The organism is Clostridium ljungdahlii, from assembly GCF_001636845.1.
Taxonomy (GTDB): Bacteria; Bacillota; Clostridia; order Clostridiales; family Clostridiaceae; genus Clostridium_B; species Clostridium_B ljungdahlii_A.
Genome location: NZ_LITT01000010.1, coordinates 1 through 57,671, shown reverse-complemented (window position 1 = coordinate 57,671; position 57,671 = coordinate 1). Strand labels below are relative to the sequence as shown.

Here is a 57,671-nt window from a genome sequence, read left to right as displayed (position 1 = left end):
ATACGGTTTTTATAGCAGGAGCGGAAAATAATAATGATTTTGCAGATGCTATAGCGGGTACACCACTTGCACATGCTTATGATGCGCCTATACTTTTAACTAGAGTATCAGCATTACCGGACGATATTAGGGCTGAAATAACAAGTCTTACACCTAAAAATATTGTAATTCTTGGTGGAACAGGGGTTGTATCACAAGGCATAGAAGATGGACTAAAGGCAAAAGGATATAATGTAACTAGGATAGCGGGACAAACTAGATATGATACTGCTATTCAAATAGCAAAAGAGTTGTGGAACAAATATCCTAGCACTAACGACAAGGTTGGTTCAGATACAAGCGTCATATTAACAACGGGTAAGCAATTTCAGTATGCTATGAGTGTTGCAAGCACAGCAGGAAATACAGCAATATTATATTCAGATGGTGATACTTTAAATTATGATGTAGAAAATTTGATAGCAGGAGATAAAAACATCCAAAGTATAGATACTATAGGTGGAAGTAAAGTCTTGGAAGTAAAAGGTGATTTGTATAATGGTAATCTTTCACTATTCAATATAGATAACTGTAATAACATTACTGAACTTAAAAAGGATGAAGGGTTTTTAGAAAATTATAATGGTGTGGCTGTAGCAAGTGATACTATATTCCCTGATGCACTTTCAGGTTCGGCTTTAGCTGCAAAGCTAGGATATAAATTAGTTCTAAGTAATGGAAAAGATTTTCCTTATACTGTTGATTCTACTCAGAATCATTTGTCGGGAGGGTTAATCTTTGGCGGTACTCAGGTAATGTCAGACAGTATGACTTCTAAGATATCAGCTATATTAAATAAGAACATACCAGCTAATCCTAATGGGTTGAAAGATTCGGATATAATACCATTTGCTGATGATGGGTTTAAAAGAGATGCAGAGCAAGCATTAGGTAAAACTAATATAACCCTTGCTGATGCAAAAAAAGCTACGTCTTTAACTTTATATCAGAATAGTAGTGATGGTGGATATCAGATAAATGACTTATCTGATATCAAATATTTTAGTGGTATATATGATTTAGATTTAGAAGGTGGCAAATTGCCGCAAAATATTGGTGCAATAAATTCTCTTTATAAACTTGAGGGACTTTATTTAGAAAAGTGTACTTTTAATCAATCGGATATTTCTACAATATCTAAAAATATAAAGATTGTATCAGATGGTAAAAAAATAAATTGAATAGGTAAAAATAAGGAATTGAAGTTAAAAACTTTGGTTCCTTATCTTTTATTTAAGAAAAGATACAATAATAACCCCAAAAATAAATAAGAAATAATCAAATTTTTTAAAAGTAGATTTGAATTATAGTAAAAATATAAATGCGAAAGGAGGTATAAGTTTAATGCTAAAATTGAAAAAAAGAACTATAAAGAAAACTATTTTATCACTTCTTGTATGTATTGGTGTAGCGGAAATAGCAATTATTAATGTGGTAGGGACAAAAACTAGTGCAAATGGTCATAATAGTAATTGGGAAATATATAAAAACGATATTTTTTTAAATTCAAATAATTTAAAAAAGAGCTTGGACCGAGCAGTCAAAAATGATCCTTCTGCCGGTAACGAAGGTACAACACATATCGTAAAAGATTATATGGATAATTACGATAAGAACTATAATTCATATACTGTTGTGGATTCACTTGCAGATGGCAAACCGGTTGGCGATCCAAGTATTCCAGAAGTTGAAGGGGATAAAAGAATTTCTAATGAACACCTTTATCTGAATACTACTTATTTTACAGATGCTAATTGTCAGAAGAAATCCTCAGCCTGGTATAATAGCACCTATGGACCGTTAATCGACTCCGAGGTAGGTAACCGCAATCAGTCTTCTCAGGAAGAAGATTCTGTGGATTTTGCAAATCTATTATTCTCTCAAGGCAGCGATAGAGTATATGTTGCATCTACTGAACCTTTATATTATCTGCGTGATGCAAAAGCGATAGCAACTCTTTATGGTAGTAAATATCCTATACTATTCTCAAGTTCTAAGGATTCCAGTTTAGCATCAAAATTAGCCAATTTAAAAGCCAAACATGCGGTTTTCCTTGGTGGTACAGGGGCAAATGGTGGAGCTGCTGTATTTTCATCACTCACTGGTGTTGGGACTACTGGTACAGATATGGTGAGAATAGGAGGTACAAGCTATGCACAAACTGCAAGGTTTGTAAAAGAGCTGCCTGAGAATGTTTATGATAATCCAGAGCAGCCTGATAACAACTTAGACAGTAAGTATTCTTTAACATCAGATGGATCTATAAATCCTAGTGTTGAAGCTTCAATTTCCCAAAGGTTAAAAAACAATGATTTCACTGGAGCTGTAAAACTAGCATTATCAACTAAAGTAGGTAATGCTAATCCACATGCTGAAACAAATATACAGTTTGGTACTCCTGCACTTACAATAGGAGGTTTTGATGGTGCACCTACAGGTGATGCAAAAAAAGATGCACAAAATGAAAAATACCTTAAGGTCTATCTTTGTAATCCTAGTACAGGACAAATTGTATTTCAGTATTTGGAAGCAGGATTTAAGTTCACTCCAACAACTCCAAATAGCGGTATAGTAAATCTTACTGTAGATGTAAGCCCTAGAGATGCTGGAACAGTTACATTAGATGGAAAGACAAGTGGAACTGACGGTACCATAAGTGAAAATAAGAGTCTTACTGATGGTAAAGCAGATTATAAAATTACTCAATCTGCAAGCACCAAGGCACCATCACAAAGCCACTGGCAATTTGACCATTGGGGAGTGATGGAAGGTGATAATGTAAAACCTGATAGCAGCAACAATGTTTCGATAAGCAAGAGTACAACCCTTGTTGCTTACTATGTGCTGAAAAGTGATGCCAAAGATAAGATTTATGGAGACGAAAGTTCTACACTTACAGTAAATGCTACCGTAGATGCTACATGGTATAGAAAAAATGAACCCCATAAGGCACCGGATACAGGAGCAACAATAGCAAAAGAGGGACAGCTTGTTACTTTTACAGTTAATACATCTTCTGATGATTATAGGCGTCCTATAACTGATAGCAGGGGGTGGCAGGACTCACATACACCGAATAATGTTATTTACAATCAAGGTGGTTTCTATGGTATTTTGTTTGGAAAAGGAGAAGAAGCCTATGATTTCGGACACTGGGTACACCACCGTCATAGTTCACATTGGGTATCTCATTGGAAATATCGACAGGATTATGAAGGGACTATATATAGAAGTCCTGTACAATATTTTTCAGCAGCTATACTTCAATTCACATTTCCAGATAAAATTAGCCATACCACAGGAGAAGGTCTCAATAGAGCTCTAAAAGATAACTTGAATCTATGTCCTATAAGTTCTTATATGCAATGGTACATGCAGTCAATACCAACACTTTCGGCAAGATATTATGATGGGGAGATATGGAAATACAATGCTGAAAAAGTAGAATTCTATGTACCTATGACTACTATGGTAACTATAAAAGATGATGGTGTGAGGATAAGAGATCCGTATATAATTAAAATTCATGCTATAGAAACCAACGGATATATTACAGCAGATACTACAGTTAGGCTTGATATAAAAGGAAATGTATATCAGGGAATATATACGACACCTATAGGATAGAGATGTAGGGAATTACTGAATTTTAAGTAGTTCCTTATTTTTTATCTTTAAAGTACCACATATTAAAAGCAAAAGGAGTTTAGTTAATGCTTTTATAAGTAACAATTGGTATTGGCTGCTAGGCTAACAGATTTTAAGGGAGGCTAAATTGAAAAGTTAGAAAATCAAGTGTATTGAAATTAATAAAATTATATCCTAAATTATCTAAAAATTTGGTATAATAAAAGTAGGTGAAAAGACATGATAAAAAACGAAGAAGTAAAATTAGATGGAATCTTAAAAACATTGTTTTCAACATCCCACCAGGTACTTATAAATTTCATAAATCAGATGTTTGATGTAGATTATAGTGAAGATGATGTTATAGTCATTCCAGGAAAAACAGAATTTCCGCTTGAAGATTTCAACTATGATTTTATAAAAGCAGACTTAATACTTAATTTTTCTCGTAAGGAGAGGAAGACAGTATATCATATCGAGTTCCAGACTAAAAATGATACATCAATGGCTATAAGGATGTTTCAGTATGGGTTCCATATAGGAAAAGAAGATAGTATACTGGATAATAATACAAAAGTAGTATATTTTCCAAAACAGCTGGTTATCTTTATAGAAGAAAATTCAAAAATAGAAAATGAGTTAAAGCTTAAAATTGTATTTCCAAGTGGGGAAGAAGTTAATTACACTGTTCCTGTAATGAAATACTGGGAGTATACAGATAGAGATTTGATTGATAAAAAATTATATATACTGCTGCCGCTTCAAATATTTAAATTTAGGAAAGTATTTGAGAGTATAAAGAAAAGAAAGGGAAGCAGTGATACAGATTTTGAAGAGATATTATTAAAAGCTAAAGATCTGGCATACAGGCTTGCAAAAGAGATATCTGAACTTAATAATGAAAAAGAAGTTCTGGATAATGATTTCAACAGTATGCTGGTAGCAATTCAAAGTCTTATGGCGTATTTGAATCAAAACTATTGTAAGAATGAAAATATAGAAGAAGAGGTGAGTAAGATGATAAAATCTTTTTATGACCCTGCTGTAGAAAAAAGAGGAATAGAAAAAGGACTAAAAGAAGGACGCAAGGATGGATTATTACAGGGATTGGAGAAATTGCTTGGTATTAAATTTTCTGATACTTCCTATATGAGTACAATAAAGGAGATAGAGGACGAGAATACCTTGAATTCTGTATTTGAGGATGCAGTTAAAAGTAATTCTATTGAAGAATTTAAGGAAAAATTGAAACAAAAAAAATTGAATTAGAATCAAGACTTGTTTATTATAGCAGGCCTTATTTTTTTCAAAAAAATACTGAGAAAATATCACGAAATTACCCAATAAATAATCCAATAATAAGACATAAATTAAATTACGTGTGTATGTTACTCTATATAAGAATTATAAAACATATATGAGGAGTGATAACACTTGGAAATATCAAATATTAGAATATCAAAAAGCAGGTTCTCTTTTAAAAGATAATCCAAATAGTAAGGTACTTGCCTATGTAGCAGTTACTTTGGAAGATAGCATACGATTGGATGATATAAGGATTATAAATGGAAGTAAGGGAACATTTTTAGGTTTTCCAACACGGGTAAGAAAAAATGGTTTAAGAAAGAATATTGCTTATCCTATTTCAAGGGAAGCAAGGGCAGCTATAACTTATGCTGTAATGGCTAAGTATAAAGAAGAAGACATAGCTAAAGAATCAGTAAGTTGAGTTTAATAGTAGATAAATTTGTAGGGCTTTTTATGTTATGAAGTCCCATAAATTATTTACGTATACATTTCATTTTGACTTGTTTTGATTAGCTTCATCAGGATAAGCCTGATATAATATATGTAGACGGATATTATGTTTAAGAGAAAAATATCTGTAGGAAAGTAATCATATCATGGAAAAACAATTATCGAAGAAAAACAAGGCCATTCTTGACATGGCCATAGAAAGGACACATCTGTATTTACAATCACAAGGTACTGTTAATTTTGAACAATTCTATTTAAATTTCATAAGAGGATTTTCAAGTTTAGTATTAATTGAAGATGAAAAATTCAAACGCATTATAAGTGAGCCGGATGATATTGAAATGGCAAATAATGTCCTTCAGTATATAGTGAATTTGAAAGAAGACCATCCCATTTACAAGGATCTTAGGCAATATATATCTTTCCCTAATTTCATGCAGGAAGATATACTGGTAAATTCAATTCATATTATTTGAGAACTTTCAAAAAGAGAAAATATATTTTAGGAGGCTGGATATGTATAAGATAGGATTAGATTTAGGATATAAATATACAAAAGGTGTAGCTGACAATGGAAAGAAAGTATGTTTTTCTTCAATTATTGCCCAGGATAAATCTTCAAGAGTTGATAGTGATATTAAAAAGTTTTTTTCTAAACAGTACCAAAATACAGGAATCGAAAATAATCTATATATAACTATTTCAAACGGAAAGTATAAGGAAAGATTTAAAGTTGGAAATGCAGCCATAAATGAAAGAAATGTTAGGTCAACATTTTTAGATAACAAATGTAACAGTATAGAAAATAAAATATGTTTGGCAGCAGCTTCATCTTTATTATTTCCAGAAAAAGAAGAAGATATATTTTTAGTATCGGGATTGCCTATTTCAAGCTTCACTCAACAAAAAAGCTTATTTAGGGACATGCTCTTAAATTATAACTTGACTGTTGAGATACCGAAATACAATGTAAAAAAGCATGTTAAATTCCAACGGGTTGAGCTGGTACCCCAGGGTCTTGCAGCTATATATGCGGCTGTATGGGAAAATATAAAAAAGTATTCTATACCAGGAAGCTATATTGGGCTTATAGAATGGGGAGGTAAAACGGTTGATTACGCCGTTTTTCGTATAGATGATGCAGGGTTTCCGCAGTATGTTCCTGAATATTCAGGCACTATTGATGGTGGGATGTTTCAAATAGAGAATGATGTCAGCACCCTATTTAAAGAAAAGCATGGCGCTGAACTTATTTATAGTAATTTGTTGAGACTAATTCAAACAGGGAAAGTGTATTTTAACAGAGAGCAGCTTGATTTTTCACAAGACATTAAAGACATAAAAAGGTATAGGGCTGAAAAAGTACTTAATGAGATTACAAAGAAATGGACAGATATAATCTTGTATTTTAATGCAGTTTTTGCATCTGGTGGAGGAAGTATAGACATGTTTGATTACTTGAAAGTTGTTTCAGAATCTCTAAAATTAGAGCTGGATAAGGATTCTCAAATGGGAAATGCACTTGGATATCATAAGATTGCAGAACTTGCAGAGCTAAAATCTAAGGTTAGACATTAAATATAATTTGTAACGGCTGTGATTAACTGATATTGCAGCCGTTACTAGTATAGTTACAATGAAATCGTAACAGAATAGTGTAACGTACCTTTAATTCAGTAATATAAAGGTTTTTATAAGAACTAATTATTAAAGATGTAACGATTAAGAAAATATCCATACATCATTTCGTAACGAAAAATATTAATTGAGCATCTAAACTTTGTATAATCAAAGCTTTGCTGTGTAACGTTTCGAAGAAAGAGGTCAAAAATATGAAAAATGTTATTAGAGATTCTGAGGATGTTACTGTAAGGTTTAGGATAAGAAAAAATCCTGATGATGATAAGATTAGAAAATTATTTTCTGGATGCACTACAAATAAAGAAAGGTCAGATCTAACCAGGGAAGCTCTTAATTTTTATGCAGAAAATAAGGATAAAGTCAATGTTTTAAATAATGTAGAGAAAGACATACAGAAAGTACTTTTAAAAATTGATGAACTAAAGTCTTCAGGTATTGAAATAAAAAGTAGTGGTATTGAAACTAATTTATATGATAAGGAATCGGAAGAGGCCAAGGATAAATGGTCTAGTGCAGTTGAAGATATATTTAAATTCTAGTTTTGTGTTATATGTGAAGGAGGTTATGTACTATGGGAAAAGAAGAAAGGATAGAATATATAGATACTTTTTTTGAGAGTGACACCAAAACTAAAGAAATGATAGATATGATTAAATCACTGGAACGGTTTAGAATGTTTTTGTATAAGAGTGCTGCAGAGCATGTTAAATTGGTGAAATCTTTAGCTTTAAGTCCTGAATATGAGAAAAAATTTAGAAGTGCTGTGGAAAATAACTGGACTTCAGAATATAATGGAACCCGCATAGAAGTCTATGTGCCTGAGGTGCCTCCAACTGTTTATACTAAAGTTAGAAATGAGGCAGTTGGCTATTTTATAGAATTGTGGAAGTATAAAACCAAAGACGTTTTAAAAAATTATAACCTTCATTTTGAAAGGGTATTTGTATGGCTTAAATGCTATAATCCAGTAACTCCCTATGATATGGATAATAAGTTTATTAAGCCTTTTTTAGATGGTATAAGGCAGTCTAATATAATAAAAGATGACAGTTTTAAAATTGTTAAATACGGTATGGAAGGGTTTCTTGATAGAAAAAATCCACACATGGAATTGTATATATTTGGAGATGACAATATGCCTGAGTTTATTAAAAAGGGCATTTTTTAACCTCAAAAAGGTATACAAAAACCACTTAAAAATGCTTACCTAAAAATGCGGGTTTGCGGGATCAAAAAGGTATACAGAAATGACTTCAATTTGTGCAAGTTAAATATGTATATACAAAAAACACCTCAAACCCTTGCAGTTCCTTGACTTTCAAGATTGAAAAAAGAATGCTTTAAGGCACTTAATTGATTTTTATTGATAAATTATATTTAAGGTATTTTTAATATATAAAATAATGCTTAAAAAGGATGCAGCTCAATGATAAAACAGGAAATTGTATTAGTAAAAGAATGGGAAGGAATTACTTATGATTAGGATTCAAAGACGAGATGAATATCTGCTTAAAAAGATAGGTGAATATGGAATTCTAAATAATAAAACAATAGATAAAATATATGGAAGTGCAGTTCAATATCCTGTACGTAGGAGGAAAAAGTTAGCTGATGCAAAGTATATTATAAAAAATAATAAATACTGCAGCCTTGGCGTAAAGGGGAGAAAGTATCTGGAAGATGAATTAGGAATAGAACATATAAGGGATGTTGCATCTGCAAAATATATAAGAACACGTATTGGAAAAATAGCAGAGGTACTTATAGAGCTTGAGACAATTTATAATACGTATCCAAGTTGGGAATTAAAGGACAGTGATATTATAAGTGAAAGAAAAGATAAGTACTATGGAAAAATAGTAAGCAAGATAAATGGCAAATCCTATTTTGTTTATAACTTAGGTGGAATTACAAGCACAAAGTATATAAATAAAGCCGTAAGTTTAAAAAAGAGATATATACAGAAAATTAGAGAAGAAATAATAAGTAAGTCACAGGGAGGAAAGATAGAACGGGTAATACTTTTAGCTGAAGATAAAGCGGTTATGGATCTGTATAATGAAAGCCTTGTGTCTTTGAATGTAAAAGAACAGCTTATAATTCCATGGCAAGATCTTGGTTTTGACTTAATTAGAAAGATAGGCAGTGAAAATATAGAAGAAAAGGTTATGGGATATCTCTATGAGGACTATGATTCCCCTGATTGGGCATATGCCGACTATACAACAAAAGAGGGACAGGTTGTTATTTTGGTAACTAATGATGGAGAGAAAATAGTAAAGGTAAAGCAGAGTCAGATGATAAATAGGTATAATAGAACAGATAAATTTAAATTAGTAGTTGTATGCCTTGAAAGCCAATATGGAAAATTCAAAAGAGAGTTTGAAAACTTGGCAATAAAAACTGTACCAGACAGTATACTATAAAGGTATACTATTTACATATAGTATTAAAATAATACGACGATAATTACATGGCATAATTTTTTATGAGGAAGGTGAGAAAATAAAAAATGAAGGACAAGTATTTTGATGAATTGATAGAAGAAGGTAAAAAGGAAATTGGTAAAAATAGTAATATTACTGTAGATTTGAATAATAAGTGGAACTGTGAACTAATAAAGTATTTACTAAAGGCTGCTTATGAGGATGGAGTAGAGGAAGGAAAAGGTATAAGGGGTCAGGAAATTATAGATATGTTAAATAGAAGGTACTGCTAAAATAAAAATGGATGTAAAATGAAAATTGAATAATGTGATATTAAAAATATTTTATAATAATTAAGTTGATGAAAGCATGAAGATGAATTGTATGTTATAATTTTCATATATAGTTAAATTTAGTGAGAGGAAGTATACTAGTGATGAGTAATTTAAAAACAATTACAATTGCATCTTTATTTATGCTGATGTTGCCATTTTGTGCATATACTTGTGTTTATGCTAAGGAACTGCCTCAACAAAATGGTGTATCTATTAATAAAATATGGAATATAAAGTTTAATCAGAAAATCGATGATAAAACGTTATATAATAATATAACTATAACAGATTCTAGCGGAAAAATGATTGATACTATTTTAAGCTTGAAAAATGATTGCAAAACAGTTACAGTAACTCCTAAAGTCAAATATACACCTGGTGAAGTTTATAAAATAACTATAAATAAGAATGTTAAGTCATTAAAGGGAAGAGCAGCTTTAGAGGCGGTTACTAAAGTTTTTTCAACTCAAAGTCAGGAAGATATACTTGCCCATTTACCTCCAACAGATTGGAATCCATTTACAGCTTCTAATGAAGAACTTACATATTATGGCTATCCATCTAGACCTAATGATACGGAACAATTAAAAGAATGGAAAGAAAGTGTTACAGGTGGATGGTATAATCCTGAATCAGATACGATTCCTAACCATAGCCATACATGTATTCCTTGTAAAATTGTGTGGAATAAGCAAGTATATGCTGTAGATGGCAGATGTGGACCAATAAATGGGCAAAAAATTGGACAAACCAGTGATGGGGGATATATATATCAAATACCTGGAGTTAGCAGTTCATATGGCGTCATTTTAAAATTTAGTGATAAAGATGGACATAGGTGCACAAAAATTAATTATAATGCAAGCGATGCTTTATCTATGTTATTCTCAGATCCAAGTGAAATCTCAGGAAAAGTTGGTAATTTACAATTTCCTCAATCAGCAACTAAGATTAAAACGTCTGTTAATGTTGAAAATAAAAGTATACCAGTAGAGCTTGAAACAAAAGTAGATGAATCAGATAAACCAACATATATTATTACATTAATTGAAACTTGGAATACTAAAGGATATTACTATAATGGCTGTACCCAAACTGTGGGAAAGCATTATTGGAGGTTTAGAGTACTCCCAAATGGATATGACTATTTAGATCAAGGAGGAGATGTTCCGCCTCAAACTAAGTAAATAATAAATAGTTTGCTAAAGCACCGTATTATTCAGAAATGAATTTTGGGGTGTTTTTATGTTTGTAAATCAAATTTTATATGTATAAATCAATAAATTTGAATGTATAGATGCTATTTGATAATTGAATAATGCAGTGTTAAAGATACCTATACTTTTTATATACCTGTGAAAGTATATGAAAAAATGTGGTACAATTTTTATATCAATTAAATCACAATCGTAAAGGTATTACGAACTAATTTTAAAAACAAAGAAGGAATTATTTATGGAAATATTTAAATCAATATTTTATTTTGTATTAGCAGGAGTATTTGAAATAGGCGGAGGATATCTTGTATGGTTATGGTTAAGAGATGGTAAAAGTATATGTTACGGTTTAGTTGGAGCTGTAGCATTAATTATTTATGGAGTTATACCAACATTACAACCACCAAGTACCAGTTTTGGACGAGTATACGCAGCATATGGTGGAATATTTATCGTTCTTTCAATTCTATGGGGATGGAAAATAGATAATGTTATTCCAGATAAGTTTGATTTAATTGGAGGAGCTATCGCACTTATTGGAGTTTTAGTAATTATGTATTATCCAAGAGGATAGAAATTGATTTAATTTGCATTTTTCTTAAGTTATATGTTAATAAAAATAAAAGGTCATCTGCTATTCCCTGCACTGGATTAAACACTAAAGAGTAGTATATATAAAATTGAATTTATAGTGAATTTATAAATGTTAGAAAAAAGGCAATTGGGTGGAGCATTGGCTAGAATGAAAGTATAGAGTACAAATAACAAATATTTTTTTAGTAACTATTCAGGCATTAATAATAAAATTAAATATTGTTAATACCTGAATAGTTACTTGTTACGTTAAATTCTTATTATGTGACTTAAAAGTAAATTTTTAAGTAAAGTAAGCAAATGTGAATTAAAGATTGTTTATTTTAGGCTGGTGGTGATACTTTGCTGGAAATCGTTAAATTAAACCCAAAATATTGTGATATTCTTGCGAATATTTTGTCTACAGATATAGCATTACATAAATTTTTATCTCCAAATCAAGCAATGTTAGAAATATCTGGTGATGATTACTATAAGGGCTGTTTAAATTGGGAAAACAAAAGGAACGGTCATAATTTTTGCATATTATCTAACAAAATTCCGATAGGTTCAATATCTTATATTCATAAAGATACTGAAAGTGCCTCTGTTGGTATGTGGATTTCAAGTACCTATTGGAACTTAGGATTAGGAACGCAGATACTCGAAATATTTATGACAATGATAGAAAAGAACAATTATATGTACCTAATAGGAAGTATTCAAAAATGGAATCCACGTTCAAAAAGAATGTTTGAAAAATGTGGTGCTATTTTTAAAGAAGATGAAAATAGATGGTATCCAACATTCATAGTATGAATATAACTCTTATTACATATTTTCCTTAAAAGACGTATCAATCATTGATGCGCCCTTTTGTTATATTAATTACCATAGTTTAGATAATTTGTTCGTGGACATGTTCACTGATATTACACAGTTTTTTTTATAAATAGCAATTTGATATTATAACATTTACTTTTCAGTACATGATACGAATGCTGCTTTTACCCCAACTTGTTTATATTTTATTATTCTAATTTTATAATTAATTCTTCTTTTCTAGTCTTAACCATTGGTATAATCTTAGTAGAGCTATATTTGTAAGTGAAAATATGTATCACAAGTAATATCCTGAATACTTTATCAAGAAAATTAAGTTAACCAGTGGTTAATTTTTGTGAATAAAAAATGAAAATGCTTCAATTGTTTAAACTACATAGCTTTGATATGATTTAATTAACAGGAGTTGAAGTTAACTAAATGTATAGATAAGTGAAGGAGTTTATTTTATGAGAATAAGTGAAGTTATTAGAAATTGTAGAAAAAAAGAAAATCTTACTCAAGAACAAGTTGCTAATTATTTAAATATTAGTGCACCGGCAGTGAACAAGTGGGAAAATGGAATATCATATCCAGATATAACGTTGCTATCACCTCTCGCACGTGTTCTGAAAATTGATGTTAATACTCTATTAGCATTTAATGAAAAATTAACAGAGACAGAAGTTAATAAACTTGGAAAAGAAGTTAGTGAAATAGCCTCAAAAGAGGGTTTTAAAAAGGCTTTTGAAAGAGGCAGCGATTTAATCAAACAGTATTCAATCAGTGATGAATTAATACTCAGAATATCATCAATATTAAGGTTATTTTTAGTTACACACCCAATGGAAGAAAAGGATAAATATGAGGAGAAAATTATTGCTTGGATTGAACTTGCAGCAGCAAGTAGCAATGAAAAGACAGCTTCTATGGCGAAGATATCACTATCTGCAATATATAGAGAGAAAAAAGATTATGAAAAAGCTCAAGAAATATTAGAAAAAGTTCCAGATATGGATCTAGACACGGAGAAAAAAATTCAACAGGTACTGCTACTTGAAAGCAGCGGGAAATTTGATGAGGCTTACAACGTTTGTGAATACATATTATTTAGAGATGCACATGAAGCATTGGTAGCTTTATCTTTTATAATAAAGATGCTATTAAAAGAAAATAAATTTACTGAGGCAGAAGAATACAAAGAGCGTGCAAAAAGTATAGTTGAAGTATTTGATTTAGGATTGTATCAGAAATATGAATTAGATTTATATTTAGCAGTGGAAAAACAAGATAAAGAAAAAACTATAGAGACGATTATAAATATGGTAAACGAAGCAGACAGTATGGATACTATGAAGTCAAAGCTATACAAGCATAGAAAATGGAAATCATCCAATAGTTGGAGCAAAGATAAATATGAAAGGTTAGCAAAAATGAGAATTAAAAAAGACAAAAAACTTGATTTTGTAAAAGATGATCCTAGAATAAAATTTCTGCTGGAATAATACTAAAATTGATAAAGTATCTAATTATAAAGATTGGACACTGCATAAGTATAAAATGTGAAAACATCGCTTATGATAATTATTGTGAACTGTATCACAAATATAGATAACCGAATTAGGTATCATATGTGGATTTCTTCCACCTGCAGAGGTGGGGTTTTTTTATATAAAAATTTAAATTATAAACAAGTTAACTGTTCCGCCTTTAAGATTTTACCGCATATTAAAAGTGAGAAATAAATTTGGTTAATGTCCGTAATTGGGTAACATTTAGTTTTGGCCGTACAGCTAACGACATATTGATATTAGAAACTGTCTTTTAGGCAGTTTTTTTATATAAAAAAGATAAACGGGAGAATGAGAATGAGTAAAACAATATTTTTAGAAAGGCTAAGGAAGAAGCTTTAAAACAGGTAACAGCAAAGATTAATGAATTAAGAAAGAGCAGTGATATAGTTTTTCCTAAAAGTTACTCAGTTGCAAATGCAATTAACAGTGTATGGTTATTACTTCAAGAGGTTAAGGATAAATCAGGAGCTCCTGCATTAGAAATATGTACTAAGAATTCGATTGTAGGTTCACTATATGATATGTGCCTGCAGGGATTAACACCTGCAAAGAAGCAGTGCTATTTTGTAGTATATGGAAAACAGCTCCAGCTTATGAGAAGTTATATGGGAACTGTAGCAGTAACTAAAAGATTAAATGGTATTAAGGATGTAAAAGCCTATTGCATATATGAGGGTGATGAATTTGAAGAGACATATAATTTAGATACAGCAACCCTAAGTATTAGCAAATTTAATCCTAAATTTGAAAATATAGATATCAATAAGATCAAAGGGGCATTTGCAGTAATAATTGGAGAAAATGACCCTATTCACACTGAAATAATGAACATAAACCAGATAAAGAAAGCATGGGGGCAAGGTATTGCCTATAAAACAGGAAAAAGCACTGCCCATAATAATTTTACTGATGAAATGGCTAAGAAAACAGTAATAAACAGGGCTTGCAAAATGTATGCAAATACTTCAGATGACAGTGATCTTTTAATTGAAGCTTTCAATAATACTGACAAAGTTCATGAGGATAAAGATATGGTTGATAATGTTGAATATGAGGTTAAAGAAGAAATAAAAGACAATGCTAATAAAAAGGAAATAGACGTTGAGGTACCTGAAAATCAGGATCAGAACAGTAAAGATAAATCTAAAAGCATAATTGATGTTAAGCCTAAAGATGTACAGTCAGATGAAGACAGTAATGAAGATAGCTTAGAACAGATTGAAATGGAAGGACCGGGATTTTGATGAAACTTAAAGTGCTAGGGAGTGGATCAGCAGGAAACTGCTATCTACTCCAGAACGAAAATGAAACTTTAATGTTGGAATGTGGATTATCTTACAGGACTATTTTAAAAGGCTTGAATTTCAACGTTAGTGATGTAGCAGCATGTTTAATAACACATGAACATAGGGATCACTGTAAGGCTATAAAAGATATAATAAAGGCAGGTATAGATATTTATACTGGAAAAGGAACAATTGATTTTTATGGTATGTCAGGATATAGGGTTCACAGTATTAGAAGTGAAGAGCAATTTGCAGTAGGAGATTTTACTGTAATGCCTTTTAAAACCGATCATGATGCAGTGGAACCTTTAGGATTTCTAATATACCACAATGAAATCGGAAGACTTCTATTTATAACTGATAGTTATTACTGCAGATATAAATTTTCAGGAATAACTCACATTATGATTGAATGTAATTATGATGTCAATGTTTTAAACAAGAATATAGAGAACGGTACTATACCGTATAAGCTAAGAAATAGAATTATAAAGTCTCACTTTAGCCTGGAAAATGTTAAAGAATTCCTAAGTGAAACAGATCTAAGTGAAGTTAGGGAGATTACCTTATTGCATTTAAGTGGTGATAACAGCGACGAAAAAATGTTTATAGAAGAGATTGAAAAATTAACTGGTAAGCCTGTATATGCAGCAGATGAAGGTTTAGAGTTAGAACTTTTATAGTCCAGCCAATATATTTTGATTTAAACATATAGACAAATATTACGTAATATATTATATTTAATTTAAAATAGGCTGTAAGGAAGGAATAAAAATGGGAGATGTTATGGACACTAGGCTTAAAATAACAAAAGAGCAAATTGTAAAATCTTCTATAGTTTCTAAAAGTCTGGGGCAATATAGAAAAAAAGCTAAAGAGAACCCAATATATATATCAGACAATGGCAATATTGATACAGTAATTTTATCATATGACCAATTTGAAAAAATGTATGAAAGACTTATGGAACTAGAACAGAAGGAAGAAGAGAGAATTTTAAATGATAGAATTAGGCAAGTTGAAGAACATCCAGAGTTGTCTGCTAAGTGGAAGGATATAAGACGCAATGTGTTAAAAAAGTATATTTTTATGTAGTTTCTGATAGGAAGGTCCCATTTTTCAGTAACATCTATATACTCCTACTAATTTCCCAACGATAGTGCAATTAGATACGATTATTGATTTCATTGTGGCGTTTTCAGGTTGAAGTTTTATATAATTTTTACTTTTAAACAATCTTTCTAAAATAACTTTATTTTTAAGTATGACAGCTGCTATTTCTCCACTTTCAACGTAATTTGTTTTTTCAAGTATGACCATATCGCCAGTTAGGACTCCTATATTTATCATGCTTTCCCCATGGGATTTAATGATGAAAAGCTGGTTTTTGTTTTTTGTGTAGCTTATTGGAAGAGGGAATGTACCTATTATATTATTTGATGAAAAAATAGAATTACCTATAACTATGTTATTCATAATAGGAACATTTATCAGTAATTTTTTATCTAAGGAATTTTTTGTAATTCTTATAGTCCTAGGTTTAGCTGGATCTTTTTTTATAAGGGTAGCGTTTTCTAAAATTTTTAAATCTCTCTGTACACTAGATGTAGAACTTAATCCTACAGCTTTACATATTTCTCTTATGGATGGAGAATATCCTTTTTGTTTAATATACAATTTTATAAAGTTATAAATCTTTAATTGATTAGACCCCTTTCTGTTTAACATAAACGCACCCCTTTGGTCAATGGCTTTATAGTATTTAATATTATTTTAACAAACATATGTTCGTTAAAATAATATAATTCATTGGTTCTAGTTAACTAAATTAGGTATGAAATATTTTAAGAAATGTTATATTTTTTGATTGATAGCAAGCCTCTATAATAATGTGTTGCATAATAGAATAAATGCACAGTTGTAAGTTATTATGACATACAGTTGTCATATTTAATATGTTACTATAATGTATAGATAGAAATTTATAAGTTAATAATATGAAATATTTAAATTATTTGATTATAGAAATGACTTTAGAAAATAATGTAATTTGGGTAAAATAGAATATAATGATATCTTGTTGAAATTGAATTTATGAACTATGAATACTTGTAACAAAGGAGTGCTAATTATGTATACGAGTACAGTTGAAAGGTTTATGGATAAGAATGTAATTCCTACGTCTTTAGAAATAGGTGATCTTTTAGGGAAAGAATCTTATAACAGACTATCAAAGCTTGAAACATTTTTACATGATAGTTATGATTTAATTCGTGAATTAAAATTTCCATTTGGCAACAACTATGGGTGGGGGTATAAATATAGCCATAAAAATAAATTATTGTGTTATGTATTTTTTGAAAGAGGTTCATTTACAGTCACAATAACAATAGGCAAAAATGAATTAAAAAAGCTATATAAAGAGTTGGATAAAATGATTCCTAAAACAAAAAAACTATGAGAAAATCGTTATCCATGTGGTAATGGGGGTTGGATACATTACAGGGTAGAAAATGATAATGAACTGATGGATGTCCAAAAACTTGTGTGTATTAAGAAAAAACCTAAGCAAAGGTAATATGTGTGTAGGGTGTAATAATTAATTGCCATAGTTTTACTACCTTGCCCTTGGTGACATGTTCGCTGGTATTACCCCTTCCAGGTGACTTTTTATGAAATAACGCACTATCACTACATGAAATTGTAATAGTAGTTAGCTGAAGTTTTTATTATGAGCTACGTCGAGACAATTTTGTCATATAGCATAGCTTCAATAATAGCAGTAATTTTTAGTTTGCATAGCTGATTTTTTGTGTAATGTTTATGTTTAAAGAACTAATGCTTATTTCTGTTGGGGTAAATTGAGATAAATTATAAATACCCGATACTTGTTCAAATTTTGCAATATCATTAGCTATATGATTGAATCCATCTGCACCGAATTTCTCTTCTTCTATATTCTCAAAAATTTCTCCAAGTTCATTGAACTCTTCCGATGTCACCAACCCATGAAATGCCGGAAATATAACTGTATCTTCACGAGCAGAATGAGGATCATACATGGTCTATATAATAAAGACAATAAGTGAATTAAATTAAGGCTAATTTTGTAATAGCAGGTGTTTTTTAATGATAATGTATAGGGTATGTTACCAGTTAATCTTTGTGCAGTATTATGTTGATTTAGGAGTGTGCTTATTAGCATACTATACTCAGGATTTTGCTAAAACTTCTTATAAATACTCATTGATTTAGTATATGTTTCTAAATATGTGTATTGGTGAATATAGAAACGGGCTAAATTTAACTATTGAAATACTAGATATATAAATTTGAACAATTTAAAGCAAATATCATATATTAGTAACAATATAGAAATTATGTGTAGAAGGAGAAGTTACTTTGAATATTTCATTATTAAATTTACTTAGGAGTGGAGGATATATATTATATGCTAAGCATGGGGAAGCGACAGTTGGAGAGGACCAGCCTAATTTGAATTTTTATTACTGTAATACCCAAAGAAATCTTTCCGAAGCGGGAAGAAGACAAGCGATTTATTATGGACAACTATTTCGCATTCTGGGGATTCCTGTTAGTTACCCTATTCTGACCAGCCCCTTTTGCAGAGCCATAGAAACGGGTCGATTAGCTTTTGGAAGAGCCAATATACAAATTGATCCATTTCTTTTTCAAATCTATAGGTTAAGTGGAAATTTGCTCACTGCAGAACAGAAAAGAATATTAGATTATTTTCAATTACAATTAGAAGCCATCCCTCCTCAAGGAAGCAATAAGGTTATTATTTCCCACAGCTTTCCACAGGGAATCGGTTTGGGTCAAATTACAGATATGGGGACAGTAATTATAAAGCCATTGGGACGAGGTAAAGGGTATGAAATCATCACTAAGCTGTCTCTGAAAGATTTGGCTAATTTACCCAGGTAATTTAAAAAGTGTATAAGCAAAAGAGTTCACTAAACCAAGTATATTTTATAGGTTATTTTGAAATGATTGATAAAGAATAATACCTATACTTATTGCATAGCCGCCCTTTTTTTATGAATTGAAAGTTATCAGCTAGTTATGAACAAGATATTCACAAATTATCAATAATAGGAGATTAAATTGGAGTAATACTGGCAACAATGATATGTACTGAAAAATAATGGGTGTCTGGAGATTTTGGGTAACTGTGACAGTCAGCTTTTTTTGGGGGCATCAGATGATATGACAGCAAAGCAGGTTTCTGATCACATGGGAATTTCTACAGTAGAAACTCATTCTGAAAACAGGAAAGCAGGAATTCAAGGACTTACAGACTTTGGCTCAAAAAATACATCTTCGAGTAAGAGAAATTTATTGAATCCTGATGAACTTCTCAAGCTTGATAAAAGGAAAGCTGTACTCATGCAAAGGGGATACCAACCGCTTATGCTGTATAAAATGGATTATTCAGAACATGAGATGGCGGGAGCATTAAAAAGCATGGGTGTTAGAAATTATAAATTGCCGTAGGCTGAAAAGTATTATCCGGCTGAAGAAGAAATGATTGAGAAGGCAAGAAGGGAAGCTCAAAAACGTAAATTAGAAGTTAATAAAAAAATGACAAGTTTTGAAATCTTCAAGAAAAAAGTACTTTTTCTTATAAGTAAAATTTTAAAAGTTGTAGAGGCAAAAATAAATTCTAACTCAGGAAACAGTAATGAAGATATTAACAAAAGCAATTACCAGGAAAGTGAAAAATCTACAGATGATGAATTGGAAAATGCTGAAATTAAAAAGGATGATATTGACTGTAAATGTGAAAATGTCCAGGGTAAAGGTGATAGAAAAAATATAAATATTCCTAAAATGAGAAGACTCAAATTAAACTTAATAAAGTAAATGAGTATAGTAATTTATCAGAAAATGAAATAAAAAAAGAGATACGTAAGTTAGAAAAGTTAAAAGATAAAAAAGCCAGAGAAAATGGTACCCAATTAAATTTTTTGGACAATTGTGATGCTGTTAAAAGCAGCAGTTCCAAACAAAATAACGACAATTCTATAGGGGAAGATAACGGATCATTTTGGTAAATATGGTTTCGTAATGGTTTGATGGAATAGATTTGGAATATGAACGAAAAATATCGTATATTGATTCTGGATAATACGATATTTTTAATGTAAGGTAATATTATTTTTGTAGTTTATGTAGAGACAATTTATGTGTATAAACTAATTGAGATTACCTTTGATATGCAAATTATATATTTGCTCAAGCTTACAACCCATATCATAGTATTTTTCACTATTTAATGGAATGCTGGGGTAAAGATTATTAAATAAACACCTGACTTCTTGAAATATCTTTTTTGACTTATTCGATTCTGCTAAAAGTGTTTCTTCTTTTTGTTTTGATACATCTGCAAAAGCACTGATTGTAGCTGTTGAATAAAACAGGTCCTTAATCATAAACTTTAAACTTGAATCTAAACTATCATTATATTTGAGGCCATCATTATATTTGAGTTCAAATTGTATACTTTCCAAAATATGTTCTGTATTATCAACAGATTCAACAGAATTAAATGATTTAAATAGTTCAGCATTTTTTCTATAGGCACAGTATTCATCAAATATATTCCATGCGAGTTTAGTCCATGGTTTTTGTGAATAACGTATAGATTTATATTCCTGAATTCCTACATAGTTAATAATATCTATATTGTTTCGAGCATGAAATAACTCATGAGCTAAAACATCGGCAGACTCTTCACATTGTTTTACAGTAAATTCATTAACACCTCCGCCACTTCCAATACCTAGTTTAATTGATGCAATAGATATTATTATTTCTACTTTGCTAACTTTAATGTTTATTTCTGTCTTACCATCACAATCAAGTGAGTTCATTATTTTTATTTTTTTTACATAGTTCTCTCCCATTATTGCTTTATAAATTGTGCTCCCTTTTTGAAAATATTCATCTTTGTGGGTAAAAGATATAGGAAAATCAGCTTGTTTGTTATCTATAAAAAAACTTATTAGTTGCTCAAATATAGGACTATCTGTAAATTTTGTTAAATGGTTACTATAATATTGTAAATCTTCTTTCTTCTTGTTAGCGCTTTTCTGAAAGGACTTGGTTACAATATGGTTGTTTATTAATTTTTTTAGATTTGTCATAATTATTCCCCCAAATTTGTTTAATTATCCTATGGTAAGCTCTATCTTATTTACAAATTATAGCTTAAGTATATCATAATATTTTCTAAATATCGCATTATCTAATAATGTTGTTTTTTTTATATTTGAAGCAAACTTTATTTTAAGTTAACAGTAAACGAACTCTAAAAAATCTCAAATTCTAATAAAATTATAACCCAAATTTTGAGCCAATAAAAAAATAATTTTATAAACAAGTTTATTTTTTCAAATTTTCGTTATCATGTAAATGTAGGGTAAAGAGAACAGCTTATCTTAAATATATATCATATCAATTTTAAGCATGTCCTTATATCTTTATAGGGGCTTTGCCTTATGTGAAGCCCTCCCTCCTAAAGTATTAATAAATAGGAGTGATAGTGTGTTTTATTTATCAAAAGGGCAAAAACAAATAGTGGATCTATTAAAGCAATTTGTACATCTTACTATTTCTCAAATTAGAGATATAACAGGGATGAATAATATAGATAAATTAATAGAACCTCTTACATATAAAATAATGCCTTATTTAAAAAGAGAAGGTGACCTTCTCATTCACCCATCAGTTAAGAAAATTAATAAGGATTTACTTAGGGCATTGGATGCCTATAGTTATATACATAAAATGTTTAATATAAACTGGTGTGGTATATCACAGTTTCCCTATATTTTGTCTTTTATAGAGGGAAATAAATTCTTTGATATTTCACTAATAAAAGAAGGACAGGAATCTATATTTATTCCAGCTATAGAAAGAAGTACATCTACGAGGATAATAATTGTTATTGACAGTGAAGAGCAAATAACAAAGATAAATATAAAAGGTAAGCAATATAAATTTTTTATTGATAAAAGTAAGAAATTAATATAGAAGGTGGGGGCCACAAGTGAAAAAACATACTAAAGTTGTAACTTCAATTTTAAAAAATTATTATAAAGATCTTGCAATAATAGCTTTATTTGAGAGACAAATAGAAGTATTGGATTATGGACTTAATAAAGATAGAGTTGTTACAGATGCTGAAAAGGATAAAACATTAAAAAAGATAGCTTCCATTAAAAAGAAAATAGAAGTTTTAAAGTTCAATAACTGCCAAATAGATTTGATAGTAGGAAGCATAAGAAAAAGCAATGAAAAGGACTGTGAAATTTTAGATCTTAAGTTTAAAAAGGGACTTCTAAACAGTAAAATAAGCCTTATGCTTAGTTACAATGAAAGTACAATTTGGCAGAAAGAAAATGATTTATATGAATACATATATCAGTGATTGGATGATGAATCTATAGAGGATGCCAAAAAAGAATCCAATAATAAGGCCAATAATATATAAGAAATATATAAGAAAGTTTAATGCAGAATTAAATTATAATAGCTTTAGAAAAAGCAGAGAGGAGGGTAATAAATATGAATTATGGATTTAAAAATTTAAATGCCAGCTATGAGGCAAAAAAGAAGAAAGTAGCAACATTAAGGAGACAAAATATAAAAAAGTTCTATGGATAATACACTGTTAAAAGCCGCCAAGTGTGGTGATAAAAAAAGTGCAAGGGGCAACTGCAGCTAAAGTAAATGAAGAAAATGTAGCTGTAACCAAGGTTTCTAGAACAAAGTCGAAATCAGATTTTGATTTAGCTGCATCACTTGTAGAATCGCTTCCCCAAAGCAGTTCAAAAACAAATCTTGAGAAGATTCTTAGCATTATTTCTAAATATATAAAATGACATAATATAAAGAAGGTTATACATGGTAATAAAAATACACTATGTATAGCCTTCTTTGCTTGTAGAAGCCTAATTAAATTTGTATATAGTATTTTTACAATAACTTATTTGATTACAAAATAAGAACGTTGTATCCTAAATTTATAAAAATAGATAAAAGTAAAATATTACCTAGTAGATATTTATTGAACAATTAGGTATATTACCAGTAATAATTTCTAAAAAAAGACTGCCAATTTGTGGCGTGAAAAATTCTTCGTTCGATGATACTATTTCATCTAAGCTCCACTATTTATTACCTTTTAGAGTCCTTGCTTCATTGAGTGTCATGTTTCCAAAGGAAATATCTAAATTATTCATCTTAATAAGATAGTACCTTTTGTAACTAATAAAATCTCCTTTTCTACCGTTAAAGACTACTTTTTTAGTCCATATCCAAGGTCCTATCAAATTTAATACTAATCCTGTTTCTTCAAATAATTCTCTTTTTAACTCCACCACCGGGAGTTACCCATAAAACCTTTTTGCTTTGAATTTCAGGAAATACAAATTTAAATAATAATATTCTATTTTGACTATTAATTAATACCCCTCTTGCTGATTTTCGTATAAACATATAATACCTCACATATGATTATCAATTTTAGTTCATTATATAAGAAAATTACGAACTTGACCAATAAATGTTTCTCATCACCTCATAATTGATAGTTTACAACACATCCATTTTCCTTATAGAATCTCCACATAGTCGAAGCTATATGGTAAGGTACACAAATATCGTTTTTTATGTCTATATTCTCATGCAATTAACCTAACCATCATTAAGGACTTGAAATTTTTTTATATATTAAATCAAAATATTTTTTTGATGCTTCTACCAGGTCATAGTTTCCTCCTGTTGAACTCCAGTTTACAGCTAGGCCTAAAAATGCAGATGCAAAACAATATGATAAATCTTCAGCAGGAGTATCGGCATCAATCTCCCCTGTTTCTTGTGCTTTACGCGTATATTCAATAACCATTTGTCGCAATCTTTTCATATTTGGGTCAAAATTATTTAACCTAACGCTGAACATATGATTTTGCTGTTCCATATCAATTTTAATTAAATTTTTTAATATATCTGCATTCAAATTTGCAATACCGTTTATATAAATTCGCTTCACTTTCCAACATTTATCAAGCCATGTTGTCTCATTATCTATATCCTTTAAAGCATTATCTATATTTTCATCAACTAAAGAAAAATAATCTAAAAGTAGAGTTTTCTTTGAATCATAATGATAATAAAATGTCCTCTTTGTAATATTGCAAATTTCACATATTTCATTAATAGTTACATTATTAAACCCATTTTTCTTAAAAAGTTCAATAGCTTTATCCAAAATTGTATGTTTTATATTTTCTATCACATTTATCCCTCCGATGAATATATGCCATTATATCATACTTATTAAAATATATAAATTTATTTTTGTGAAAATATTGACACATGGCATACCGCGGTATACAATTAAGGTATACCGCGGTAACAAAATTCTTCTTAACTTATAAGAGAGAGGGGCTTTTTATGAAAGGTAAAATTGATGCATTATTTCAGCCTATGAAAATAGGTACAATGGAAGTAAAAAACAGAATAGCAATGGCTCCAATGGGTTCACATGCAAAAAATGATGACGGAAGTTTTAATCAAAAGGGTGTGGATTTTTATGTTACACGCGCTAAAGGCGGTGTAGGATTAATTGTAACAACAGGCATATCATGTCAGGATAAACTCGATGTAACGCATGGTACATTGGCAACAGCAGGTAATGCTTATGTGGAAGCTTCCAAAAAGCTTACCGACGAAGTGCATAAGTATGGTGCTAAAATTATAATTCAAATAGCAAACGGTGCTGGCAGAAATCGTAAAGATGGTTTCTTTATGGACAATGACCCTATTTCTTCATCTGAAAATCCAAATGTTTGGCATCCTGAAATAATGCATCGCGCATTAACAACTGAAGAAGTTCAATTTCTTATACAATCTTATGCTAATGGTGCCTATGTTGCAAAACAGGCAGGCTTTGACGGGGTAGAAGTTCATGCACTTCATGAAGGATACTTAATGGATCAATTTTCTATGGAATGTACTAATCGTCGTACAGACCAATATGGCGGAAGCTTAGAGAACAGGCTTCGCTATGCTACAGAAACAGTACAAGCAATAAAGGAGAAATGCGGAAATGATTTTCCTGTTTTGATAAGATATAGTGTTAAAAGCTATATGAAAGGATTGGGTATTGATAAAGGTGCCCTTCCTGGAGAAAAGTTTGAAGAATTTGGTCGTGATTTAGAAGAGAGTGCTAAAATAGCAAAAATTCTTCAGGATGCTGGTTATGATGCTTTAGATGCAGACAATGGCACATATGAAGCATGGTATTTCGCACACCCGCCAGTATATATGCCAAAAGCATGTAACTTGGCAGATGCTCAATATATAAAGCAATTTGTTGATATTCCTGTTATATGTGCAGGTAAAATGGATGACCCTGAAATATCAGCCGAAGCTGTTGCCAGCGGAAGTATAGATGCTATTTCTGTTGGACGAGCACTACTTGCTGACCCTGAATGGCCAAATAAAATACAAACTGAAAACTTTGATGATATCAGGCCTTGCATAGGATGTCATGCAGGATGTTTGGAGAGATTTTTCTCTGGAAAGTATACTTCATGTGCAATTAATCCACAAGTTGGCATGGAAAGAGAATATGAAATTAAACCTGCTGATGTTAAAAAGAATATTATGGTTATCGGTGGCGGTATAAGCGGTATGGAAGCTGCAAGAGTTAGTGCACTTAGAGGGCATAAAGTAGATTTATATGAACGCACAAACAGTCTTGGCGGTGTTTTCATTCCTGCTTCTTCTATGAGTTTTAAAGAAGAGGATAAAAAGCTAATAAAGTGGTATGAGAAACAACTTAAAGATACTGGTGTAACAGTTCATATGAACACAGAAGTAAATGAAAACATTATAAAAGCTTCTAAACCAGATTCTATTTTTGTAGCAACTGGTTCCACTGCAAGAAAGCTAAACGTAGATGGAGCAAGTTCAGAAAAAGTTATAACCGCAGTGGAAGCATTATTGGAGACAAAACCAATCGGTGATAAAGTGGTTGTTATAGGCGGAGGACTTACTGGTGTTGAAATCGGGTATAGCCTAACAAAAGATAAAGGAAAACAAGTCGAAATACTTGAAATGCTTCCTGACATTTTACAAGTACAGGGCTTAAATGCTGCCAATAAAACGATGCTTCAAAATCTTGTATTATCTCATAACATTGGTGTTCATACCAATGCAAAGGTTACTGCAATCACATCGAAAGGTGTACAGTTTGAGGAAAACGGCAACACTGTTGAATTAGATGCCGACACAATTATTACAAGTATTGGATACATCAGCGATAAATCTTTATATGAATCAATAAAAGATTGTGGTGCAGATGTGCATTTAATTGGAGATGCATCAAAGGTATCTAATCTAATGGGAGCTATTTGGGATGCATATGAAGTTGCCATGGCAATTTAAAAAATAAAATATATGTAATATAGAACAGTTTAAAAAATCCTCCTATGTTAATGTAAAATAAGACTTAACATAGGAGGATTTTTAACTACATTATTTTTAGCTTCAGCTCATTCTTTTGTTTCAACAACTGTCTTAACTTAAGTTTGATAAAAGTTCATACCTTAAATCAAATAATGGTAATTTTGATTGTATGTAATTTATAAAACTTGATAAAGCATAGGATAATATTCCTATTATCTATCAAACGACAATCAACCATTTAATTCGCAATAAATTACTTTTATGCATTAAATTATATTTTAGTAAACATATAGTATATAAATTTCACTGATGGTTGCTATCCCTAATAACTTTCTTAGCCTTTAAATAGAATAGAAGTTCTTTTTTATCTTCTATACTCCAATCTTTAAAGTCCTGAAGCAGATTAATTATATGAATAAAATCTGCATCATCAATGGTGCTAGAGAATATGCTATCCTTTGAATCTTCTATGAAATAAGAAATTGGGGTTTCAAGGGCAGTAGCAATAAGCTTTAAATTTTCAAAGGAAGGATTACTTCTCCCATTTTCAATATCACTTAAAAAGGATATAGATATTCTACCATTAATTTTAGTAGATAATTGTTTTAATGAAAGTCCAGTTGCTTTTCTAATTTTTCTTAATTTAGTTCCTATCATACTCATAATGTAAGCCTCTTTTATTCCGTAAATAACGTAATAATTAGAGTATAAACAAAATCAGAAAGAATGTAAAATAACAAGAAAAAATTACAATCATTACGTAAATAACATAATAATTACTTGAATTAATACGCTAAAATCGTATAATGATATTATGGAGGTGGAAAATTTGGACAATATAGGTAAAAAGGTTAAAGAAGAAAGATTAAAAAAAAGGTTAAAACAATATGAGTTAGCAAAGAAAGCAGGTATTTCTAATACATATCTTTCAGATGTTGAGGTTGGAAGAACAAATCCTTCGATAAAAACATTGGACAAACTATCGAAAATTTTAGAAGTGGATATTAGAAAATTTCTCTAATGTTAAATAATTAATATTTGAGGTGATGAAAAATGATAATGATTTATAGTATAAAATAACTGATATTAATAATAGAATTAAAGATGTATAAATAATACATAGTATATTTTTATTTCCTTTATACTAATATATTCTCAAAATTATCCACCATTTTTTATGTCAAAGATAAATAACAAGTAATGCAGATATTAACAAGATGTTAGGGGACGATATATTTTGAATGAAGTAAAAAATAGATTGACAATTAAAGAAAAGATAGAAAATTTAAGAGAAAAACTTAATAATGATATCATCAAAAATATAGAGTGCAAAGATATTGAAAGAAATAAAGATATATTGGCTGCAAGTGAAGAACTTGATAATGTTATAGTTGACTATATTAAGAATTTTAATCAAGAAATTTGAAGTATTTTATTCGAAATTTATAGAAAAACATAATTCTATTTCATAAAATCAGAGAGGTTCCTATTTTTAATGGGAATCTTTCTAATTTTATACTGCAAGAAATATCAAATTTTAAAGCAATTATAAATAAGAAATTATCACAATTTATGATTTTCATATTCACTTATACTGAGTGTGTACTAAATTTTTAAAGAAAGGAGACTGAACCTTTGATACTAATAGCAACGGGAATAAATGATTTTGACGAGCAGATAAAAGAGGCAATTGACAGGGAACACATTGATGATACAAAAATTATAGGGTATAGAGAATACCTTATAGGTGACAATGTTAATTCAAACATTGTAATTTTATCTAAAAGGCTTCCAGGTGATATACCAGAAAAACAGTTGATATTTGAATTGAAAAAAGGGGATAAAGCTCAAAAAATTATTTATCTTACTAACCAGGAGGATATAGAAGGTGTAGCAGCGTGCTTTGATTTTGCAGTATATGATTTCTTATTTGATCCAGTTACTGTAGATGATATAGTGGACTGCATAAAAAACCAGCGTACTTTTACGGATGTAAGCCCTGTTTATTTAAACTTTCAAGAAAAGGTAGCTTTATATCCTAAGGAAGTTCTAAAAAAACCTATTGTTAATGTTAAAAAAGAAGTAAAGAGTTATGCAAAGAAACCTGTAAAAGTGAAAGAGAAAATAAAAGAGGTCGAGAAGATAAAATTAGTTGAGAAAAAAGTAATAGAAACAAGGCTGTATAAGCAGAATGTAGTATCCTTTTATTCCAGTGATAATAATATTTTAGCAAGTCTCATCCTTGCCAATTCAGCAGCAGCCTTTAGTAAAAAATCAGAAAACAGAATACTTGTCATAGACGATAATGCAGTACCATGCTTGGATCATTTATTTGGAATAGGTAAAGAAATTTTAGTAAAAGACAATTTTAATACAAATTCAATAGATACAGGTCTTTCGGCATGTTATACATCTATAGAAAATTTTACTTTTACATCAGAATTATTAAAAAAATTCGTCATACCTGTTAAGCACAGTAAAATAGATGTTTTAACTGGAATTTATGATGAAAGTATTCTAAAACAAATGGAATCTAAGCATTATAAGGGCATTATTGATACAGCTAGAAAGATATATGATGTAGTTCTTATAGCAGTTAATCCTTTTAAAGCGGCTGCAGGAACTATTTTCTCATTATTGAACAGCGATAAAATAATAACTGTTGTAGAGTCAAATTATCTTTCAGCTAGAAGTACGATAAATGCATTAAAAACTTTTGAAAGTACAGGAATTTATAAAGATAAGTTTGGAATAGTGGCTGCTGCAGCTAATGGAGCATTGGATATAGGAGTTATGGAGAAGATTTTTGAAGATTATAAAATAATATCCCAGGTGCCGCTTAATAAAAATTACAATAGCTCTATAAATGCTAAGAAAATTTTAATTAATTCGCTGTACTGTTCAAAATCTGATAAAAAAGCTTATGGTAAAATAGTTTCTTTTATGGGCCTGTCAAATTCAATTGTAGTTAAAAGCCAGCATCAGACAGGAAAAGAAAACTGCAAAAATAATAATGGAAGCCATAAAAAAGTATTTAACATACATTTAAATTTGCCGTTTATAGAAAAGTTAAAAAATTTAAAGTAAGGGGGAATGTATTTTGCCATTGACAGTAGATTTAGATGATATTAACTATTCTCATCATGTTATGGATGTATCTCAAAAGAAAAACTTAAATGAAATTATAGATGATATAGTAGACTATCTTGTTAAAAATTGTGAACTTATGATAAACGATATAGAAAAAAATAAGAAGCCTGTAACATTAATAAATGATGAAATTTTAAAATATATAAAAACAAATAAAATTTCAGTAGTATCAGAAAATAAATTAAATACTCTAATAACTTCTATAAATAATTACATCTGGGGATATGGCCCAATTCAGCCATTTGTCAATAATAAAGATATTTCGGATATTTATATCTTTAATAAGAATTGCGTAGCCATAAAAAAATATGGGAAATTAGAGCTTACAGATGTAAAGTTTCCAACAGACAAATCACTTCTGAATTTTTGCTATAACCTTGCAATAAAAAATGGAGGAAGCCTTTCTGATATAAATGCAAAACAAATCTTATCTGATTCAAAAACACAGAAGGATGCCATACTTAGAATAGATATAGTCATAGATCCTATTACGTATACAGGTTCACAGGTTGAGATAGGGAGGCTTCCAAAAAAGAAAAAGACATTTGAGGATCTTATAAAGGACGGCATGTTAAATGCTGAAATACAAAAATATTTGATAACTGCAGTTAGGGCAGGATTGAATATAGTATGGACTGGCCGAGGTGGTAGTGGTAAAACTACTTTAATTAATTCATGTCTTGACTATGTACCTCCCGATGATGTACAGCTAATTATGCAGGAATCTGAAGAGCTATTTACTTCACATAAAGCTACATATCTTCAAAAAGTAAAGAAAAAACTAGGTGAGAGTGATATAGAATATACCCTTAAGGATTTAACTATAAATGCACTTATTATGAGTCTTGATAGAATGGTAATAGGAGAAATTAAGGACGAAGAGAGGCTATGGAATTTTTCAATGCTGTTTATAGTGGACATATAGGGAGGACTAGTGTTCATTCGCCGTCATCAGAAGAGTGCATGAATAAGATTGTACATCTTATGAAGTATTCTAAGACGGATCTTCCAAGAGAAGATTTATTGCAGATGCTTACGGAGATAGACTTAATTATATATATGGAGGATTACAAGTGCTTTGAATTAACTGAGGTGGCAGGGTGGAATGAAAATAAAAAGAAACCTATATTTAATCCAGTTTTTAAATATAATACTTTTAAGAATCCAGATGGAAGTTATAAGGGTGAATTTTTAAAAGTAGGCAGCAGTTGTGAAAAGGTAATGAAGAAAGTAGAAAAGGCCATTATTTCAGGGAGACTGAAAGGAGATGGTGATTTTGTATAACTGGCTCATAATTATATTTGAAATTGTAACGATGCTGATTTTATATAATCTTATATATATGGCAATTTCATATATAAGGGATTTACGGTTTAAGAAAAAGGTAGATAATGGCCTAAATAAACTTAATATTAAAGAATTCAAGGAAGACATTCAATATGTATCCAAAAAGAAGAAACCCAAGTATATTGAAAATTTATCTCTTTTAATACAGCAGTCTGCTTTAAATCTTAAGTATAAATTTATAACTCCAACTTTTATAATAGGCATGTCTTGTATCATATCAGTAGTATTTTTCATATTGTCTCAAAAGTTTATAAAGATATTGGTACCTTCAATTTTTATAGCATTAATAGGATATAAGGTGCCGTCTGTGTTATTAAACATTTTGGTAGGAATAAATTCAAATAAGATAACAAAACGACTTATAGATTTTATAAATCTGCTTAAAAATTTCTGTATGGTAAGAAATGATATCTGTTATGCTATTTCTTCAATGGGAGATTATATGAAGGAGCCACTTAATAGTATTTGTAAAAGTTTCAAGTATGAAGTTAAACATGGAATTCCCCCATATACTGCCCTTGAGAATATAAAATACAAGGTTGACAGTAATCAGTATAGTCTTCTCGTAAAAAATTTGCAGATATGCTCAAAACATTGAAATGAGTACCTTGAAGTATTAAAGAAATCAGAAAAGTTGATGATGGGATTTGCTAAAGAGCAGAATCTAAGAAAAAAGGAAATAAGTAGAGGTGTATTTGGTATATCTGCTTTAGTAGGAATGTCAATTGTTATAGTTTTAATGCTTATTTATATGAATCCGGGATTATTTCAAGAACTTCAAGTTTCAGTAATAGGACAAGTTATTGTTTCAATTAATGTTTTTGCATACTTAGTAGGGATACTTGTAATAGAAAAACTAGCTAGGTTTGATTTTTAGGGGGTGTGGCATATTGCTTTTTATATTAAAAATAGTTTTCTTGGCAGCTCTATTTTTTATAATATACTTTGCAGTTGGTTATTTATACTTTAGAGGCAATAAGAGTATATCAGAGGCTAAAGGTGAACATAGAAAAAAATATTCTGCTTTTCAAGGTTTGAAATCAGGAATTGAAAAAAACGATAAGGTAAAAAACATTGTTGAAAAAAAGATAAAAATTTAAAAAAGATGGGTAACCCTTTAAAAATAAATGGATTTACTTATTACCTCTATAAAGTTGTAATTCTCATATTATTTACAATACTGTTTTTAACATCAGATGTAAGCTTTTCTTTAGTAACTGCATTATTAATTGCAGTTTTCCTTCCTGATTTTATGATTAAGTCCCTATATAAAAAAGAAAAATTTGAAATACTTAGCGATCTTCCAAATATAAATGATGTTCTCAATATACAATCAGGAGCTGCAGGCATGGATTTAGGAAGTGCCCTTGTGGAAGTATTTGATGTAGCAAGATGTAAAAGGCTAAAGGATAAACTTATAGAACTTTCAATTGAAATATCACTTACAAAAAATATACCAGATGCGTTGGATAAATTTGCTGAGAATTTTGATATACCGGAAGTGGATAGTTTTGTACTGGCATTAAAACAAGCTGTTACAACAGGACGTTCTAAGGAACTCCTTGACAGCCAAAGTGAGCTTTTAAAAGATGCTGCAATTTCTAGAATATCCGTTAGGACCAAGGAAATAAGCATGTGGATTGGTGTTGTAGGTGGATTTATATTTATAGGGCTTACAAGTCTTATACTTTACAGCTTTGGAATACAAATATTCTCAAGCTTTAAAGATATATTCTAATAAAAAATAATTCTATAAAAAGAGGAGGAAGTAGAAACATGTTAAAAAAATTATCGGCAGTGATGCTAATGAAAAAGAAGAAAGGAGATATAAGACACTTACTTGGAGTTGTTGCTCTTACTGTTATTATGATTGCTATAGTACTTGCAGTAAAAGGATTAAAATGGGCCGACCTTGTAACATTAATAGACGAGTTTGTTACTGGACCATTATGGAGACATATTACTGATCCATTTAATTAAATTTTATGAAAGGGGCAAGTTAGATGCTAAAGAAAATATTCCCCAAAAAGAAAAAGGGAGTTACAGAGACTATGCTTGGCTCCTTAATAGCTATTTTTGTAGTTCTTGTAGTGACCTTCACAGCTGTAGTTGATCTTCAAACTTTCTATATTAATTTGCAGCTTCATCAAGTAGATCGGCAGGCATCCCTCCGTATGGAAACAGACGGGGGGTTAACTGAAGATACTAAGCAATATATTATTGATTCTTTAAGTAAAATGAAAGGGTTTGATGCCAGCAGGTTAAAAATTAAAGCTTCAAATACAGCAGATAATCATTCACCAAATCCAACAGATGATAAAAACTATGCTAATTATGGAGAACCTATAAGCCTAGCTCTGACTTATAATTATACTCCTACAAAACATCATTTGATTGGATGGACGCAGGTAACTACTGAAAAGGGAAATGTTATACCTATAACTGTGCACTGGGATACAACAAGTAAAGGAATAAGAACTGTAACTCATTAAGGGGGCTGAAGAAGATGATGAAAATTAATAAGAAAAAGGGATCTATACAATTAGCCCCTTTAATTTTAATAATTTTTATGCTTGTAGGGATACTTTGCTTGTTTTTGTATGAAAATGTTATAGCAAATGACAAATATTCAAGATTTAGAAACCAGCTTGAAGCTTCAAACCTTGCTGTTATTAGAAGTATTAATCAGAAGGAACTTACGAGAGACGGCATCGTAATCTTTAAAGAAACAGATGTAATTCCAGCTTTTGATACTTTTAAAGAATATTTAATCAAAAACTACAATCTTAATTCAGAACTTAAAAGTTTACCTAAGAATACTTCAGTTATAGGTAAGGTTTCTATAAAAGATTTGAGGCTATACAGTGTCAAAGGAGATTTTAAGGTACTTGTTCCTGCCAGTGAGATGAATATTAACCGTAAGGAGCAAAGTGAAATTTATAACATAATGAAAACTATGATAGGAGCTTCTGTAGATTTTATAGTTGTTGAATTGGATGCAGAAAAAAATATTGCCGTTGGATCGAGAAAAAAAGCTATGGCTTTAAGATCTAAATTAGAGTTGCCTAAGCATAATGAGAAAGATAAAATTCCAGTTAGGATTGTAGGTATAGGACGTACAACAGCTTATGTCGAAGCTTATGGAATGGAGGTTAGAATACCGAAAGAGGAAATAGACTGGGGTTATATTGGAGATTTAAGAAATGTAATTCAGATGGGAGATATAAAAACTGCTTTAATTCAGGAAATTGATTTAGAAAAAGGTGTATTGAAGCTTTCAATAAAAAGAGCTGCAGGAGATCCTTATTTTGAAAATATTAAGAAGGTGTCAAAAAATAGCTGCTATGAAGCTGTAGTTACAGGAGTTGAACCCTTTGGTATATTTTTTGAACTCAAACATTTAAAACATGTAAGTGCCTTATGTCCATATCCTCATTGGGAAGGTTTTAATCAAGGGTTAGGTGATATATGTGTAATAAAATTAAAGAGAATTTTACAATCGGAAGATCCTAAATTGAGGCGTATAGATGCTAACCTTGTAAGGCTTATAAGAAAAGTAAGGTAATTAGTGGGCAGTTAAATGGCTGCCCTATAAATATATGGAAGGGGGAATCTACTTGGCACTTTATAAAATAGACACTCTTGATAGACTGCTAAGGTTTATAGGAGATCTGGTAGATGATAATCGTGCTAATATCAAGAATTTAAACTCTTTGAAGGAATTAGCTGAATTTGGAGATATTAATAGTAAAAAGAGTTTGAAGATTATTATTATAAATTATATAAATGAATCGATAGATACAAAAAATATAGACTCTTTAATAGAACAGTACCATGTAAGTTATTTTGAAAAAATATATACAGGTAGCAATAAAGAATTTGACAGTGTTATAAATAGTTTGTGTATTTGTAAGGATGATAGCCTTGATACAAAAATAGAGCTTTTAGCACAGATAATATTTCAAGAATTGTATGGTTTGTCAGTAATAGATCCATACAGTTATAATGATATAGAAGGACTTAATGATATAGATGTGAATACTAAGGATTTTATAAGTTTCCAGATAAAAGGCAAAAAAGCAGCGGGTTCAAAAGCTTTTTTTTCAAGATGAAGTTTCTTATGAGAATATGATAAAAAGAAGTGTATCATTTTCAAAATTAGATAATTTTCATCCACTTGACCCCAACAATCCAGAGGTTTTATGTGAGAGGATTTGTGGTGCTAGGGTAACGGCTGTAATGCCCCCTTACAGCAGGTATTATTCACTTGACTTAAGGTATACGGGAGCTGATTTCTTTTCAAAAAATACTTTAATAGAATCTAAAACTTCAAATTTATATATGGAAGAGTTCATGGATATAATTATGAAAGGCCGGCCCAACATTTTTGTATTGGGAGGGCAGGGAACTGGTAAAACCACATATCTTTTTAGAATCATATCTTCTATTCCTGAGAATGTCTCAATTTTAACCATAGAATCTACTATGGAATTAAACATACTTAAATATTTTCCTGATAAAGACGTTAAGAATTTAAAATTCTTTAAACTAAAATCTCCAGAGGATTGTTTTAAAACGGGTATTAGAATGAACCGTGATATTATCATAGATGGTGAAGTTAGAACTCCAGAAGAAGCATATATAACCTTAGAGGCAATGACCAGGCAAAATAGGGGAAGTATGGGAAGTTTCCATACGTCATCCAATGAAGATTTCATGTATGATTATAAAAATATGCTTATACGTGGAGGAATATATAAGAACGAAGAATCTGCACTATATGATATAGCTAGAGCTGTTAATCTTTTAATATTCCTTTCAATAAACAGACATACAGGGAGAAGATATATAAAGAAAGTTTCAGAGGTAATATTTAAGCCAGAAAAGTATCACAAGCCATATGAACTAAGCACACTCTTTCAATACGACAGAAAATGTGATGAATTACTTTCTATAAATCGAATATCTGACAGCTTTTTAGATAGAGCTTTAGATTATGAATTTACACAAGATAATTTAGACCAGCTTAATAACCTTTATGAAAAAATGAAAATTTAAAAATAATCAAATTTATTTACATTTAGGAAATTAAATATAATATTCAGTTTTCTAATTTTTCAATTCTAAATTGTACTTTAAAATAAGCCTTTTAAAAGGGGGATTGCCATTTTGAAAAACAAGCTATTCTTGATTGCCCTATTCAGTTTAGTTAAAATTATAAATTTGCTGCTGGTTACTATAGATAACTATGGAGTATTTATAATTATTATGTCTTTGATCTTATATAAGTTTTCCATATCTTTTTATATATTTTTTATAACTGTCGTTATAATGATTACATTAAAATTTTCAAATCCTATAAATAATGCTTTATGCATTGACAAAGTTAGTCATTCTATAAATATGAATACTGCTATAAATATTAAAGAGGTAAAAAATCATAATAGCATATATGTTTTAAATAAAATTGTAGACGAATTTATAAATGGATTTGAGGTGGCAGCTCTTGATCCTAGAAAGTTTAAAATAAAAGAGGGAGAAGTTTACAAATTTAGGACTCATGGAGCTATATATGTTTTGTTTGAAAAAAAGGTAATTAGGTCACATAATAAAATTATTAATTATGATATAAACTCTGCAGAAGAGGCTGTAAGAAAAGTTATGGAAGATACTAAATTAAAGTTACTTAGTCATGAGAAATTAAATTTTAGTGATAAAGTTACATTCCTAATTGAGCGCATGTTGGTTCAGACATCTTTTTTTGAAATGTTAAGCTTTCTTAGGCATATAGATTTTGAAGATATACAGGTTCATAGATTTGAGGCCGTATTTAAGAATAAAAAAGTGCATATAAAATCAGTGTAAAAAACGTAGAACATAGGAATAAACAAAAAAGACGCATTAATGTTTGGATACGTCTTTTAAAAAACTTATGTAATAAATTATTATGCCAATATGTTCTATAAGTTGGAATTTCACAATACTAATATATCATCCTTCTAATTGTATATTTGCTGGTATAAAGAATGTATTACACCATCTATTCATTGCTTCCACAAATTTTTCGCTTTTATATACCTTGTTATGATGGATAACAATATATAAAATAATTGATAAAGCAGTAAATGCTTTAATATAGGAATTATTTATTTTACGATTGCCAATTGATTCATATCCAGCTACAAGAGAGGGAATATACTCATCTTTATGAAGACTGCAGATAATCTGACCTAACTCCATTTCAGGAATACCATAACCTGATAATGAAAAATCAATTGGTGAAAGATTACCCTTATTATATATTATGTTAGATTTACTTAAATCATCATGTATTAATATAAAGTTCCGTTTTTCCTCTGCCAGAATCTGTTTTATATGACTTAGAACTTTCTCTATTAGTTCGTATGACCGTTCTCCTATATGTTTCACTTCATATGCTTTTCTTATCTCATTTGAAACTCTAGATATATATACTGCATCATAGCAACATCTTTTTACAGAAGACATTTGAGCTGTGGCATTGTGAAGTTTCCCAATCATTTGTCCTATTTGATATATGAGTCCTTCTGTAATAGTGGTATTTACCAAATTATGGCCATCCAACCACGATAGAACAGTTACTAAATCACCACTTTCTAAACGTGTCACGTATTCATCTGCTAAATTTCTGATTGGATATTGTGTTTTTATACTGTCAATATAATGTAATTTCTTTAAAAGTTCAATTTCGCTTTCAATGAATACTTGCCTTGGAGTATCTCCATAGCTTATTGAGAAATCTAACTTTTCTACTGACTTATGTATTCTCAGCAAGTATTTTCTATTTCTATCTGATATTTCATATGTCATATTTTCATTATGTCTAATAAAAACTGTTTCAGGATGCGCAAAATTGTAGTTTTTAAGTGCTTCTTCAAGCATAGTGATTTTCCTCCTCATATCGGTAAAGTTATATTGATTACAAAAAGTATTTGTTGAACTTCCTATTATGATAATAACAGTAAGTTATGGTTTTCTTGCAAGTTGTAGATTTATTGTATCGTATATAGCAATAATACCACCATTATCATTAATAGATATTCTTTTATTTCATCAAATAATTTCATTCTTTATGTTTCCTTAATAGTAATGTGGTCTGAATAGGTACCTAATAATAATGTATATCATCGAAGGAGACCAGGTAGCAAAACACAGAAACTATACTCTAAAGGGGGTAATACTAGAGAACGTGTTACCAGGGGCAAAGTATCAAAACTATGGTAATTAACATAAATAAAAGGCACATCAACGGTTGATACGTTAGATAAGAAAAATGTGAATTATGGGTCAAATAAAATTTTATTATACCTATCAAATATAACGCCTTACTCTATTCATATATTTTAAATATTCTTCTCCAAATTCCTTAATACACCATCTTTCTTCTGAAAGAATAATCCAATGCGCTGATATTTGAAAACATATTAATAGCACAAGCAATATCCATGATTGAGTTAGAAATACACATCCTAAGAAATAAATAAAATATGCAATGTACATAGGATTTCGGGACACTCGATATAACCCATTTAAATTTATTCCGCTCATTTTAGGCTTAGCATAATTTATTATAGATACCCCATATAAAATAATCCCTAAACTATAGATTATTAGACCTATATAAAACCACTCAGAGCCTGCCCTGATTTTAAGTAATAACAAATATAGTAAAATAAGGGTAGTTGAAATTTGATAAACCCAATATGCTACTTTTTCTCTTCCGATTACTGGAGCAAATAAACCCGCACGTTTAAGTGCTTTTTTGTTTACTATACTTAAAAGTCCATACCTAATAAGTATAATTGGAATTACTGTCAAAACTGCGTTCATTTTATTCCACCTTCTATATCTTTAATTTATAACTACTTTCTACCATTACATGTGGTCATCCGATAATACTCATATTAATTTAACCTTTTTATGTTTAATAATTGTGACGTAATAAATTACTTTTGTGAATTAACTTACAAGTAAATTATATCATTTTGTACAACATCTTGATATTATTACTACTCTTGAATAGTAGAATAATACATATTTTTTATTATAAGACATCTACAATAAACCCTTTCTTTAAAACTGCAATATTGATTGTCTCCTATAATTATGTAATCCATAACACTTTTCTACAATTTTAAGATTGTTTCTGATAATCCACTATTTTCAGAAAAGGCTATATCAAGAAAGATCTTATCAATGCTATATTGTCCTTTATTAATATGTATGGCTACTCTAACTAAATGATCTAATTGGATATCCACTTACAAAAATATATGTTTTAATACATATCGAGGGGGCTATATGACTTTCATTTGTTTCATGTTTTTTTATAGCTAAATCTTTTTATTTGAAAATACCGCATATTAAAAGTGAAAAGAAAATTAGTTAATGCCTTTAAAAGGTAACATTTAGTTTTGACCTTATGGTTAACAAATTTTAAATTAAAAAGGTGGAATGTATTATGAAAATTGAAAACTTTGGAGAAAAAATAGGTGGAGCGAAAAAAGATCTCTGGAAAGAAAGAAATTTTTTGATTTCTGATCTAGATTGCTTATCTGATAGGGAAGCTTTTAAGTTTTGCGTTAAAGATAAGATATGGAAAAGACCAGATTATAAAGTGTTATGTAATGGTAAGCCTAAATTGGTAGTTTCCTGTATAAAAAAGTTAAGGGATGCTTTACCTGCTAGGGTAAAACCTACATCTAATGAAGATAAAAATAAATTCAATAGAAAGTTATTTGTTGAATTGTGGGGAAAAATTGCTGAAGCAGCTGGAAAAAATATAGGTAAAGGAAAGCTTATAGCAGTTAGTGGGAGAATCCAGACCAGAAATTATGAAGAAAAGGATGGTACAAAGAGATATGTTACAGAGGTTATAGGAGAAGAAACTAAATATTTATGGTCTAAGTTAGAAAATATATAAACTTGTTTAAAGAATAGCCTTTTTGTGTGGCAAACAAATAATCAATTATAGGGGGAGTACCACATGAAAACAAAACAAAAAATGTTAAAACGTAAAATGGAAGAAAAGATGGATGATTTGAATGAGCTTAGGTCACTTGGAAAATCCGGTCTAAAAATAAGAAGAGAAGAATTAAAAATAGTTAATAAGGAAATTTATATTTTAGGTGAAAAACTTTCAAGATTATAGGATAAAAAGCTGTCATGTTAAATTGGCAGCTTTTTTATTTCAAAATATCACATATTAAAATTGGAAGGTGGTGTTTTTAATGGAAATAGACTATGATACTGATCCCAGGTTAAGCATATTGAATATTGCCTATCTGTGTGGACTAATGAACATAAAAGAAGAAGGATATAGATTTACAGCAACATGCCCTTTCTGTGGTGCTAAACCAGGTCATTTTTATCTAACTCCGGTAGATAAAAGAAATCCCAACTATAAAAATGTATATAGATGTGTAAAATGTGGGGAAGCAGGATCAAATATAAAACTATATGCTGAACTTCATAATTGTTCAACTAAAGAAGCTTTTAAAGAAATAATAGGTATTGAGGCAAAAAGTGATGTAGTAAATAAACTTAAAAATATTGAAAAGCATTTTGACAAACCTGCTGTACCCATGGCTGATTTAATAAGTAGAGATAGAGTCTACAGAAAGCTTATTTCAATGCTTTCCCTTAGTGACGAACATTTGGATAATCTTCTTTCAAGAGGCCTTACTAGGGATGATATCCGTAAAAATGGATATGTAACCCTTCCAAAAGATAAAAACCTAAAAAAGAAAATTTGTTTAAAAATACAGAAAGAAGGCTTTTATCTTAAAGGAATTCCTGGATTCTATACTGATTATTATGGAGATTATATTTTTTGGACACCAAAAGAAGGAGGATTCCTAGTTCCAGTTTTAGATATGTACAAGCATATACAAGGATGTCAAATACGTAAAAATAGTGATAAAAGAAAATATCCTTGGTTTTCATCAGGATATATGAAGGATGGATGCCAGGCAATTGGTTTCTTTCATATACATTGGAATTCCAAACATTTAAGTGAGAAAGTAGTTATTACTGAAGGTCCGCTGAAAGCAACTATAGCAAGCATTTTTTCAGATACAACATTTCTAGCTGTACCTGGAGTAAATTCATACTGGGGATGCTTAAAGATTTTAAGAGAAATGGATGCTAAGACTATATTTATTGCCTATGATATGGATAGATTTAATAACCCTCAAGTTATGAACCAGCAGATAAAATTAATACAGTACTTAAAATCAGGTGGATTTACAAACATAAAAGTATCAACATGGAATCCTTTATATAAGGGAATAGATGAGTATCTTAAAAGTCTTTTGAATAAATGATGATGTATAAAATAATAAAAATATTAAAGAAAGAGTAGCTAATTAAAGAATTGGCTGTTTTTTTATTTTTTAGGAAAGGTGGAATGTGTTATGTTATTTAAAGTAAAAAAAGAAATATTTCAGGATTCATTGGAAAAGGTTATTAGAGCCTGTGGAAAGGCGAATTTGAATAAAAATTTAGATGGCGTTTTAATAGAAGTTGAATATGGCAAAATAACACTTACATGCACAGATATTATAACTACGATTAAAACATCTTTTGCATGTACAGATTTTGAGAATGGTACAGTACTTGTAAATGCAAAATTTTTACTGTCTTATGTAAAGTCCTTGCACAATCAAGAATTATTAATCAAGACTGTAGATATTTCAGTGGTTATAATTTCAGAAAAATCTAAATCAAAAATTATGTCTATGGATAGAAATATTTTTCCAGCCCCAAAATCAATTAAGAAAAAAATAGAGCTGAATGTTATATCAGAAGAATTGAAAAGAGCCCTAAAAGAAGTGATTTTTGCAGTTGCACAAGATGAAACGCGCCCTGTACTCACAGGGGTTTTGTTTCAAGTTAATAATGGCAAATTAACTTTGGTGGCATTGGATGGTTATAGAATGTCTGTAAGCAGTATTCCTGTAGATAGTGGAAAAAACATTTCATTTATAGTCCCACAAAAATCAACATTTGAATTACAGAGAATATTAGAAAATGATGAGCAGAATGTAAGCATAGGAATTTCAAAAAATGAGGTTGTTTTTACATTTAGTAATACTGTTATTAGCGGTGTTCCGTTAGAAGAAAGTTATATAAAATGGCAAAAAATAATTCCTGAAAATAATGTTACTGTATGCTTGGTAAATAGATTAGAGTTGTTGACTGCATTAAATAGAACTTCAGCCATATTGACAGGAGAAAGCAATAAACTTGTTAAGATGTCATTTACGACAAGCGGTAAACTTGATTTGTCAACTAAGTGTTCTAAAGGAAGAGTAAAGGAGGAAATTAAAGTAAAGGATTTTCAAGGATCGGAGTTAAAAATTGCGTTTAATTTAAAATATCTTTCAGATATGCTACTGGCTCATGAGGATGATGAGTTAGAATTTTCTTTTTCAAATAAGACATCTCCAGTAGTTATAAGAAAGAAGAACAATAATAATTACGCAGGAGTTGTATTGCCTGTTAGATTGGCAGCGAGGGGAGAAAACTAATGTTAAGTGAAAGAAAAAAGTATATACAGTGAAATTTTAAAATAAACTACATTGAAGTATGTTATCATATATGATAACATATAATTGTTAAGGAGAACGAATGAATTGGAAAGTTGAATATTACAAAAAAGGAAATGGAGAAATTCCAGTTTTTGAATTTTTACTATCGCTTTCTCCAAAAATGAGAGCAAAAGCATATAATGAAATAAAGCTTTTAGCTGAACATGGATATTATTTAAAGGAATCTTATGTAAAATAGATTATGAAAAGAGGTGTTCAAATGAGTAATGCTGGTGTTAAATTTGAAGATGTTGAAAAAATGCTTATGCAGGATAAAAATTTTAAATCTGAATATGAAAAATTAAAGCCACGTTATGACTTGATATCTCAAATAATAAAGGCAAGAAGAGAGCAAAATATCACTCAACAAGAATTGGCTAACCGTACAGGAACTACAAAATCTAATATAAGTAGAATGGAAAGTGGAAATTATAATCCATCTCTTGACTTTATATGTAAATTAGCAAGAGGGTTAGGAAAAGATATTCACATTGATTTGAGATAATTGCAAAAAATAATCTGGTAATACTTAATTGTGTTGCCGGATTATTTTACCACATATTTATAATGAGAAGAAAATTAGTTAGTGTTCCTATAGAGATGATATTTAGTTTTGCTATAAGGATAAATTTTACGAAAATGTGAAATGTATAGTGTATAAGTAGAGATGATAAAATTATAAGTGTTTCAGTATTAGGGTCAAAATCTGAGTTAGAATTATTAATATGCAAGCTAAAATAAACAAAATAGTATGTATTTCATTAGATATAAGTTTATGATAATGATGTAAGTTAAATTATATTTTAGAATATGGCAGAAGTGAAGATTAGGGGGAGAAGTGATTTGATGAAGCAAGTTGAGAATTTTGATCCAAGAGACAAAATGTTTCACTTTGTTCTAGATCAATATTCCTGCTATAGGCGTAAAACAGGAATATGTTCTTTGGATGATATAACAATTCAAGAATTATTCAATTGCGAATCTTATATAGGTGAGTGTAATGAAAGTAGTATTAAATATTGCAGAGGTATGGCAAAACTATTTTTAGATAATAAGTTTTCTACTCCTGCAGACATTTATTTAAATAAAAAATGTGGACATTATTGCTGTTCAGGAGGACAGCATAGAGTTTGCGTAGTAGCACATTTATTAAAAAAGGGGGCACAAGTAAAATTAAATGCAAATTTCACAGAGCAAGAAGGTAGCTGCCGATATTGTCTCATACAAGAAGATTATGCACAGAAGGAGAAAAGACTTTCTATCTTAGTTAGAATATTAAAAATAGGGGAATACAAAACAATTAGGAATGCAAGGCAAAATTATGAAGAACATGAATGTATGTATATATTGTGAAAGAATGAGTTTTAACTATGACTTTTTTGAGTTTATCAACAATCATGATGGGCTGAAGAAGTTTTATTTTAAAAAGCACGATTATAAGCGAATTGACATTGGAAACTAGCAAATTAAAGAGAATTTGAAAGATCAAGCAGAAGCAATACAAAATAATAAGAAACTTTTTAAGTTCCTTATTATATTAAACTCATAAAAAGAATAGCTATAGTTTTGTCATGAAATCTATTCCAATTTGACTTCCTATTTATTAATATAATTGGATAGGTTATATTTATGTGTTTATAATACATATTAGTAGAATGAGAAATTATTTATTATTGGAGGAGATAAATTTGAATTATTATTGGGCAAAATTTAAAAAATTAAATAATAATATTTTTAGATTTGATACAAGAATTTATTTGAATCTAGTAGAAAATCCTTCAGATAACGATTTATGTATTGGAGGAGTTGTAGGAAAAAATCCAGGCTCTGCTCTGCCTTATTATTATGATAGTAATAATCTTCAGAAAATAGATTTAAATGGGGATAAGCTATTACCAAATGTAAGAAGTATATTTTTAAAAGCATATAAATATTCAAATAAAACGATATATAAAAATTCATATATTCAAGTTCTAAATCTAATATATATATGTGATAAAGATCTTTCTCAAGCTACTAAAAGGATCGAAGAGTATTCAAAAATAATAATTTGTGATGCAGAAAGCAAGCATTTTCCTTTCCTTTGGTATGTCTGGGGGGGTTATAATGAAAAATTAAATATATATAAACAAAGATTCTGCAATTTAAATATTGGATTAAATTTTTATTTTAGTACTAAAAATAAAAAAATTATTAATAGTGTTCCTGGATTGAAAGATGCGGCAAGACATACACAAGGTTTAAAACATAAATTAGTTATACCTTATATTTCAAATATAATATAACAATTGAATTATCTAAATTTAATTGAGTAATATAGAATTTTTAAATTAAAATCTAAATAATTTTGTGAAGGATTTTTGCAGGAATTCAGTCTTATAAGTACAACATATTATAAAAATTAGAAGCCACTATTAGATATTGATAGTATAATGACTTATTAATATAATTACTTGAAATAACATTAATAGAATTTTAAATTTCGAATCCAGAGGCTTGTAGTTGAAATTTTTATGGGTGCACAAATATAAATGTTTTTATGATTTAATGAAGTCTTTTTTATTGCAAAATAATACAACTGCTGTAAAAAGATAATCTGTGAATTTATAGAGAAAATAAATTGTTTATAGATTTTACTCCTTCATATTCTATTCTGTGGTATGTTATAATATTCATGAACTCAGCAACCAGGCCATTTGTTGATGATGTTAATTAATCTGGTCAGGTGGTCCACCAATGGCCGTCGCTCCAATTAATGAGGTGAGAAAAGTAATAAACTATGCTGTAACTGTAATACCTCCTAAGAAGATAATGATGGGAATGCCGCTTTATGGGTACGATTGGACACTTCCATACACACCAAGAGGAGAATTTGCAGAAAGTATAGGAAATAGAGAAGCGGTGGATAGAGCAAGAAGATATGGATCTGTCATAAGGTATGATCAAAAAGCACAATCACCATATTATAACTATATAGATGAAGAAAGACGGCAGCATGTAGTTTGGTTTGAAGATGCAAGAAGTGTAGAGGCCAAATATAAACTTGTAAGTGAATATGGGCTTCGAGGTGTTAGCTACTGGGTTCTAGCAAAGCCGTTCCCAGAAAATTGGCAGGTACTTGATAATATGTTCAATATTGAAAAAGTTATACCAGCTAGGTGATATGGTTTAGAATATAACTACAAAATTAGTTTTTTTCTCCATAGTTTAATTATAAAAAACTGTTTAATACTGTTTGTATGTGGTGTTAAGCAGTTTTTTATTTTTATATGAAAAGAATTTATGGATGTGAAAAAAGTGGAATAAAAAGTATCCCAATGAAATTTTTTTAATTATTTAATCTAACCTAGAAAAATACAATAATTATGAAATAGTTGTTTTAAACTCAATATTATATTCCTTTAGTTTCTTCCAGAGTGTAGAACGATTCATACCAAGTAACGAAGCAGCTTTAGTTTTATTATAATTACTTTCTTTAAGGGCTTTTATAATTAAATCTTTTTCAAAATGTTTTCGTTGTGCAGAAAGATCATTTGATGAATAAGGTTCTAATAAAGAAGGAGTTTTTTTATCATTATTAGTGGTAATTGGAAGTATTGTAGATACTTCTTGTTCAGAAATTATTCCTGTTTCATTTAATACTACTAATTGTTCACATATATTACGAAGTTCTCGTATATTACCATCCCATGAATAGTTTAAAAATAACTTTTGTGCTTCAGGGGATAAAATAGGATTATTTTTCGAAGTGGTAGAGGCATACTCATATATATAGTGATTAGTAAGTAGTAAAATATCCTGTCCTCGCTCACGAAGAGAAGGAAGTTTCAGCTGCAAAACACACAACCTGTAATATAAATCTTCTCTAAATTCTCCTTGCTTTACAAGTAATTTTAAATCTTTATTAGTGGCACAAATAATACGGATATTTATAGGAATAACTTTGTCATCTCCAATACGCATGACTTCATTTTCTTGAATCACCCTAAGTAACTTTCCCTGCAAGTTTAATGGAATTTCGGAAATTTCATCTAAAAATATAGTACCTTCATGAGCGAGTTCGAAAAATCCCATTTTTCCTTCTTTAGAAGCACCAGTAAATGCACCTCTTACATAACCAAAAAATTCGCTTTCAATAAGATTTTCTGGAATAGCTGCGCAGTTTACAGCTACAAAAGGCCCATTTTTTCGGCTGCTATAATTATGAATGCTTTGCGAAAAAAGTTCTTTACCTGTTCCAGTAGCACCTACAATTAATACGTTTGAAGGTGCTTTGGCAAAAATTTTGGCTTTTTTTATAGTTTCCTTTAGGATAGGGCTTTTACCAATGATATTGGTAAATGAGTATTTGGCAATAAGGCCTTTATGGTGAAGTTTAGTTCTTATTTTAAATTCTGTATTATGTACACTGTCAACATTTTGAAAGGTAATAACATTCCCTATCATTTCATTTTCAAGAGATGCGCTAGTTTTATTTAATATGATGCTGCCGTTCTTTGTTTTAAATAGTTCATTTGAATACTCTTGTTTATTATTGAGCATTGTTACAAATTTTGAATTAGAAATAATTTTTTCCATGTTAGTACCAATACATGATGAAGTATCTATATTTAAAATTTTGCCTGCAGATGAATTAATATGAATAATTTTATTATTAACATCTGTTGATATAATGCCTTCATAAGAATGGTTTAGAATAGTTTCAAAATGAGCGGCTCGTTCACGTTCTTTACGACGTATGCCTGCAATATGTTCAGCCTCTCTTATTGCAACCCAAATAGCTTCGCATTCCCAATTAAGAAATGTTGAAATAAAATTTTTTTGTTTGGCTATAGTTAATATTCTGACGCCGCCTATAATATATCGGAAACCTTTTGAAGATATTTTATCTAGTAACATAGAAATATATTCAGCATCAGTATTTTTATAGTAAAAGTGAAAAGGAACAATGTGTGTTTTGCATAATTTACTTGCAGCATGAGCTTGATATGAAATATTGCCAAAACCTACTAAGGCAATTGGATCGTTATTAATGTTTTCTTTTTGTAATGTTATAATGGAGGATACTAGATCCATAGTAGTAACAGGAATTTCTACAACAGGGATATTAGGGTAAAGTTTTTTTAATTTCATGGCAGTGGCCCCTCGTGCAACAAAAATGTCGGCATTATAAATAAGAAGATTAGTTTTTTCTATAGATAGAGATGAAATTATTTCTATTTCAGAATCTTCTTTTTCATTAAAGATTGGACCATAGTAATCCTTATATTCTTCAATAAAATTGTAAACTATTGTCTTAATTTCTTTCTTGGGTACAATGAATAAGATTTTTGACATGGACATATCACTCCTAATTTTTACAAATGCATATTTATAGTTTACAACAATTATTTCAAAAAACAACAATTGTTTAAAAAAAGCAACTCGAAAATTTAGAAAACAAGCACAATAATAAGTTAACGTTTAAAAATTAGAAAAGCATGCAGCCTATAATTGACATGTTATAGACTGCATGCTTTATTAAATTAAATCAATAATTTGTTTCTATTTTTTTACGGAAGTGACATTTATATTGCCATAAGAATCTTTGGAAAAACGATACCATTTGTGAGTCTCAGGTGCAATGAAACCTGTTGTTGTTCCTTTAAGATTTGCACGTTTGGCACATTGTTTACTAATAGAGTAAAGAGTGTTCATGCTGAATTTTTCCTGATGATATGGTAATGCCATTTTAGGGTTAACAGAAGCTATAAAATCTCCAAGCATGGTGGCTACTGGATTTTCTCTGTTACCAATATTTAGTTTTGAGCCATCGCCTAGATTGTTAGCGGCCATTTGATAAAACATTAAATCAGGATTAGTTCCAATATAATTATATTTCCTGAAGTCTGATGGAATTTGTCCACCATATATAAGTATTGTGAAACCTTCTTTGGTGGTAATTTTATAGTTCAATATGATGGTACCTGTTTCGAAAAAATCAAGCTTTAAAGGATCAAATTTTCCATCTTTTCCAAAGTAAAGTGGAACTGTTTTAGGATCTTCAGTTATATAATTTCGAGTAGTATGTTTCCCAAAAAAAGTTTCTAATGTGAAATCAGGGAACTCAAGCTTATCGTTATTGGAAACCCCTTGTACATTATAATTTAAGCTCATGATTTCATAAGTATAGTTAAAGGATGATATAGCTGCTTCAGGCATAACAACTGGAACCCTTGGATATTTTTTAAGTATGTATGGAAAGTCTTGACTATGATCAAAGTGGGTATGTGTAAATAACACATAATCGCAGCCATCAACAATATCAGCAGCAGTCTTTGTTTTATCAAGTATATATTTATTATCTACATTATGATAGTAAGGATCTATAACAATGTTTTTGCCATTTGGAAGTTTGATTTCATTGAAAGCATAACCATTCCATTTAATACGTACTGAAGGGGTTGAATTTTCATCCCAATTTGATGAATCCATATCTTTATCAAGAATTGCAGTTGATTTAGTTTTTTTGCTTGCTTTTAACATCTTAGTAGATGTTAAAGAATAATTTGTCATTAATATTTTCCTCCTACAATTGAATTGTTTTAGTAACTATTAACGTTTAAGTTGATTAAGTTACATTCTTAAAATGAAAACTTGTATCATTATTTTAAACAATCACATATCTATTAAGATTAATTTTTTGAAATTTTAAATGTGACATCATAGATTAGTAAAGCAATATTAATGCCAATGCTTATTATTTATTTGAATTCTCTTTTTAATAAATAATGATAAGTGGTTTGCTTATAAAACTATACATAATTGATGAAATGAAATTTTTAAAAAGTTTATATTTAATCTTGGCTTAAGTTCTGCTTTGAAATCAGTATTACAAAAAACAACAAATGTTTTTATAAACGACAGTTATTTAAAAAAGCAACATTAGAATTTGTTAAAATAAGTAAAATATATGTTGCTTATGGAGCGAAAACTTTGATTTTTCAAATAAAAAAGATTTTTGAGTAGAGAAAGTAAACGTTGGCATGGATTTTGCTCTGATAATAGACAATGGTACCATATAAAAATTTGAATTGATTATAAGAAGGAGCTGAATTGTTTGTTAGAGTGTCAAGAAGTGTTTTAATTATCGGAAAATTAAACAAATTTAAAAAGGATTGATTTTAAATGAGAGATAAAAAACCAATACTAGAGGAAATAGTAACAATACTTATACATAGTGATAAGTCTGGAAGGATAATATTAGAGCATGATTTTGGTAAACAAGTCATGATTCCATTTACAGGAACTGTATCAGGTCCATATTTTAGTGGTAAAGTTTTGCCTAATGGAGTAGATACACAGGAAATTCGGGCGGATGGATTAAAAAGGGTTTCAGCACGTTATTTTATTGAGACAGATGATGGAGAAAAAATTTTTATTGAGAATAATGGAATCATTAATGAAAACGTTGAAGGTGAAAGGTATTTTAGAACAACACCACGTTTTATAACGGCATCAAAAAAGTATTTATGGTTAAATACTAGTATTTTTATTGGCACTGGCGAACGAACAGAAAATGGTCTTGAAATATCAATATATAGAGTACTATAAATGTGTATTTAAAATATTAGAACAAAAGGAGAATTTATTATGAATTATACAACCATTGTTGGATTAGTAATGTTGGCTGTTATTATAGTGGCATTAACTACTAAAAAACTATCATTTCCAATAGCTACGTCTGTTATTCCTATACTAATAGCATGGCTTGCATTAGGGTTTAGCATACATGCTATGGATAAATTTTTACAACCAGCTATTTCTAGTATGTTTATAAAAACAGCATTCATGCTTATGTTTGCGATGCTTTATTTTAATATGGCTTCTGAGTCAGGAATGTTTGACACTATTATTGAAAAGGTACTTCAAGTAAGTAAAGATAAGATGAATATTTATGTAGCTATGGTACTTACAATTATAATTAGCAGTGTAGCAATGCTAAGTGCTAATGTTGCAACAACATATATGATTGCATTTCCTACTTTAGTTCCATTATATAAAAAGTTAAATTTAGATAGGAGATATTTATTAATACTTACTACTTCATCCATAGCTATGATGGGATTTCTTCCATGGGGAATTGCACTTGCTACTATGTCAGCATTTTCTGGGGTGTCACCAGATTTATTAGCAGCTCATTGTTGGAAGGCAGCTTTACTATTTATTCCAATATTTCCTTTTATGATTATGTATTTTGGAAAGTTACACAAGAAAAATGTGAGTACTATTGGTATTGTAGAAACAATATCAGAAGAGGAAGCAGCAATAGAAGAAGAAAGTTCAAATAGAAGGCCAAAACTATTTTTGGTAAATCTTTTTATATTAATATTGGCCATAGTAGCTCTTGTTGCATTTAGATATCCAGCATATATAGTATTTATGTTTGCATATGGCGTTACAGCTGTTATTAATTATCCAAAAATATCTGATCAAAATAAAATTAATGGCAAAGTTGCTCGTTCATATTTTAATCTATTATTTATGCTTATGGCCATTGCAGTGTTTACTGGAGTTTTTAATAGTACAGGCATGACTAAAGGCTTTGTTAAATTAATTATGTGGATTTTCCCACACAGCTTGGTAAGATATGCACATCTTATATTATTGGCTTGTGCAGTTATTGTTTTGCGTTATCTTCCTTACCAAATTTATTTGTCACTTTTACCAATATTGATTGGTGTTGGACACGGGTTTGGACTGACTCCAGTACAAGTAGTTACACCGTATGTTTCCAATATAGGCTTAGGTACAGGATCTTCTCCTATGACAGGTGGAACATATGTAGGAGTTAGTATGGCTGAAATTGATATGGATGAGTATGTTAGCCTTGCAGTTCGTGTACAGAGTGTTTGTAATGTAGTTATAATCGTTCTTGGCTTGATTACAGGTATTTATGTATAACTAGGTAGCTAGATAAACAGTGAGTGTAAAAAATCAATAAATTATCACTTTATGGTATAGTAATTTTCAATCAAAACATTATACCATAAAGGATGATTTAGATAAGATTATAATGTTAAATGTATTTATTTAAGAAAGGCAGGAATTAGCAATGGCAGAAAACATAACTAGGAAAATTTTAAAGTCACATTTAATAGAAGGAGAAATGATTGCTGGACAGGAGATATCAATTAAGGTTGATCAGACGCTAACTCAAGATGCTACAGGAACTATGGCATATTTATCTTTTGAAGCATTAGGCCTGCCAAGAGTTAAAACAGAAGTTTCAGTAAGTTACATAGATCATAATACTCTGCAAACAGGCTTTGAAAATGCAGATGATCATGCATTTTTAGAGACTATTGCTCAAAAATATGGCATATACTGCTCAAGACCAGGAAATGGAATATGCCATCAAGTACATTCAGAAAGATTTGCAGTACCAGGAAAAACTCTTTTAGGTTCAGATAGTCATACTCCTACTTCTAGTGCATTAGGTATGATAGCTATAGGAGCTGGTGGAATGAGTGTAGCAATGGCTATGGCAGGGCAACCATTTCCACTAATTATGCCTAAAGTAATTAATGTTAAATTAACTGGAAAATTAAGAGCAGGAGTTGCAGCTAAAGATATAATACTAGAGCTTTTAAGAAGAATGACTGTTAAAAATGGAGTAGGGAAAGTGGTAGAATATAGCGGTTCAGGAGTAGAAACTTTAAGTATACCTGAAAGATGTACTATAACTAACATGGGTGCAGAATTAGGTGTTACTACATCTGTTTTCCCAAGTGATAAGCTTACTTATGAATTCATGAAATCACAGGGAAGAGAAGCTGATTGGATAGAACTTAAAGCAGATGAAGATGCTGAATATGATGAATTAATAGAGATAAACCTTGATGAATTAGAGCCAATGGTTGCTAAACCACATATGCCAGATAAAGTAATTAAAGTAAGAGAAGCTAGTGATGTAAAAGTTAGCCAAGTATTCATTGGAAGCTGTACTAATTCATCTTACTCAGATTTGGCTAAGGCTGCAATTATATTAGATGGTAAGATTGTAAATCCTAAAGTAAGTCTTTGTATAGCACCAGGATCAAGACAAGTTTTTGAAATGATAACTAGAGATGGAATACTTCAAAAACTAATTTCCACTGGAGCAAGAATTTTAGAAAGTGCATGCGGTCCTTGTATAGGTATTGGACAAGCACCACAATCAGGTGGAGTATCATTAAGAACAAATAATAGAAACTTCATTGGAAGAAGTGGTACTGCTGATGGACAAATTTATTTAGCAAGTCCAGAAGTTGCTGCTGCTAGTGCTGTAACTGGAGTAATAACTGATCCTAGAGATTTAGATGGTATAAATGTAGAAGATTTAAAGAAAGTAAAAGAATCAGCAGAACGTATTATAGATGATAGAATGATACTTTCACCAATAGAGAATACAGAAGATGTTGTTGTAAGAAGAGGTCCAAACATCAAACCTTTACCATTAAGAGGAGCAATGGAAGACAAGGTAGACGGTAAAGTACTTTTGAAGGTTGGCGATGACATTACAACTGATGATATTATGCCGGCTGGCTCAAAAATTCTTCCTCTTAGATCAAATGTACCAGCAATTTCACAATATGTATTTTATGGAATAGATAAAACATTCCCTAAAAGAGCAAAAGAGAACAATGGTGGAATTATTGTAGGAGGAGTAAATTATGGTCAAGGTTCTAGTAGAGAACATGCAGCACTTGCACCTATGTATTTAGGAGTAAAAGCTATTTTAGCTAAATCTTTTGCTAGAATTCATCATGATAATTTAATTAACTATGGTATATTACCATTAAGATTTAAGGATCAATCTGATTATGACAAGATTAGTCAAGATGATGTTTTAGTTATAGATAATGTTAAAGATAAAATTAAAAATAGTAGATTTATAATATTGAATAAAACAAAGAATATGAAAATAGAAGCTTTTGCAACTATTTCAGATAGACAAAAAGATGTGTTATTAAGTGGTGGACAGCTAAATTATATTAAAAAATTATTATAGTATAATTTATGGTTACGTAAATAAAAGTTATTAGATAGATCGTACTTAAATGGACTAATGACGTATAAATAATAGATTGCTATTAGGATGTTGGAGGTCATTAATGTGAAAAATATAATGTTTGTTGCAGTATCGGAAAAAATGAAAGAAGTAGCTTTGCAAGTGAATTCAGACATGGGTTTAGATATTCCTGTTATAGTTAGTTCTATGGAAAAAAGTAGAGATATTGTAAAAAACAATTCTAATATAAGTGTTTTTATTAGCCGAGGCAAGACAGCAAAATTACTACAACAATTTTCTGGCAAAACTGTAGTTTACGTTACATGTTCAACTGGTGATATTCTAGAACCGATACAGAGGCTAACTACTTATGGAATTGATAAAATTGCTGTAGTAGCATCACCATTTCTAATTGGTGAAGGTTTTTATGATTATAAAGTGGGAAACACTGAAATATATATTCGTCCCTATGAATTGGAAGAGTTGGATAAGTTAGTTTTAAAACTTGAAAAGCAAGGAATAAGAGGCGTTGTTGCTGGATCAACTGCAATTAAGGCAGCAAAAAAGTATGGTATGAAAGTTGAGCCGCTAGATACAAAAAAAGTTTCTATTAAACGGGCTATAGATGAAGCTATTGGAATTGCTAAATCAAAAGAAAATGAATATTTACAGGAGAAAAAAAGGGCTGAAGAGATTCATCAATATGCTTCCAAATTATATTCAGCTATAGAACAGTCTAATGCTGCTGTTGAAGAACTGGCTTCCTCTTCAGAGGAACTTGCTTCTATGAGTCAAGAAACTGCTAATATTGCAACTAAAGCCTTCAAAGAAGTAAATAATACTTCATCAATATTGAAAATTATTCAGCAAGTGGCCAAGAGTACGAATTTGTTAGGCTTGAATGCTGCTATTGAGGCATCAAGAGCTGGTGAATATGGAAGAAGCTTTTCTATTGTTGCATCAGAAATTCGTAAATTATCTGCGGAAAGTAAGGTTTCTGCTAGCAAAATAGGTACTATGCTGAATGGATTACGTAACTCTGTTGAATTTGTATTAAAAAATGTTAAACAGAGTAACGCTATTACACAAGAGCAAGCACAGGCAAATCAAAATATTGCTCATATGTTAGAAGAACTGAGCGATGTCGGAGGCAAACTAATAGATATGATGAAGAAATAAGATATTTTTATATTAAACTGTAAATTTTAATGAATAAAATTTAAGTTAGGCAGGAAATGAGAGGGCGAGAAAATATGAATGTAGAAGAAGAGTCCTTAAAATTACATAGAGAAAAGCACGGTACTATAGAAATCGTTGGAACGATGCCATTGAGAAACGGTGATGATTTGGCAGTAGCTTATACACCAGGTGTGGCAGGGCCATGTCTGGAAATTGCCAAGGATGAAGAAAAGGCATATGAATATACAATAAAAGGGAAGACAGTAGCTGTAGTTACAAATGGAACTGCAGTACTAGGACTTGGCAATATAGGACCAGCAGCAGGTCTTCCTGTAGTTGAAGGCAAAGCTCTTTTACTTAAAAGATTTGCAAATGTAAATGCAATACCAATATGTGTAGATTCTACAGATCCTGATGATATAGTAAATACTATTAAAAACATTGCACCGGGATTTGGCGGAATACACCTTGAGGACATAAAAGCACCTGAATGTTTCTATATTGAAGATAAGTTAAAAGAAGAATTAGATATACCAATATATCATGATGACCAGCATGGTACTGCCATTGCAGTGTTAGCAGGTCTGTACAATGCATTGAAAATAGTAAATAAAGACATTAGTGATATAAAAGTTGTTATAAACGGTGCTGGTGCTTCAGGTATTGCAACAGCTAAGCTTTTGATTTCAGCAGGAGTAAAAAACATAGTACTTTGTGACATAAATGGTATAGTTTACGAAGGAGATGACTGCTTAAACGAACCTCAGAAACAAATAGCAAAGGTAACAAATAGAAGTTTAGAAAAGGGAACATTAAAAGATGCAATGAAAAACGCAGATGTTTTTATAGGTGTTTCTGCTGGAAATGTAGTAACTGGTGAAATGGTAGAAGTTATGAACAAAGATAGTATAATTTTTGCATTAGCCAATCCAACACCTGAAATAATGCCTGAGGAAGCAAAAAAAGCAGGAGCTAAGGTTATAGCAACAGGAAGGTCAGATTTCCCAAATCAAATAAACAATGTTTTAGTTTTCCCAGGAATTTTCAAGGGAGCTTTAAGTGTAAGAGCCAGGAAAATATGTGATGAAATGAAAATTGCAGCAGCTAAAGGACTTGCAAATTTAGTAAAGAAAGATGAATTAAATGAAGAATATATAATACCAAGTGTATTTAATAGAAATGTTTGTGATGCAGTTTCCAAAGCAGTTATGGATGTAGCACAAAGAAATAATAAAGTTACAGCATAATTATGTATTTGTTGTTGGCTTAGTGGGGAGGTGGCTGCAGTGGAATACCTTAGTTTACAAGAAGAAATAATAGATAAAAGAGACTTTAGAAGACTGCAGGAAGTAGAACAATTCCTTTTAAAACAGGGATTGCGATTTGACAAAAATGTGGAATACACGATAGCAATATATGAAGAAGATAAAATAATTGCTACAGGGTCCTTTGAAGATAGAATTTTAAAATGTATAGCTGTAGATGACAGCTGTAGGAGCATGGGAATCTCGAACAAAATAATATCTGAGCTGGTAGCAGAAGAGTACAGGCGTGGAAACAGCCACCTTTTTATTTACACAAAGCCTAAGAACTATAAAATGTTCAGTGATATGGGATTTTATAAAGTGGCCAAGGTTATGGACAAAGTTCTTTTGCTGGAAAATGATCCTTTAGGTATATATAAGTTTATAGAAAAGTTAAAAAAGAAGAAGGTAGATGGAAGGGTAGTTTCAGCTCTTGTCATGAACTGCAATCCTTTTACACTGGGTCATAAGTACTTGATTGAAAAGGCTTCTAGAGAAAGTGATGTAGTTCATGCATTTATGGTATGGGAGAACAAATCAGTTTTCCCATCTGATGTAAGATACGAACTAGCCAGGCAGGGAGTACAGCATTTAAACAATGTAGTATTCCATAAAGGTGAAGATTATGTAATCTCAAGTGCAACTTTCCCATCTTATTTTATAAAAAAGCAGAATGAGGCAGCCAGGCTGCAATCGCTGCTGGATATAGAAATCTTCACTAAATACATAATACCTGCTTTAGGTATTACTAGAAGATATGTAGGAGAGGAGCTTTTTTGTGATGTTACTAGAACCTATAATAATGTGATGAAAGAAATGCTTCCCCATTGTGGTGTAGAAATTATGGAAATTCCAAGGTTTAGTATAAATGAAGAAGTTATTAGTGCCTCAAAGGTAAGAAATCTGATAAAAGAGAAGAAGCTTTCACAGGTAAAGGATTTAGTACCGGACACTACCTACAGATTTTTGTGTTCAAAAGAGGCAATACCAATAATTAATAAAATTCAAAATAAAAGAAATTTAATGATAGTGTAAAGTGAGCTATGAAAAAAATAACTCTAAAAAATATGCCTGTAAGAGCTTAGGTAGTTGTGAATTTTTTCTAAAATAAGGTTTGATTGTTAGAACCGCCACCCTTGACTGCATGATAAATAAATGCTCTAAAATTGCAACCGACGGCGAAGAAACTCAAAAACAGATAGAGTTCACCGTCTTGTTCACAGCATTTT

Annotated in this window: 65 protein-coding genes and 1 pseudogene (1 of these 66 running past the window's edge); 55 read left to right on the top strand and 11 right to left on the bottom strand. The window is 30.2% G+C overall.

Going from position 1 to position 57,671, the window contains the following annotated elements:
• The 17 genes from WY13_RS05260 to WY13_RS05180 all read left to right on the top strand — a co-directional run.
• On the top strand, positions 1-1,220 hold the 3' portion of the coding sequence (locus WY13_RS05260; protein ID WP_063554661.1) for a cell wall-binding repeat-containing protein. Its footprint begins 202 nt before the window's first position; 1,220 of the gene's 1,422 nt are visible here — the last part of the coding sequence; its start codon lies off the left edge, out of view; it ends in the stop codon at positions 1,218-1,220.
• A gap of 163 nt (positions 1,221-1,383) precedes the next feature.
• The gene (locus WY13_RS05255) at positions 1,384-3,666 is read left to right on the top strand and encodes a hypothetical protein (RefSeq protein WP_063554660.1); all 2,283 of its coding nucleotides are present in this window, start codon (positions 1,384-1,386) and stop codon (positions 3,664-3,666) included.
• A gap of 240 nt (positions 3,667-3,906) precedes the next feature.
• Complete coding sequence (locus WY13_RS05250) at positions 3,907-4,935, top strand: hypothetical protein (protein WP_063554659.1); 1,029 nt, start codon at positions 3,907-3,909, stop codon at positions 4,933-4,935.
• Between the two features lie 148 nt (positions 4,936-5,083).
• Positions 5,084-5,395 (top strand): SpoVG family protein, encoded by a 312-nt coding sequence (locus WY13_RS05245; RefSeq protein ID WP_082848392.1) that lies wholly within the window; start codon positions 5,084-5,086, stop codon positions 5,393-5,395.
• Positions 5,396-5,570: 175 nt separating this feature from the next.
• On the top strand, positions 5,571-5,900 hold the full coding sequence (locus tag WY13_RS05240) for a hypothetical protein (RefSeq protein ID WP_063554658.1): 330 nt from the start codon (positions 5,571-5,573) through the stop codon (positions 5,898-5,900).
• Positions 5,901-5,940: 40 nt separating this feature from the next.
• Positions 5,941-7,002, top strand: a complete 1,062-nt coding sequence (locus tag WY13_RS05235; RefSeq protein ID WP_063554657.1) for a ParM/StbA family protein — start codon at positions 5,941-5,943, stop codon at positions 7,000-7,002.
• A 254-nt stretch (positions 7,003-7,256) separates the two neighbouring features.
• Positions 7,257-7,604, top strand: a complete 348-nt coding sequence (locus tag WY13_RS05230) for a hypothetical protein (protein WP_063554656.1) — start codon at positions 7,257-7,259, stop codon at positions 7,602-7,604.
• A 32-nt stretch (positions 7,605-7,636) separates the two neighbouring features.
• Positions 7,637-8,233, top strand: a complete 597-nt coding sequence (locus WY13_RS05225; RefSeq protein WP_063554655.1) for a hypothetical protein — start codon at positions 7,637-7,639, stop codon at positions 8,231-8,233.
• Between the two features lie 307 nt (positions 8,234-8,540).
• Complete coding sequence (locus tag WY13_RS20385) at positions 8,541-9,491, top strand: hypothetical protein (protein ID WP_082848391.1); 951 nt, start codon at positions 8,541-8,543, stop codon at positions 9,489-9,491.
• An 86-nt stretch (positions 9,492-9,577) separates the two neighbouring features.
• Complete coding sequence (locus tag WY13_RS05215; protein ID WP_063554654.1) at positions 9,578-9,784, top strand: hypothetical protein; 207 nt, start codon at positions 9,578-9,580, stop codon at positions 9,782-9,784.
• Positions 9,785-9,927: 143 nt separating this feature from the next.
• Complete coding sequence (locus WY13_RS05210; RefSeq protein WP_063554653.1) at positions 9,928-11,013, top strand: Ig-like domain-containing protein; 1,086 nt, start codon at positions 9,928-9,930, stop codon at positions 11,011-11,013.
• 268 nt (positions 11,014-11,281) lie between these two features.
• Entirely contained in the window at positions 11,282-11,617 is a 336-nt protein-coding gene (locus WY13_RS05205; RefSeq protein ID WP_063554652.1) for a YnfA family protein, read from the top strand.
• A gap of 362 nt (positions 11,618-11,979) precedes the next feature.
• On the top strand, positions 11,980-12,435 hold the full coding sequence (locus WY13_RS05200; RefSeq protein ID WP_063554651.1) for a GNAT family N-acetyltransferase: 456 nt from the start codon (positions 11,980-11,982) through the stop codon (positions 12,433-12,435).
• 473 nt (positions 12,436-12,908) lie between these two features.
• Positions 12,909-13,943, top strand: coding sequence for a helix-turn-helix domain-containing protein (locus tag WY13_RS05195; protein WP_063554650.1), 1,035 nt, complete (start codon positions 12,909-12,911; stop codon positions 13,941-13,943).
• 377 nt (positions 13,944-14,320) lie between these two features.
• Positions 14,321-15,256 (top strand): recombinase RecT, encoded by a 936-nt coding sequence (locus WY13_RS05190; protein ID WP_063554649.1) that lies wholly within the window; start codon positions 14,321-14,323, stop codon positions 15,254-15,256.
• A complete protein-coding gene (locus WY13_RS05185) occupies positions 15,256-15,981 on the top strand; it encodes an MBL fold metallo-hydrolase (protein WP_082848395.1) in 726 nt (241 codons plus the stop codon). The genes WY13_RS05190 and WY13_RS05185 overlap by 1 nt, the downstream gene beginning before the upstream one ends.
• Positions 15,982-16,072: 91 nt before the next feature.
• The gene (locus WY13_RS05180) at positions 16,073-16,393 is read left to right on the top strand and encodes a type II toxin-antitoxin system Phd/YefM family antitoxin (protein ID WP_063554647.1); all 321 of its coding nucleotides are present in this window, start codon (positions 16,073-16,075) and stop codon (positions 16,391-16,393) included.
• Between the two features lie 24 nt (positions 16,394-16,417).
• Here WY13_RS05180 and lexA read toward each other — a convergent pair whose 3' ends face one another.
• Positions 16,418-17,026 (bottom strand): transcriptional repressor LexA, encoded by a 609-nt coding sequence (gene lexA, locus WY13_RS05175; RefSeq protein WP_063554646.1) that lies wholly within the window; start codon positions 17,024-17,026, stop codon positions 16,418-16,420.
• Between the two features lie 403 nt (positions 17,027-17,429).
• Here lexA and WY13_RS05170 point away from each other — a divergent pair, with 403 nt between their 5' ends.
• Complete coding sequence (locus tag WY13_RS05170; protein ID WP_242866335.1) at positions 17,430-17,759, top strand: DUF3788 family protein; 330 nt, start codon at positions 17,430-17,432, stop codon at positions 17,757-17,759.
• Positions 17,760-18,087: 328 nt separating this feature from the next.
• Here WY13_RS05170 and WY13_RS05165 read toward each other — a convergent pair whose 3' ends face one another.
• Positions 18,088-18,303 (bottom strand): hypothetical protein, encoded by a 216-nt coding sequence (locus tag WY13_RS05165; protein WP_156498971.1) that lies wholly within the window; start codon positions 18,301-18,303, stop codon positions 18,088-18,090.
• Positions 18,304-18,700: 397 nt separating this feature from the next.
• Between WY13_RS05165 and WY13_RS05160 the strand changes: the two genes are divergently transcribed.
• From WY13_RS05160 to WY13_RS05150, 3 genes are all read left to right on the top strand, one after another.
• The gene (locus WY13_RS05160; protein WP_063554644.1) at positions 18,701-19,246 is read left to right on the top strand and encodes a hypothetical protein; all 546 of its coding nucleotides are present in this window, start codon (positions 18,701-18,703) and stop codon (positions 19,244-19,246) included.
• Positions 19,247-19,456: 210 nt separating this feature from the next.
• Positions 19,457-19,816, top strand: a complete 360-nt coding sequence (locus WY13_RS05155) for a TraM recognition domain-containing protein (RefSeq protein WP_082848390.1) — start codon at positions 19,457-19,459, stop codon at positions 19,814-19,816.
• A gap of 30 nt (positions 19,817-19,846) precedes the next feature.
• A complete protein-coding gene (locus tag WY13_RS05150; protein WP_063554642.1) occupies positions 19,847-20,185 on the top strand; it encodes a hypothetical protein in 339 nt (112 codons plus the stop codon).
• 332 nt (positions 20,186-20,517) lie between these two features.
• Here WY13_RS05150 and WY13_RS05145 read toward each other — a convergent pair whose 3' ends face one another.
• Positions 20,518-21,468: a hypothetical protein gene (locus WY13_RS05145; RefSeq protein WP_063554641.1), complete on the bottom strand. Its 951-nt coding sequence runs from the start codon at positions 21,466-21,468 to the stop codon at positions 20,518-20,520.
• A gap of 400 nt (positions 21,469-21,868) precedes the next feature.
• Between WY13_RS05145 and WY13_RS05140 the strand changes: the two genes are divergently transcribed.
• The 3 genes from WY13_RS05140 to WY13_RS05130 all read left to right on the top strand — a co-directional run bounded on the left by WY13_RS05140 (position 21,869) and on the right by WY13_RS05130 (position 23,208).
• Positions 21,869-22,357 (top strand): DUF5697 family protein, encoded by a 489-nt coding sequence (locus WY13_RS05140; protein ID WP_063554640.1) that lies wholly within the window; start codon positions 21,869-21,871, stop codon positions 22,355-22,357.
• A gap of 16 nt (positions 22,358-22,373) precedes the next feature.
• Complete coding sequence (locus WY13_RS05135; protein WP_063554639.1) at positions 22,374-22,754, top strand: hypothetical protein; 381 nt, start codon at positions 22,374-22,376, stop codon at positions 22,752-22,754.
• 262 nt (positions 22,755-23,016) lie between these two features.
• The gene (locus tag WY13_RS05130; protein ID WP_156498970.1) at positions 23,017-23,208 is read left to right on the top strand and encodes a hypothetical protein; all 192 of its coding nucleotides are present in this window, start codon (positions 23,017-23,019) and stop codon (positions 23,206-23,208) included.
• 288 nt (positions 23,209-23,496) lie between these two features.
• Here the strand turns inward: WY13_RS05130 and WY13_RS21475 are convergent, their stop codons facing one another.
• The 3 genes from WY13_RS21475 to WY13_RS05120 form a co-directional block, all read right to left on the bottom strand.
• Positions 23,497-23,706 carry a hypothetical protein gene (locus tag WY13_RS21475; RefSeq protein WP_063554637.1) on the bottom strand — a complete coding sequence of 70 codons (210 nt, stop codon included), beginning with the start codon at positions 23,704-23,706 and terminating at the stop codon, positions 23,497-23,499.
• Complete coding sequence (locus tag WY13_RS20860; protein ID WP_156498969.1) at positions 23,681-23,824, bottom strand: hypothetical protein; 144 nt, start codon at positions 23,822-23,824, stop codon at positions 23,681-23,683. The genes WY13_RS21475 and WY13_RS20860 overlap by 26 nt, the downstream gene beginning before the upstream one ends.
• 208 nt (positions 23,825-24,032) lie before the next feature.
• Complete coding sequence (locus WY13_RS05120; RefSeq protein ID WP_063554636.1) at positions 24,033-24,623, bottom strand: TetR/AcrR family transcriptional regulator; 591 nt, start codon at positions 24,621-24,623, stop codon at positions 24,033-24,035.
• Between the two features lie 158 nt (positions 24,624-24,781).
• On the opposite strand from WY13_RS05120, the gene WY13_RS05115 reads away from it, so the two are divergent.
• Positions 24,782-26,779: an FAD-dependent oxidoreductase gene (locus tag WY13_RS05115; protein WP_063554635.1), complete on the top strand. Its 1,998-nt coding sequence runs from the start codon at positions 24,782-24,784 to the stop codon at positions 26,777-26,779.
• Positions 26,780-27,103: 324 nt separating this feature from the next.
• Here the strand turns inward: WY13_RS05115 and WY13_RS05110 are convergent, their stop codons facing one another.
• Positions 27,104-27,463, bottom strand: a complete 360-nt coding sequence (locus WY13_RS05110; RefSeq protein ID WP_063554634.1) for a helix-turn-helix domain-containing protein — start codon at positions 27,461-27,463, stop codon at positions 27,104-27,106.
• Between the two features lie 166 nt (positions 27,464-27,629).
• Between WY13_RS05110 and WY13_RS05105 the strand changes: the two genes are divergently transcribed.
• From WY13_RS05105 to WY13_RS05040, 15 genes are all read left to right on the top strand, one after another.
• Positions 27,630-27,821, top strand: coding sequence for a helix-turn-helix domain-containing protein (locus WY13_RS05105; protein ID WP_192844989.1), 192 nt, complete (start codon positions 27,630-27,632; stop codon positions 27,819-27,821).
• 216 nt (positions 27,822-28,037) lie between these two features.
• Positions 28,038-28,226: a Spo0E family sporulation regulatory protein-aspartic acid phosphatase gene (locus tag WY13_RS05100; protein ID WP_063554632.1), complete on the top strand. Its 189-nt coding sequence runs from the start codon at positions 28,038-28,040 to the stop codon at positions 28,224-28,226.
• Positions 28,227-28,435: 209 nt separating this feature from the next.
• Positions 28,436-29,887 (top strand): hypothetical protein, encoded by a 1,452-nt coding sequence (locus tag WY13_RS05095; RefSeq protein ID WP_063554631.1) that lies wholly within the window; start codon positions 28,436-28,438, stop codon positions 29,885-29,887.
• A 13-nt stretch (positions 29,888-29,900) separates the two neighbouring features.
• Positions 29,901-30,875 (top strand): ATPase, T2SS/T4P/T4SS family, encoded by a 975-nt coding sequence (locus WY13_RS05090; RefSeq protein WP_063554630.1) that lies wholly within the window; start codon positions 29,901-29,903, stop codon positions 30,873-30,875.
• Positions 30,839-31,234, top strand: coding sequence for a hypothetical protein (locus tag WY13_RS05085; protein WP_156498968.1), 396 nt, complete (start codon positions 30,839-30,841; stop codon positions 31,232-31,234). Before WY13_RS05090 ends, WY13_RS05085 begins: the two co-directional genes overlap by 37 nt.
• Positions 31,218-31,895, top strand: coding sequence for a hypothetical protein (locus WY13_RS05080; RefSeq protein WP_156498967.1), 678 nt, complete (start codon positions 31,218-31,220; stop codon positions 31,893-31,895). Before WY13_RS05085 ends, WY13_RS05080 begins: the two co-directional genes overlap by 17 nt.
• Positions 31,896-31,934: 39 nt before the next feature.
• Positions 31,935-32,174, top strand: a complete 240-nt coding sequence (locus tag WY13_RS05075; protein WP_156498966.1) for a hypothetical protein — start codon at positions 31,935-31,937, stop codon at positions 32,172-32,174.
• A 13-nt stretch (positions 32,175-32,187) separates the two neighbouring features.
• The gene (locus tag WY13_RS05070; RefSeq protein WP_063554626.1) at positions 32,188-32,397 is read left to right on the top strand and encodes a hypothetical protein; all 210 of its coding nucleotides are present in this window, start codon (positions 32,188-32,190) and stop codon (positions 32,395-32,397) included.
• Between the two features lie 5 nt (positions 32,398-32,402).
• A complete protein-coding gene (locus WY13_RS05065) occupies positions 32,403-33,035 on the top strand; it encodes a hypothetical protein (RefSeq protein WP_063554625.1) in 633 nt (210 codons plus the stop codon).
• A 68-nt stretch (positions 33,036-33,103) separates the two neighbouring features.
• The gene (locus tag WY13_RS05060) at positions 33,104-33,277 is read left to right on the top strand and encodes a hypothetical protein (RefSeq protein WP_156498965.1); all 174 of its coding nucleotides are present in this window, start codon (positions 33,104-33,106) and stop codon (positions 33,275-33,277) included.
• Positions 33,278-33,300: 23 nt separating this feature from the next.
• On the top strand, positions 33,301-33,789 hold the full coding sequence (locus tag WY13_RS05055; RefSeq protein WP_063554623.1) for a hypothetical protein: 489 nt from the start codon (positions 33,301-33,303) through the stop codon (positions 33,787-33,789).
• A 14-nt stretch (positions 33,790-33,803) separates the two neighbouring features.
• A complete protein-coding gene (locus WY13_RS05050; RefSeq protein WP_063554622.1) occupies positions 33,804-34,862 on the top strand; it encodes a S1 RNA-binding domain-containing protein in 1,059 nt (352 codons plus the stop codon).
• Positions 34,863-34,914: 52 nt separating this feature from the next.
• Positions 34,915-35,409 carry a hypothetical protein gene (locus WY13_RS21690; RefSeq protein WP_242866334.1) on the top strand — a complete coding sequence of 165 codons (495 nt, stop codon included), beginning with the start codon at positions 34,915-34,917 and terminating at the stop codon, positions 35,407-35,409.
• Positions 35,410-35,425: 16 nt separating this feature from the next.
• Positions 35,426-36,355, top strand: a complete 930-nt coding sequence (locus tag WY13_RS21685) for an ATPase, T2SS/T4P/T4SS family (RefSeq protein WP_242866333.1) — start codon at positions 35,426-35,428, stop codon at positions 36,353-36,355.
• A 111-nt stretch (positions 36,356-36,466) separates the two neighbouring features.
• On the top strand, positions 36,467-37,162 hold the full coding sequence (locus tag WY13_RS05040) for a hypothetical protein (protein ID WP_063554621.1): 696 nt from the start codon (positions 36,467-36,469) through the stop codon (positions 37,160-37,162).
• Positions 37,163-37,288: 126 nt separating this feature from the next.
• On the opposite strand, the gene WY13_RS05035 is transcribed toward WY13_RS05040, so the two are convergent.
• Together WY13_RS05035 and WY13_RS05030 are read right to left on the bottom strand one after the other, a co-directional pair.
• Complete coding sequence (locus WY13_RS05035) at positions 37,289-38,218, bottom strand: phosphotransferase (RefSeq protein ID WP_063554620.1); 930 nt, start codon at positions 38,216-38,218, stop codon at positions 37,289-37,291.
• A 429-nt stretch (positions 38,219-38,647) separates the two neighbouring features.
• Entirely contained in the window at positions 38,648-39,166 is a 519-nt protein-coding gene (locus WY13_RS05030) for a methyltransferase family protein (protein ID WP_063554619.1), read from the bottom strand.
• Between the two features lie 631 nt (positions 39,167-39,797).
• Here WY13_RS05030 and WY13_RS05025 point away from each other — a divergent pair.
• The 9 genes and pseudogenes from WY13_RS05025 to WY13_RS04990 form a co-directional block, all read left to right on the top strand.
• Positions 39,798-40,259, top strand: a complete 462-nt coding sequence (locus WY13_RS05025; protein ID WP_063554618.1) for a single-stranded DNA-binding protein — start codon at positions 39,798-39,800, stop codon at positions 40,257-40,259.
• Positions 40,260-40,322: 63 nt separating this feature from the next.
• Positions 40,323-40,487: a hypothetical protein gene (locus WY13_RS20855; protein WP_156498964.1), complete on the top strand. Its 165-nt coding sequence runs from the start codon at positions 40,323-40,325 to the stop codon at positions 40,485-40,487.
• Positions 40,488-40,566: 79 nt separating this feature from the next.
• Entirely contained in the window at positions 40,567-41,661 is a 1,095-nt protein-coding gene (locus tag WY13_RS05020; RefSeq protein ID WP_063554617.1) for a DUF3854 domain-containing protein, read from the top strand.
• A gap of 90 nt (positions 41,662-41,751) precedes the next feature.
• The gene (gene dnaN, locus WY13_RS05015; protein ID WP_063554616.1) at positions 41,752-42,867 is read left to right on the top strand and encodes a DNA polymerase III subunit beta; all 1,116 of its coding nucleotides are present in this window, start codon (positions 41,752-41,754) and stop codon (positions 42,865-42,867) included.
• Positions 42,868-42,967: 100 nt separating this feature from the next.
• Positions 42,968-43,126, top strand: coding sequence for a hypothetical protein (locus tag WY13_RS05010; protein ID WP_242866332.1), 159 nt, complete (start codon positions 42,968-42,970; stop codon positions 43,124-43,126).
• A gap of 21 nt (positions 43,127-43,147) precedes the next feature.
• Positions 43,148-43,432, top strand: coding sequence for a helix-turn-helix domain-containing protein (locus WY13_RS05005; protein WP_063554615.1), 285 nt, complete (start codon positions 43,148-43,150; stop codon positions 43,430-43,432).
• 338 nt (positions 43,433-43,770) lie between these two features.
• Positions 43,771-44,280: a hypothetical protein gene (locus WY13_RS05000; RefSeq protein WP_156498963.1), complete on the top strand. Its 510-nt coding sequence runs from the start codon at positions 43,771-43,773 to the stop codon at positions 44,278-44,280.
• 335 nt (positions 44,281-44,615) lie between these two features.
• Entirely contained in the window at positions 44,616-45,212 is a 597-nt protein-coding gene (locus WY13_RS04995; RefSeq protein WP_063554613.1) for a hypothetical protein, read from the top strand.
• 433 nt (positions 45,213-45,645) lie between these two features.
• Positions 45,646-46,089, top strand: a pseudogene (locus WY13_RS04990) (glycosyl hydrolase family 18 protein); the annotation flags it as partial.
• A gap of 201 nt (positions 46,090-46,290) precedes the next feature.
• On the opposite strand, the gene WY13_RS04985 reads toward WY13_RS04990, so the two are convergent.
• Both WY13_RS04985 and WY13_RS04980 read right to left on the bottom strand, forming a co-directional pair.
• The gene (locus tag WY13_RS04985; protein ID WP_063554611.1) at positions 46,291-48,264 is read right to left on the bottom strand and encodes a sigma 54-interacting transcriptional regulator; all 1,974 of its coding nucleotides are present in this window, start codon (positions 48,262-48,264) and stop codon (positions 46,291-46,293) included.
• Between the two features lie 207 nt (positions 48,265-48,471).
• Positions 48,472-49,482, bottom strand: a complete 1,011-nt coding sequence (locus WY13_RS04980; protein WP_063554610.1) for an MBL fold metallo-hydrolase — start codon at positions 49,480-49,482, stop codon at positions 48,472-48,474.
• A gap of 612 nt (positions 49,483-50,094) precedes the next feature.
• Here WY13_RS04980 and WY13_RS04975 point away from each other — a divergent pair.
• The 6 genes from WY13_RS04975 (at position 50,095) to citC (ending at position 57,477) form a co-directional block, all read left to right on the top strand.
• Positions 50,095-50,520 (top strand): DUF3237 family protein, encoded by a 426-nt coding sequence (locus WY13_RS04975; RefSeq protein ID WP_063554609.1) that lies wholly within the window; start codon positions 50,095-50,097, stop codon positions 50,518-50,520.
• 39 nt (positions 50,521-50,559) lie between these two features.
• Positions 50,560-51,870: an SLC13 family permease gene (locus WY13_RS04970; RefSeq protein WP_063554608.1), complete on the top strand. Its 1,311-nt coding sequence runs from the start codon at positions 50,560-50,562 to the stop codon at positions 51,868-51,870.
• A gap of 151 nt (positions 51,871-52,021) precedes the next feature.
• Positions 52,022-53,959 carry an aconitate hydratase gene (locus WY13_RS04965; protein WP_063554607.1) on the top strand — a complete coding sequence of 646 codons (1,938 nt, stop codon included), beginning with the start codon at positions 52,022-52,024 and terminating at the stop codon, positions 53,957-53,959.
• Positions 53,960-54,046: 87 nt separating this feature from the next.
• Positions 54,047-55,138: a PrpR N-terminal domain-containing protein gene (locus tag WY13_RS04960; RefSeq protein ID WP_082848387.1), complete on the top strand. Its 1,092-nt coding sequence runs from the start codon at positions 54,047-54,049 to the stop codon at positions 55,136-55,138.
• Positions 55,139-55,212: 74 nt separating this feature from the next.
• A complete protein-coding gene (locus tag WY13_RS04955) occupies positions 55,213-56,385 on the top strand; it encodes an NAD(P)-dependent malic enzyme (RefSeq protein WP_063554605.1) in 1,173 nt (390 codons plus the stop codon).
• A 39-nt stretch (positions 56,386-56,424) separates the two neighbouring features.
• A complete protein-coding gene (citC, locus tag WY13_RS04950) occupies positions 56,425-57,477 on the top strand; it encodes a [citrate (pro-3S)-lyase] ligase (protein WP_063554604.1) in 1,053 nt (350 codons plus the stop codon).
• The last annotated feature ends 194 nt before the right edge of the window (positions 57,478-57,671 follow it).

What these genes read in the sequence shown, in the direction of transcription:
- WY13_RS05255 (WP_063554660.1), top strand. Translation starts at nt 1,384, where the DNA reads ATGCTAAAATTGAAAAAAAGAACTATAAAGAAAACTATTTTATCACTT.
- WY13_RS05250 (WP_063554659.1), top strand. Translation starts at nt 3,907, where the DNA reads ATGATAAAAAACGAAGAAGTAAAATTAGATGGAATCTTAAAAACATTG.
- WY13_RS05245 (WP_082848392.1), top strand. Translation starts at nt 5,084, where the DNA reads ATGAGGAGTGATAACACTTGGAAATATCAAATATTAGAATATCAAAAA.
- WY13_RS05240 (WP_063554658.1), top strand. Translation starts at nt 5,571, where the DNA reads ATGGAAAAACAATTATCGAAGAAAAACAAGGCCATTCTTGACATGGCC.
- WY13_RS05235 (WP_063554657.1), top strand. Translation starts at nt 5,941, where the DNA reads ATGTATAAGATAGGATTAGATTTAGGATATAAATATACAAAAGGTGTA.
- WY13_RS05230 (WP_063554656.1), top strand. Translation starts at nt 7,257, where the DNA reads ATGAAAAATGTTATTAGAGATTCTGAGGATGTTACTGTAAGGTTTAGG.
- WY13_RS05225 (WP_063554655.1), top strand. Translation starts at nt 7,637, where the DNA reads ATGGGAAAAGAAGAAAGGATAGAATATATAGATACTTTTTTTGAGAGT.
- WY13_RS20385 (WP_082848391.1), top strand. Translation starts at nt 8,541, where the DNA reads ATGATTAGGATTCAAAGACGAGATGAATATCTGCTTAAAAAGATAGGT.
- WY13_RS05215 (WP_063554654.1), top strand. Translation starts at nt 9,578, where the DNA reads ATGAAGGACAAGTATTTTGATGAATTGATAGAAGAAGGTAAAAAGGAA.
- WY13_RS05210 (WP_063554653.1), top strand. Translation starts at nt 9,928, where the DNA reads ATGAGTAATTTAAAAACAATTACAATTGCATCTTTATTTATGCTGATG.
- WY13_RS05205 (WP_063554652.1), top strand. Translation starts at nt 11,282, where the DNA reads ATGGAAATATTTAAATCAATATTTTATTTTGTATTAGCAGGAGTATTT.
- WY13_RS05195 (WP_063554650.1), top strand. Translation starts at nt 12,909, where the DNA reads ATGAGAATAAGTGAAGTTATTAGAAATTGTAGAAAAAAAGAAAATCTT.
- WY13_RS05185 (WP_082848395.1), top strand. Translation starts at nt 15,256, where the DNA reads ATGAAACTTAAAGTGCTAGGGAGTGGATCAGCAGGAAACTGCTATCTA.
- WY13_RS05180 (WP_063554647.1), top strand. Translation starts at nt 16,073, where the DNA reads ATGGGAGATGTTATGGACACTAGGCTTAAAATAACAAAAGAGCAAATT.
- lexA (WP_063554646.1), bottom strand. Translation starts at nt 17,026, where the DNA reads ATGTTAAACAGAAAGGGGTCTAATCAATTAAAGATTTATAACTTTATA.
- WY13_RS05170 (WP_242866335.1), top strand. Translation starts at nt 17,430, where the DNA reads ATGTATACGAGTACAGTTGAAAGGTTTATGGATAAGAATGTAATTCCT.
- WY13_RS05150 (WP_063554642.1), top strand. Translation starts at nt 19,847, where the DNA reads ATGATTGAGAAGGCAAGAAGGGAAGCTCAAAAACGTAAATTAGAAGTT.
- WY13_RS05145 (WP_063554641.1), bottom strand. Translation starts at nt 21,468, where the DNA reads ATGACAAATCTAAAAAAATTAATAAACAACCATATTGTAACCAAGTCC.
- WY13_RS20860 (WP_156498969.1), bottom strand. Translation starts at nt 23,824, where the DNA reads ATGTTTATACGAAAATCAGCAAGAGGGGTATTAATTAATAGTCAAAAT.
- WY13_RS05115 (WP_063554635.1), top strand. Translation starts at nt 24,782, where the DNA reads ATGAAAGGTAAAATTGATGCATTATTTCAGCCTATGAAAATAGGTACA.
- WY13_RS05110 (WP_063554634.1), bottom strand. Translation starts at nt 27,463, where the DNA reads ATGAGTATGATAGGAACTAAATTAAGAAAAATTAGAAAAGCAACTGGA.
- WY13_RS05085 (WP_156498968.1), top strand. Translation starts at nt 30,839, where the DNA reads ATGGAATTTTTCAATGCTGTTTATAGTGGACATATAGGGAGGACTAGT.
- WY13_RS05080 (WP_156498967.1), top strand. Translation starts at nt 31,218, where the DNA reads ATGGTGATTTTGTATAACTGGCTCATAATTATATTTGAAATTGTAACG.
- WY13_RS05075 (WP_156498966.1), top strand. Translation starts at nt 31,935, where the DNA reads ATGATGGGATTTGCTAAAGAGCAGAATCTAAGAAAAAAGGAAATAAGT.
- WY13_RS05065 (WP_063554625.1), top strand. Translation starts at nt 32,403, where the DNA reads ATGGGTAACCCTTTAAAAATAAATGGATTTACTTATTACCTCTATAAA.
- WY13_RS05060 (WP_156498965.1), top strand. Translation starts at nt 33,104, where the DNA reads ATGAAAAAGAAGAAAGGAGATATAAGACACTTACTTGGAGTTGTTGCT.
- WY13_RS05055 (WP_063554623.1), top strand. Translation starts at nt 33,301, where the DNA reads ATGCTAAAGAAAATATTCCCCAAAAAGAAAAAGGGAGTTACAGAGACT.
- WY13_RS05050 (WP_063554622.1), top strand. Translation starts at nt 33,804, where the DNA reads ATGATGAAAATTAATAAGAAAAAGGGATCTATACAATTAGCCCCTTTA.
- WY13_RS21685 (WP_242866333.1), top strand. Translation starts at nt 35,426, where the DNA reads ATGATAAAAAGAAGTGTATCATTTTCAAAATTAGATAATTTTCATCCA.
- WY13_RS05035 (WP_063554620.1), bottom strand. Translation starts at nt 38,218, where the DNA reads ATGCTTGAAGAAGCACTTAAAAACTACAATTTTGCGCATCCTGAAACA.
- WY13_RS05030 (WP_063554619.1), bottom strand. Translation starts at nt 39,166, where the DNA reads ATGAACGCAGTTTTGACAGTAATTCCAATTATACTTATTAGGTATGGA.
- WY13_RS05025 (WP_063554618.1), top strand. Translation starts at nt 39,798, where the DNA reads ATGAAAATTGAAAACTTTGGAGAAAAAATAGGTGGAGCGAAAAAAGAT.
- WY13_RS20855 (WP_156498964.1), top strand. Translation starts at nt 40,323, where the DNA reads ATGAAAACAAAACAAAAAATGTTAAAACGTAAAATGGAAGAAAAGATG.
- WY13_RS05020 (WP_063554617.1), top strand. Translation starts at nt 40,567, where the DNA reads ATGGAAATAGACTATGATACTGATCCCAGGTTAAGCATATTGAATATT.
- dnaN (WP_063554616.1), top strand. Translation starts at nt 41,752, where the DNA reads ATGTTATTTAAAGTAAAAAAAGAAATATTTCAGGATTCATTGGAAAAG.
- WY13_RS05010 (WP_242866332.1), top strand. Translation starts at nt 42,968, where the DNA reads ATGAATTGGAAAGTTGAATATTACAAAAAAGGAAATGGAGAAATTCCA.
- WY13_RS05005 (WP_063554615.1), top strand. Translation starts at nt 43,148, where the DNA reads ATGAGTAATGCTGGTGTTAAATTTGAAGATGTTGAAAAAATGCTTATG.
- WY13_RS04985 (WP_063554611.1), bottom strand. Translation starts at nt 48,264, where the DNA reads ATGTCAAAAATCTTATTCATTGTACCCAAGAAAGAAATTAAGACAATA.
- WY13_RS04980 (WP_063554610.1), bottom strand. Translation starts at nt 49,482, where the DNA reads ATGACAAATTATTCTTTAACATCTACTAAGATGTTAAAAGCAAGCAAA.
- WY13_RS04975 (WP_063554609.1), top strand. Translation starts at nt 50,095, where the DNA reads ATGAGAGATAAAAAACCAATACTAGAGGAAATAGTAACAATACTTATA.
- WY13_RS04970 (WP_063554608.1), top strand. Translation starts at nt 50,560, where the DNA reads ATGAATTATACAACCATTGTTGGATTAGTAATGTTGGCTGTTATTATA.
- WY13_RS04965 (WP_063554607.1), top strand. Translation starts at nt 52,022, where the DNA reads ATGGCAGAAAACATAACTAGGAAAATTTTAAAGTCACATTTAATAGAA.
- WY13_RS04960 (WP_082848387.1), top strand. Translation starts at nt 54,047, where the DNA reads ATGTTGGAGGTCATTAATGTGAAAAATATAATGTTTGTTGCAGTATCG.
- WY13_RS04955 (WP_063554605.1), top strand. Translation starts at nt 55,213, where the DNA reads ATGAATGTAGAAGAAGAGTCCTTAAAATTACATAGAGAAAAGCACGGT.